The organism is Halomicronema sp. CCY15110 (assembly GCF_016888165.1).
Taxonomy (GTDB): Bacteria; Cyanobacteriota; Cyanobacteriia; order Phormidesmidales; family Phormidesmidaceae; genus Halomicronema.
The window spans coordinates 1-47,155 of record NZ_JACSWC010000410.1; the positions used below are offsets into that span (position 1 = coordinate 1).

Sequence of the window (47,155 nt, forward strand, 5' to 3'; positions counted from 1 at the left end):
AACAAGGAGCCACCGAACACTGCTGCCACACCCATCATGTGGAAGGGGTGCATCAAGATGTTGTGCTCAGCCTGGAACACCAACATGAAGTTGAAGGTACCGGAGATCCCCAGGGGCATGCCGTCAGAGAAGGAACCTTGACCCAAGGGGTAGATCAAGAACACTGCGGTTGCGGCTGCTACGGGAGCAGAATAAGCAACACAGATCCAAGGACGCATACCGAGGCGGTAGGACAGTTCCCATTCCCGACCCATGTAGCAGAAGACGCCAATGAGGAAGTGGAAGATAACGAACTGGTAAGGACCCCCGTTGTACAACCACTCATCGAGGGAAGCGGCTTCCCAGATGGGGTAGAAGTGCAGGCCGATGGCGTTAGAGGAAGGCACCACCGCACCGGAGATGATGTTGTTGCCGTACATCAAGGAGCCAGCGACGGGCTCACGGATGCCGTCGATATCAACGGGAGGAGCGGCGATGAAGGCGATGACGAAGCAAGCGGTGGCAGCTAGGAGAGTGGGGATCATCAACACGCCGAACCAACCCACATAGAGGCGGTTCTCGGTGCTGGTTACCCACTGACAGAACTGTTCCCAGAGGGAAGCAGACTGTTGTTGTTGGAGAGTCGTAGTCATTAATTAAATGAGTGCAGGTTTACAACCACACCGCTGGATGAAAGCGATGCAGCCTACCCATGAAGGGCAGAGGAGTTATGTATGCCTCTAACATTACAGCGTCTGTAACAAAATGTAAACCACTCCAATAAAGTTTTCGACCCAGCTGATTACGCCCTGATTACGCCACCGACCCCGCTTGGAATACTCGGCCAATTACTTCCTCAATGGGGGGATCGGTCACAGTCAAGTCTTGCACGGGCAGGTCAGCCAATATCCGCGACACCGCAGTGGTCAAATCAGCCCGCTGCACAATCAGACTGGCGCTACAGCCCGCCAAGGTTTCGACCTCGCCATATTGAGCGAGCTTAGCCGCATCCATAGCTTGAGCCAGCTCGACTTTGACCTCGCGGTAGGGAGCAAAGCGATTGAGCAATCCGTCGAGACCGCCATCGTAAATCAGCTCCCCTTGGTAAATCAGCAACACGCGATCGCACAACGCCGTGATGTCCGCCATGTAGTGGCTGGTGAGCAAAATCGTGGCCTCGTAGCGGCGGTTGTATTCCTTCAAAAACTCCCGTACGGCCACCTGAGCGTTAACATCTAGCCCCAGGGTCGGCTCATCCAAAAATAGAACTTTGGGCTGGTGGAGCAGTGCCGCCAGCATTTCTGCCTTCATCCGTTCTCCCAGGGAGAGTTTGCGGACGGGCTGCTTGAGTTTGTCGGCAATGTCGAGCATGGTCGCCAGTTCAGACACGCGATCGCGAAACGTGCGATCGCTCAAGCCATAAATCGCCCCATTAATCCGTAGCGAATCCATTGCGGGCAAATCCCACAACAACTGCTGCTTCTGCCCCATTACCAACGTAATCTGCTGCAAAAAATCGGGAGCCCGCCGAAACGGCACCTGCCCCGCGACCTTCACCCCCCCGCTCGTTGGATGAATCAGCCCGGTGAGCATCTTCAGGGTGGTCGTTTTGCCCGCACCGTTGGGGCCGAGAAACCCGACAACTTCTCCGGGTTCAATTTGAAACGAGACGTGCCGCACAGCTTCAACGTTGCGATATTGGCGACGAAAGAAGTGGTTGAGGGTGCCCTTGAATCCCGGCTCTTTGATCGCGATCGGGTAGACTTTTTTGAGTGCGTCGACGTCGATAATGGGCATGTTTGGAGAAAGCAAACCTTAATGCTAAAGCATAGATCCGCTGCGGCTGATATCTACGCGACAGTCTGGATCTTACAACCTACATATCATGCTCGATGGTGCGGTCAGGGAGCTGAACCTTTGATGTCTAAAGAAATCACCAACACTGATAAAGAAGCCATTCGCCGAATTATTATTGCTCAGATCGAAGCCTTCAAAGCTGACGACGGCATTCAAGCCTTTTTATACGCTGCCCCGTCCATCCGGCAACAGTTCAAGAGCGTCGGTAACTTTATGCGCATGGTACGGGGCTCTTATCAGGCCGTCTATCGTCCCCGCAGTGTCTTGTTTGGGGAACTGGACGAAATGCAGGGAATGCCCGCGCAAACCGTTTACCTGATGGCGCAAACAGGTGAAGTCGTGAAGGCGACTTATCTAATGCAGCAGCAACCGTCCAAGGACTGGCGCATTGCAGGGTGCTTTTTAATGCCTCTGGAAGAAATGTAGATGACATGACCACTGCGGCTGGCGGCATCCTCGCCGACCGACTGGTGAGAGTGTCAGACCGCTCGGTCATCTTTCTCTCGTAACTTGCATCCGCGCTAGGGCGACTCAACGCGGATGCCAAAGTAAGTTAGCGTCAACAGCTCGGAGCCGGTATTGCTGACTTCATGAATTTCGCCGGGAGCCACGGTGACGCAAACCCCAGGTGTAAGACGATAGGGCTGACCGTCGATGACGATTTCCCCAGTGCCCGATTCAACCAGAAAGACTTCGTGCAGATCTGGGTGTTGGTGAGCACCCGCCACTGTCCCCGGTGGAAACTGGGCCTGGGCAAATTGTGTGAGATGGGGCAAGTCTCCCGGTTGCAACATGACTTTTTTGCGAATGGCGGCATTGTGAGAAACGCCTTGAGCGGTCAGATCGGTGAGACGGGTGTGTTTCATCGCGGCCTCTGGCTGTGAGTGGCATTGTGCTGTGAGTGGCATTGTGTGAATGTTGACGATAGGGGCAAGGGCGAGCTGCACCGGGCCTCAAAAACGGCGATCGCGCCCATACGTTAGGATCGCTTTAGCTACATTCAGCTTGAAGATTACCTCAGAGCGCCATGAATATTTGTCAGCGAGGCCTTGCGATCGCGGCGCTTGGGCTTAGCGTGATCGCGTTGGGATGTAACCAGCGGACCCAAGATATCTATCGCATTGAAGTCGAGCGATCGTGCCAGCAATGCGACCTGCGGGGTATTAACTTACAAAACCAGAGCCTGGGCAAAAAATATCGTATTTCCATCTCCAATCAACCACTATCGACCAACCCAGAGGGGTTAGGCTATGCCGCGCCCGTAGATCTCACGGGAGCCGATCTACGGGAAGCTAATTTCGAGTCGGCTAATCTCACCGGAGTCCTGCTCAACGATACGCAATTGGGCGATGCTGACCTGAGCGATGCCAACCTCACCGACACCCAGTTCGTCGGCGCAGACTTACAAGATGCCAATTTGCGATCGGCAAACCTGGAAGGGGCCAATTTTCAAAACGCCAATCTGAGGGGAGCTGACTTGCGAGATTGTGATTTATCGGTGGCTAACTTACGGGGCGCAGATCTCACCGATGCGTTACTCGACTAATCCACCAATGACAAAATCAAAAACGTTCTTCGCCCGTTTCCCACAATGTGAGAGCGGGCTTTTATTGTCAGCAGAATTCTGCAACCCGCCTGACAGTGAACAGCCGAGGCGGCTGTTGCAACTGATTAAAGCCTGATTCCTAAGTACATGAAAGGCTTGAACCGCCTGCTGCGAGCACTTTTCCCATCCTGTGAGAAGAGCATGGCTCTACTGTCCCCCAATCCCTTCTTTCAACCATGGGCGAGGGGGAGACTGCCCACGGAGCTTGGGGGGTGAGGGCTGAGACGTGTGGACTTGGTCGGCAACGACACGCGAGAGCAAGTGCCGCTCACTCGGCACTGGGCGGTCGGTAAGAATCGGCGGGATTAAAGGCGGATGTTTCCGCGACGAGGCCCAGGTGTTTCATCGTGGAGCGATCGGGCGCATACACGCCATTCTCCCATTCACTAATGGTCTGACGGCGCACGCCCATGGCCTCGGCAAACTGCGACTGGGTCAGATTCAGATGTAAGCGCAGTGCTCGAATCGCTGCTTGTTCCCACTTAATCGCACCGTCTTCGCGCTGAATCTTGTACTCCGCCTGGAACTTTTTGAAGACGACTTGCTGCTGCTCCAAATCCACTTTGTCAACGTGATAGCCCGCTTTAATCCAGGCTTGAGACTGGTTGCCGCCTTTGCTGCGGTTGGCCCACCAGGAGCTTTTTTGACGAGCGGTGGCGGGTAGTTTGCCCTCAATGCAAATTTCCAACTCCGCCAGGGTGAAGGTGCAACTACTGTCTTCAACTTGGGAGAGTCGTTGATAAAGGGGATAGTATTTGCTGCCAGGTTTCATCGCGATCGCTCACAGGTCACTTTAGTCGGGCCGCATGTCTATGTTTGGCGATGGTTAAAACACCGATGATCGTTTCTCGGCCCGCGCCAGTGGCTTAATACTACTCAGGCCCACCCTGGATGACACCGAGGCCCCAAAAACTCACCAGTACCCGTGATGACCGCCGGGGGGACGGCGTGCCAGCGATCGCCATGAGCAAAATCCTGGGGAACTGCATATCTAGGGCCTGTCATCATTTAGTCATCAAAGCCTTGCGGCAAAAGGACGACAGGCCCTAGTTTATTGCCGGAGTGCGGGCGCGGTAATGCTGATCCCATCAGGTTTCTGGAATTAATTGATGACGCGCCCTGGAATTGCGTCTTAGAGCACCTAGATTGAGACGGTTTCGCGAGTTGCTGTCTACGTAGTCTCCTCTCCGGTCAACTGCGCCCCGCTGGTCGTGCTCCGGCGGGGCTTTTTAGGCGTATAGCGTCATGACCTCAGCCAAATCCATGCGCGATCGCGTCCCCAGTTGAAAGCCTGATTGATGCCCCCGCTCCAGATGATCGGCAGCAGCGCAACCAATCATCGCCGCGTTGTCCGTACAGTATTTCAGCGGTGGAAAGAGCACCGTGAGTCCGGTTGCCGCCGCCGCTGCGGCGAGATGCTGACGCAGACCACTGTTAGCAGCCACCCCACCCCCGATCGCGATCGTGGTCAAGCCATAATCTTGCGCACAGCGCATCGTCCGCTTTGTGAGGCCCTTCGCCACCGTCTCTTGAAAACTCGCGCACAAATCGTTGATCGGTAAGGGATCAACGCCGTCGTCTTTGAGCGACTGCACCAACCGCAATACCGCAGTCTTCAATCCGCTAAAACTAGAGTCGTAGGGATGAATGCCCCCACCCGGCAGGGAAATGTTGCCCTCAGGCAGTTTGAAGGCGGTGCGATCGCCCAGGGCGGCCAACTTGTCGATCACAGGACCACCGGGATACCCCAACTCCAGCAGGCGGGCCACCTTATCAAAAGCTTCGCCCGCTGCATCATCACGGGTTTTACCCAGCATTTCGTATCGCCCGCAGTCTTGGACGTGAATCAGGCTGGTGTGACCGCCAGAGACCAGCAAACAGAGGTACGGCGGCTGCAACTCGGGCTGACTGAGGTAAGAGGCGTAGATGTGCCCCTCTAAATGATGGATGCCTAAAAAGGGCTTGTCATGCAGCATGGCGAGGGTCTTGCCAGCGGTAACACCCACCATCAACGCGCCCACCAGTCCCGGAGCACAGGTCGAGGCCACACCGTCAATGTCGCCCCAGGTCACCTCAGCCTCTTGCAGAGCGGCTTCAACCACAGCGCCAAGGTTTTCGACATGGGCACGGGAGGCCACTTCGGGCACCACCCCACCATAGCGGCGGTGAATGTCGATTTGTGAAGCGACGATATTGCTGAGCACGGTGCGATCGCGCACCACCGCCGCCGCCGTTTCATCACAACTTGTTTCTAAGGCTAAGACTGTTTTCATTTACAAAACGCAGCGTGAAACTTTGAGAGATGTAAACCCCGCCCCAGCTTTGCTTTACCGGGCATCGAGGGCAAGGTATTATGACCTCCAATTGTTAGGCGAAATGCCTACAAATAACTTAACGTTTTGACTTCAAAACTTTGACCTTTGCGTAATAAAGGGAAACCACTGTATGCGACGGTTGTTTGCACTGGCTCTAGTAATTTCACTCTGGTTTGGCTTTGCCCTACCGGCATCTGCGAGCATCGCAGGTGACAATGTGTCTGGCCTCACCCCCTGTGGCGAAAATGCTGCTTTCCAGCAGCGTGCCGCTAATGCCACCACCGATTCTGCCAAGGCTCGTTTCGAGTTCTATGGCAACTCTAGTTTGCTCTGCGGCGAAGATGGCCTGCCCCACTTGATTGTGGATGGCGACTTGGCTCATCTGGGCGAATTCATCATTCCGAGTCTGCTGTTCTTGTACATCGCCGGCTGGATTGGCTGGGTTGGTCGCGCTTATCTGATTGCAGTGCGCGATGAAAAAAGCCCCGAGGAAAAAGAGATCATTATCGACGTGCCTTTGGCCGTCAAATGCTCTCTCTCTGGGTTTGCTTGGCCCCTCACTGCGGCTAAAGACATGCTCAGCGGTGAGATGTTTGCCAAGGATGATGAGATTACCGTGTCTCCTCGTTAGGCACTTCGTTCATTCACACTTGTTGGAGAGCATTCATGAGTAAAAACTTGCTGACCTATCTATCAACGGCTCCCGTGCTGGCGACAGTTTGGATGGTCATCACAGCGGGTATTTTGATTGAATTCAATCGCTTCTTTCCCGACTTACTCCTTCATCCTTAGGAAAGGGCTGTTTTGAGTAAGCGTAACGCCGATTATTCGGTGATCTGCGCTTACTCAAATTCATCCCTGCTTCCTTTAGGCTTGAAGCAATTTGTCGTTGGCAAGATTGCTTGGATTTTGACTTACTTGCTGTGTTGCGTTCATCTTCGAGAGTAGGAGAACTCAAATTATGTCCGATATGATTCAGCCAATGGGAGATCCCCAAATTGGCAACTTAGAAACCCCATTAAATTCCTCTGGGTTTACCAAGGCATTTATTGGTAATTTGCCCGCCTACCGTAAGGGGCTGTCGCCTCAGCGGCGCGGGCTTGAGGTAGGCATGGCCCATGGCTATTTGCTGTATGGGCCGTTTGCGCTGTTAGGCCCCCTGCGGGATTCTGAGATTCCGGGTTTGGCAGGGCTCTTGGGCGCTGCTGCCCTGGTGGTAATTTTGACGGCTTGCCTCTCGATTTATTCGGGGGCTGGCGTTAATCCCGCTGTGGCTAAAACGACCGCACCGTTCACACCGCCCGAAGCGCTCAGTACCGATGAGGGCTGGAGCGAATTTGCCGGGGGCTTTTTAATTGGTGGCATTGGCGGCGCAACGTTTGCGTATTTGTTGGCTGCCAACATGTCTACCTTGTTAGCAGTTGTTTCCGGTGGACACAGTTAACTCGTTTCCATACCCTCAAACCTCTGCTTGAATGGACGTCTACGGACGTCCTTTTTTTTGGAAAATTAAGGGTGTATCTCAGATGTGGCAATTGATAGTGATTCGCGTCATTACAGGCCGCAGTTGCCGATAGGCCAAGGATTTTAGCTCCTGGTTTCCAGCCTGAAGAGGCACGAAACCATCTGCGATTAGCCATATTTCAGCTCGGCGGCGGTCAAGGTAAACAGACTTTTCCCCGTCGCGATCGCTGATGAACGCTAAACACCGTCTGGTGAAAGAAGCGCCCCGAAACCATGGTTTGCGTCATTCATTCAGTCCAGCGACCCTCGAAGCCCGGCATGACTGAACCTGCCCTTAACAGGCAAAGTAGAGGCTGAAACCTTGACTGGAAAAGCATTTGACCGCTAAATCATGGCAGCCCCTTAGAATAGACACAGCCTCAACAAGTAACCAAACTCATGCCAACGCCCCGCCTTCTCATCATCGGACTGGACTGCATGGAACCCTCGTTGGTATTCGATCGCTGGCGCGATGATTTGCCGAACCTGAGACAGTTGATGACCCAGGGCAGCTACGGCCGCTTTGAAAGTAGCATTCCCGCCATTACCGTGCCGGCATGGAGCTGCATGATGACCGGGCGCGATCCTGGTGAACTCGGCATTTACGGATTTCGCAATCGGCGCGATCGCGATTATCACAGCATGGGTATTTCTGACGGTCGGGCGGTGAAATTTCCCCGCTTGTGGGACTGGCTCGGTGAAGCCGGATGGCGCGTTGCTGCGTTAGGCGTCCCTGGTACCTCTCCCCCGTATCCGGTAAATGGCAGTCTCGTCTCCTGCTTTTTAACGCCCAGCACTGACGTGCCCTTTACCCATCCTCCCGAACTCGGCGACCAGATTCGCGCCTGGATGCCCGACTTCATGATGGATGTACCCAACTTTCGCTCCGATGATAAGCAACGGATTCTCGACAATCTGTTTCAACTCTGCGACCAGCGCTTTACCCTGGCCGAAAAGCTGATCGTCCAAGACCAGCCTGACTTTCTCATGCTGGTAGATATGGGAGTCGATCGCATCCATCATGCCTTTTGGAAACCGATGGATCCGCGCCATCCCCAGTACGAACCAGACTCGCCCTTTGCCAATGCCATCCACGACTATTACGTCCACGTTGATCAGCGCATTGGCGAATTGCTGCAAATCTGTGATGACGATACGGCGGTGCTGGTTGTCTCAGACCATGGCGCACAACCCCTGATGGGCGGTATCTGCATCAATGAATGGTTAATAAAAAACGGCTATCTCACCCTCCACGAGCCCCCACCCGAGCCAGTCCCTCTCAATGAGGTGGCGGTGGATTGGAGCCAAACCCGGGTCTGGGGTGCAGGCGGATATTATGCTCGCATCTTTCTCAACGTCAAAGGTCGGGAACCTGAGGGGACGGTCACGATGACGGACTATGAGGCCTTGCGGGATGAGCTAGCCGCCAAGCTATCCCAACTCACCACCCCCACCGGCGACCCTTTAAACGTCAAGGTGTTTCGCCCGCAGCAGATTTATCAAAAGGTGAGGGGACGAGCGCCCGACCTAATCGTGTATTTTGATGATTTAGCGTGGCGATCGGTCGGTAGTGTCGGCACGGGCGAACTCTACGCCGTGGAAAACGACACTGGCCCCGATGATGCCAACCACGCCCCCTTTGGCCTCATGATTTTTCACGATCCGCGATCGCCCCAAAACGGCCAAGTCCTAGAAGGCGCACAACTGTACGATATTCTGCCGACCCTGCTGCATCGCTACGGCATCGAAGCGCCGAAAGATCTGCGAGGCAAGGTTCTGGCGCTTTAGAAGCTAATTCTTTGACCCTCGCCCTGGCCGACCGATTGCACTCAGTAGCGCGATCGCCGTACCGCTTGGGGGTGAAAACCGGATTGCTCGGCGGCCCGCATCTGTTTACAGTTCTTAACATATGTAAATGGTTAAGAACAATGGCAAAGAAGCTGAAAGCGAGCGCTCAGGCGAGATGGCGCAAGACCCTGTTAAAAGGGACGCTGTGGCTGTCGTCAGAATTGGTGTTGGGCCTGATTGGCATGGATACAGTGGCTGACTACGGCGAATTTTTGACACAATCTCAAGTGGCGGAACACGTCAACCAGGCGATCTCGACTATCACGACGGTGATGTAATTCACCCAATTCAACCGCAGCGATGACACCGTCACAGACGGTCAGCCTTAAAATATTGCCAATTGCTCAAAATTGCATCGGTTGGTAGGGAATCTAACCCGCGACCGCTCTGACAAATCGGTAGAATCATAGAAAGCAGTAGATGGAATTGACGTCGATGATCCCAACCGTTATTGAACAGTCAGGCCGTGGTGAACGCGCCTTTGACATTTATTCTCGTCTGTTGCGAGAGCGCATCGTCTTTTTGGGCCAAGAGGTCACCGCTGATTCGGCCAACTTGATCGTGGCGCAAATGCTGTTCCTAGAGGCCGAAGACCCCGAGAAAGATATCTATCTCTACATCAACTCTCCCGGTGGTTCGGTGTCAGCGGGCCTGGGGATTTTTGACACGATGAATCACATTCGCCCCGATGTCTGCACCATCTGCGTGGGTCTAGCGGCCAGTATGGGGGCATTTTTGCTGACTGCGGGCAAAAAAGGCAAGCGCATGAGCCTGCCCAATTCCCGCATCATGATTCACCAACCGCTGGGGGGAGCTCAAGGTCAGGCGACCGACATCGAGATTCAGGCCAAGGAGATTCTTTATCTTAAGGATCTGTTGAACAAGGCCCTGGCGGAAAATACGGGGCAACCCCTTGATAAAATTGCCTCTGATACTGAGCGTGATTTCTTCATGTCTCCCCACGAGGCGATGGAATATGGTCTGATTGATCAGGTCATCGATCGCCATGCCGTCGGCATCCGCCCCACACCAGTTGCTTAAGTCGGAAGATTGAAGTACTTGAATCAAGAATAAGGTGCTCACGACATCAACGCTGGAATGCTGCAAAGTCTCCAGCGTTTTTGTTGTTTAAATCATGGTTCCTCGGTTAGATTGGCGCTGTATGAACCACATCTAAGTGCTTCGAAATCAGCCTGAGAGTCTAAATCTTATGATTCTGAGCCAGAAATCGCCCTACCCTTCGAGCGGGATCCCCTGCGCCTCAGTTTCCCTATCCCCAAAATAGGTTGCAAATTTACGGTGTGCGGGACTTCGGTTACATCGCTTTGACCTGCACCGACAGAATGCTGCCAAAATGCCCATTCTATTAGGGCGTAGAAATGCGGGGAAGCCCTAGGATTTGCTCCGTAATTTAACGGTCTACACTTATTTGAAGGTGGCAAAACCATTAGAAATAGTCCATATTTCCTCTGAAACCACGCACAAAAAATCTTTGCGTCGTCTAAGGAGCATGAATAATCGGCAGTATTTCTAGCTATAAACTAACCGATTTAGACAAAAATCTTGCTTCTATTGAAAGTTCCTTCACTGATCAGAAGGGAGTTGTGAGCTTCGGGTCAATAATCAGCTGACCTCTTACTCAAAGGTGAGGTGAACAGGCAAAGATAGGAATGTAACTGATTCAGCGTTTAAAGATATGAAATTATCCCTTACCGGCGTAACTCTAGGCGTCGCGATCGCAAGTGGTTTAGTGATCGCAAGTTCCCAATCAGCAGAAGCTGCTAGCGTGAAAGCGACTGTCACAGCAGATAACTTTTATGGATTATTTTATGGCAACGAAGATGGCAGCATCCTGAACTTTGTGGGGCGTAACGAAACAGGCGGTTCTGGCTCTCCAGGTCGATATAACTGGTCTCTGCCCGAAACCTGGGACTTTGAGGTAAACAACAACGATTACTTATACTTAGTAACTTGGGACGATGCTTCTGTCGCTGAAGCCTGGATTGGCGAGTTTGAGGTCGGTGGTGAGAAACTCCTGTCGACCGCAGAAGACTGGGAATATATCTTCAACGAAGATAACCCGTTTACTCGTGCTGGCAACCCAGTGCCTGAGGCCGATGAACTCGGAACAGCGATTAGCACCGGCGGTTGGCAAGACGGTACCACAGTTGGGAAGAATGGTATTCGGCCCTGGAATACAATTGCCGGAATTGATAGTGATGCCGACTGGCTTCAGACTGCTGAGCGGGGGGCTGACATGTACACCATTTTCCGAACTAAGGTCTCTTTGGCTGAAACTGCAGGGGTCGCTGATGTCCCTGAACCCGCATCGATGTTGGGCTTGCTCGCTGTCGGTGCGATCGCTGCGGGGGGCGCGCTGAAGCAGAAAGCAGCAGCTTAAATTTTTGAGCTCCATAACGATGCGAAAGCCCCAGGTTTTGGTCTGGGGCTTTCTAATTGCGCAGTCGGCAGAGGTGAAACCGCTAACTGGGGTATTCCTAAACCGTCGGACTGCTCTGACCAAGCCCTTGGCGGACGAGCCTCAAAAGGGGCTCAAGCTCATCCCCTACTCCCACTCGATCGTGCCAGGGGGCTTGGAGGTGATGTCGTACACGACCCGATTGACGCCTTTGACTTCGTTGACGATGCGGTTGGAGATCGCCTCTAGCAGTTCGTAAGGGGCACGAGACCAGTCGGCAGTCATGCCATCTTCGCTAGAGACGCAGCGCAACACGATGGGATACGCGTAGGTGCGCTGGTCGCCCATAACGCCGACACTGCGCACGGGCAGTAGCACCGCAAACGCCTGCCAAAAATCGTGGTACATGCCCCGCACTCGAATTTCTTCGCGCACGATGTAGTCAGCATCCCGCAAAATATTGAGTTTTTCAGCCGTCACCTCACCCAAGATCCGAATCGCCAAACCAGGCCCAGGGAACGGATGACGCCGCACGATTTCTTCTGGCAAACCCAGCGATCGCCCTAGCTTGCGCACTTCATCTTTGAACAGTTTGCGCAATGGCTCGACGAGCTTGAACTGCAAATCTTTGGGCAAGCCGCCGACGTTGTGGTGACTTTTAATTTTCACCGCAACCCGTTCCCCTGATTTGGGATCAACGTTGGTGTCGGCTGACTCAATCACGTCCGGGTAGAGGGTGCCCTGGGCCAAATAATCGAAGGGGCCAAGGCGGCGCGATTCTTCTTCAAACACCCGGATAAATTCGTGGCCGATGCGCTTGCGTTTGACCTCCGGATCAGTGACGCCTTCGACCTTCGCCAAGAAGCGCTCGCGGGCGTTCACGTAGCTCACGTGAATGTGGAATTCGTCTTCAAACAGCTTGACCAGGCGTTCGGGTTCGCCTTTGCGCATAAAGCCCTGATCGATGAACATGCAGGTGAGCTTGTCGCCGATGGCTTTATTCAGCAAAAACGCCAGCGTCGAAGAATCTACGCCTCCGGAGAGGGCCAACAGCACCCGGCGATCGCCCACTCTGGCGCGCACTTCGCGCACGGCTTCTTCGATAAAGGCTTCCGTTGTCCACGTGGGCTGGCAGTCGCAAATGTGATACACAAAATTGCGAATCAGCGCTTGCCCGCCGATGGAATGCACGACTTCTGGGTGAAATTGCACGCCGTAAAACTTGCGCTCGTGATCGGCGATCGCGGCGCTGGGCGTATTTTCAGTGTGGGCTAGCACTTCAAAGCCACTCGGCATTTGGGTGACAGAGTCCCCGTGACTCATCCACATGGTCGAGCCATCTTCCACGTTCGTGAGCAAGTCCGTCGGATCATCAATAGCCAGCGAAGCCTTACCATACTCGGCCCGCGTCGCCCGCTCGACCTGACCGCCTAACTGCTGCACCATAAGCTGCATGCCATAACAGACCCCCAGCACCGGGATGCCCAAGTTCCAAATTTCGGGATCGCAGTGAGGTGCTCTTTCGTCATAAACAGAGTTAGGGCCACCGGACAAAATAATGCCCTGGGGATTGAGCTGTCTAAGCTGCTCCACGGTGGTGCGATAGGACAACACTTCGGAATAAACTTCCGTTTCGCGAATGCGGCGGGCAATCAGTTCGGAATATTGGGAGCCGAAATCGAGAATCACCAGCATTTGCCGATTCAGGGCGGTAGTGCTGGGCTCAGTCGGGGTGGTGGGAGTGTGGGTTTGGGAGGTCACGGCAGCAATCCTGTGGTTAAAAACGACAATGGTGGCAACTTAGGGGAAAGAACCTCACAAGCGCCGATAATCACTATCACAACTGGGCTAAAGGAAAAAAATATCGCTAATTCTGAAATCTGAAACTTGAACCGAATGATCACGAGTCTCGTCCGGGCTCAATGATTTAACCGTAAAGTGTGTAACTGGCTTCAAAAAAGTTATTCCTAACAGCTTACCAAAAGAGTTTGCAGGAGTGTGGCGGCGCGATCGCTCATGGCCACAATTTCTCGCTGGCGGTCAAAGACGGCAGCGCCGACGACGATTTGGCGATCAGCGTTGGCCTGAATATACGCGATCGCTCGCTGATCAATGCGTTCCACTAAGGTGTGATAAATACGTGACACCCAATCCTGCTGGTGGCGGTGATCCAGCTGCCGCAGGTGAGTCAAGCCCGCTTCCACAGTGGCGGCGGCGAGCAATTGCCGCACTTCGGCGGTGGGGAGTCCTTCGGCGGCGGCGATCGCGCTCAAAATTTCTTGGCGACCATCGGCCACATAGTGATGGGTGTGAAAAATGCCCCCCGCCAGCTTGATCAGCTTGCCGTGATAGCCCAACAGCAAAATTCCCTGAATGCCACATAGCGCCGCCTCTACCAGCAGCGGCCCGAGCCAGTTGCCCGTTTTCACCCGCCGCTCGGCAGGAATGCCCAACGTGAGCGCCCGCTGCAAGCCATTTTCCCCCACACAAAACACCAGGGTGTCGAACTGTTGGGCCTGTTCGCGCACCGCTTGGCGAAAGGCCTCCAACTGGCCGGGCGCACTCAGCGGCTCCGAAATGCCCGATGTGCCCAACAGCGACAACCCATCCACCACGCCAAACGCCGCGTTGGAGGTGCGCAAGGCCAGCGATCGCCCCTCGGGCAAAATAATGGTGACCATTAAGGATTTATCGGGCGGCAGCAACGGTTCTAAATTGGCCTTCAATACAGCGGTCGCGTAGGCATAAATGGCGGGGCGATCATTTTCCTGAGTCAAGCGTCCCAGCCCTTCACCTCCCTCGACTTGGATGCGGTCAGACTGGCCCGGCTGCCCCCAACTCACGACGGCCCAAATGGGGGTGTGGCGCGTCAGGTCAAGGTTGTCACCAGGGTCACTGCGGGTAATTGCCAAGGCCGAACCATCCGGCAAAATCGCCATTTGCTCCACGGCAATGGTCGCGGTGCGATCGGGATTCACCAAATTCACTTCGACCGCATCCAGCTCAGTCTCAGGGACTAACAGTTTTTTCAGGGCCGCGATCGCGCTGGCACAGGCAAAGACCGGTAACGTGTACCCAGCACGCGGGGCTAACGAAGGATTCGTATCGGGCTGCATACTTTGACAATAAAAATGTTGCTAAAGTGTAGAGCGATCGCGCTCATTCAGTCAGCGCGCCTCTCGTGTATTGTCCAGCGGATTGCCTGTTTATGAACGCTATCGACTATCTCCGCATCAGTCTGATTGATCGCTGCAACTTTCAATGTCAGTACTGCATGCCCGAAGGGGCCGACCTGACCTATGCGCTGCAACAAGACTGGCTCACCCGTGCGGAGTTGCGTACATTGCTTCAGCACGTATTTATGCCCGTGGGCTTCACGCGCTTTCGCCTTACTGGGGGAGAACCCTTGCTGCGCCCCGATGTAGTGGAGATTGTGGACGATATTGCGCATCTGCCCCAGACCCAAGATTTGGCGATGACCACCAACGCCTTTTTGCTAGCCCAAAAGGCCGAAGCGCTCTGGCAGGCGGGCTTGCGACGCATCAATATCAGCCTCGATTCCCTGGATCCCGACACCTTTCAAAGCATTATTGGGGGGAGAGGGAAATCGCGCTGGCATGACGTTTGGGCTGGCATTCAGGCCGCTCATCGCGTGGGCTTTGCGCCGCTGAAGCTGAATGTGGTGGTGATCCCCGGCGTCAACGATGGCGAAGTTCTGGATTTGGCCGCCCTCACGCTGGAGCGAGAATGGCACGTTCGGTTCATCGAATTCATGCCGATTGGCAATAGTGATTTGTTTCAGCATCGCGGCTGGATTCCCTCGGAGGAGTTGCGCCAGCGGATTTGCGATCGCTGGGGACTGGCTGAAGGCACCGTTCGCGGCAATGGCCCGGCGGATGTCTTCCAGATTCCCGGTGCGCAGGGGACGCTGGGCTTTATTAGCCAAATGTCGGAGTGTTTTTGCGATCGCTGCAACCGGATGCGGCTCTCGGCGGATGGCTGGCTGCGGCCCTGCCTGCTGAACGAGACGGGGCAAATCAACCTGCGGGAACAGTTGCGCAACGGGGTGCCCCTGGCGGAGATTCGCGCCCAAGTGGCTGAACTGGTAGACGCCAAACCCGAGATCAATTTCAAAATGCGGGAGTCTGGCACTACCGGAGCTTATAGCCGCACTATGTCGCAAATTGGGGGATAGGGGAGCGGCGAGAGCATCACATCCTGGTTGAGGTGAGTGGGTGAGTGGGTGAGTGGGTGAGTGGGTGAGTGGGTGAGTGGGTGAGTGGGTCCCTACATCCCCGTCATTTGCCGATGCAAAAGCGGCTGAAAATTTCGTCTAGCATGGACTCGGTGATTTCTTCGCCTGTGACTTCTCCCAGGGCGTGAACGGCAGTGCGGAGATCGATCGTCCAAAAGTCGAGGGGCAGTTGATCAGAGATTGTCGTTTGGACTTGTTCTAAGGCGGTGCGGGCGCGGGTGAGGGCAGCCGCTTGCCGTTGGTTGATGGTGATGTCAATATTGCTGGCTTGCAGGCGATCGCCCTGCACTGATTGCAAAATGGTCTTTTCCAAATCGGTAATGCCCTGGTTGAGGGCGGCAGCTGTGTAGACGTGGGGCAGATTTCGATCTGGCAAGTCGAGGGCTGTGGTCGATTCGAGTAAGTCTTTTTTATTGATTACCAAAATGATCGGACGCTGACGGATGAGTTGGTAAAGCGCCTCATCGGCGGGCGTCCAGCCCTGCTGGGCGTCGATGGTAAAGATCACTAAATCGGCAGATTGGGCCGCCGATCGCGATCGCTCGATGCCCATCTGTTCTACCTGATCGGTCGAGTCTCGAATACCCGCCGTGTCGAGCACTTGAATGGGAATGCCGCCGACCACCAGTTGCGACTCCACCACATCGCGGGTGGTGCCGGGGAGATCGGTGACGATGGCGCGATCGCTGCGGCTCCAGGCGTTGAGCAGACTCGACTTGCCCACATTAGGCCGCCCGACGATCGCCACCTTCAGACCATCGCGCAACAGCTCGCCCTGATGAGCCGTGTCTAAAATTGCCGTCACCGACTGCAACACCTGGGCCAAACGGGCGACCACTGCCGCTTCGTCCAGCGGCGGCAGATCATCTTCAAAGTCGATGCGGGCTTCGACCTCGGCCAAAATATCCAGACAGGCCGATCGCAGCTCGCGAATGGGGAGCGTGAGTTTGCCTTGCACACCCGCCAGGGCAGTTTGCGCGGCCTGAGGCGACTGTGCTCCCACCAGTTCCGAGATACTTTCGGCCTGGGTCAAGTCCAGGCGACCATTCAAAAACGCGCGGAGCGTGAATTCCCCCGGTTGAGCCAGCCGTGCCCCCTGAGCCAAGCACAGCTGCAACACTTGCTGCACCGCCATGATGCCGCCATGACAGTGAAACTCCACCACATCTTCGCGGGTGTAAGACCGGGGCGACCACATCAGTAATAGCAACGCCTCATCCACCGTTTGCCGAGTCCGGGGATCGCGGACGTAGCCGTACAAAATGCGGTGACTTTCCCAAGTTTGCTGACCTGGCGCGTGAAACAGGGTTTGAGCGATCGCCCCCGCTGCCGCCCCCGACAGCCGCACAATGCCCACACTGCCCTGCTGCGGCACAATCGCCGTCGCGATCGCCGCGATCGTTTCTCCCTGCACAATCTCCTGTTCCATGCTCTATCCTCATCCATTGATGTCGCTGAAAAGCTGCATGCCAGCCCATTCACTCGACTTCAATCATTTCCTCAGTCTGGAGGTTACCCTGGGTCACTTCTAAATAAATGTGCTCCAGTTTGACAGGACTGCGGGAAATCGCGTCGAGGGGCACTCCCTCAAACCGGGCCAGCAAATCGCGCAGTTCCAACTCATCGGGCACCCAAAAGGCCAATTCTGAGCCATACCATCGGGGCGTAAAGCCTAATTCCTGGGCGCGAGCGATCGCCACTTCCGGTTCTTTCGTTTCCACCGTCATAATTTCGCAGGCGGGAATGCGCTGCCGCAAATCAGCCAGGGAGCCCTCAGTCAAGAGCTGCCCCTGCTTGATAATGCCGATGCGCCGACACAGCCGTTCCGCCTCATCCAGCAAATGGGTGGTAAGTAAAATCGTCATGCCCTGCTCGCGACTCAGCTGTCGAATCAGATTCCACACTTCATGGCGGGCTTCGATATCCAATCCGGTGGTGGGTTCGTCAAGAATCAGCAACTTGGGAGAATGGACGATCGCCACCGCCAAGCTCAACCGCCGCTGCATGCCGCCGCTGAGATTTTCCACCGGGGTCTTAGCGCGATCACTCAAACTCACTGCCGCCAAGCAGTCGGAAACCCTGAGCGATCGCCGCCGCCGGGGCAAGCCATACACCTTGGCAAAAAATTGTAGATTTTCCTCACAGGTCAGCGATCGATAGAGCAGATTTTCCTGGGGCATCACCCCAATCCAGGGTTTTGTCGCCATACCAGCGAGCTGATTGTTGACAAACACTTGTCCTTCATCCGCCTGCAACAATCCACAAATCAGGTTAATGGCGGTGGTTTTGCCTGCGCCGTTTGGCCCCAACAGGCCGTACACTTCCCCCGGCAAAATATCCAGGCTCAGATTTTGCAGGGCTTGCCGACCGCGATAGGTTTTGCTCAAATTTCGAATCGACAGCATGGCTTCTTCTTTACTAAGGCAAGGGCTGGAAGTCGCGACTAGAGGAAAAGGCTATCACGCTTAGCCAGTCCTGGCAGCCGCAGCGCTCGGTCAACCCATGGCCGTCTGTGAAATTACCAGCATTCCAGCCCCCACGCAGACATATCAGGACGATTCGGGCAATTTAAAACCATCATTGGGGGCAAAAAAAGTTAATGACTTTAGCACTTTTACTCGACGGCGCGGGTTACATCCCCCATGGGCACTGTTATCTGTGGCAGACACCGCTCGTCGCGCTGCATGTCGCCGCTGATGGCTTGATCGCGATCGCCTATTTTTCCATTCCCGTGCTGCTGATTTATTTCATCCGGCAGCGGCATGATCTCCCCTTTCCCGGCATTTTTTGGCTGTTCAGCGGCTTCATTGTGTCTTGCGGCATCACGCATTTGTTGGCCATCTGGACGCTCTGGCATCCCGACTATTGGCTGGCTGGCGCGGCCAAAGCGTTTACCGCCTGGATTTCGATCACGACGGCAATTTGGCTCTTGCCGTCGCTACGCCAGGCGTTGGCGCTACCCAGCCTGGCGGAAATGCGTGATCTGAACTACAGCCTGCAACAAGAAATCAACGATCGCAATCAAATTGCCGCCGCTTTGAAAGAAAGCGAACTCAAGTTTCGCGGCATTTTTGACCAGATGTATCAATTCATCGGACTGCTGACTCCCCAGGGCATCCTGCTGGAGGCCAACCGCACTGCCCTCGAATTTGGCGGCATTGAGCTCGATGACGTGCGCGGGCAGCCTTTTTGGGACATGATCTGGTGGCAAATCTCACCCGCAACCCGGGAAAAACTACAGGGGGCGATCGCCCAAGCCGCCCAGGGCGAATTTATGCGCTATGAGGTCGAAGTGCAGGGCGCACAAGGCCAAGTGATTACCCTCGACTTTTCCCTGCGCCCAGTGCTCGATGACGCGGGCAACGTCGTCCTCCTGATTCCTGAGGGGCGGGATATTAGCGATCGCATCCAGGCCGAAAAAGCCCTGCAGCTCCAAGCGGTGATTACCCGCAACATGGCCGAGGGCGTCTGTTTAGTCCGGGCCGACAACGGCGTGATTGTTTACGCCAACCCCAAATTTGAGCACATGTTTGGCTATGACTCTGGCGAACTCAACGGGCAATCTGCGGCCATTGTGAATCATCCCGATGCGGCGATGACCCCAGAGGCCGTAGTGCTATCGATTCGTGAAGCGGTGTTGGCGAAAAAGGAGGCCACCTATGAGATTTACAACATCAAAAAAGATGGCACCCCCTTTTGGTGTGAAGCAACCGCCGCAGTGTTTGATCACCCTGACTATGGGCCTGTACTGGTCGCTGTACAGCAGGATATTAGCGATCGTAAGGCCGCCGAAGCTCAGGCTCAAATTCAAGCCTCGCTGGAAGAAAAAGAGCTCTTACTGAAGGAAATTTACCATCGCGTCAAAAATAACCTGCAAGTTATATTTAGCCTACTTAACCTACAGGCAAATAATCTCAGCGATGCCCATGCTAAAGCGGCGATTCGCGAAAGTCAGAATCGGATTATTGCCATGTCACTCGTCCATGAAAAACTCTATCAATCGAGTGATTTAGCCCATATCGAGCTCTCTGAATACGTGACTAGCCTAGCCAAAAGCCTGTTAGCAACCTACCGGCCTGTAGTGGGCAAAATTTCCCTTGATATTAAAATCGCCGCCTGTCATCTAGACATTGAAACGGCAATTCCTTGCGGCTTAATCCTGAACGAGCTAATCGCTAATTCACTAAAATATGCATATCCCCAGAGTCAACCCGGTTGCTTGTCGATAGAGTCGAATGATTCAGATTCTCAGCAAATTATTCTGACGATTAAAGACGACGGCATTGGTTTGCCCCAGGACTTTGATCTTCAGCGGGTCACCTCTTTGGGCCTCAAACTGGTGAGTAATTTGGCCAAGCAGCTACGCGGTGAAATCAAGATTGTGCCCTCCTGTGCCGGCACCGAATTTAAGCTTTCCTTTCCACAACCACAGGGGTGACCTATGCCACGCTGTACCGTTCTTGTAGTCGAAGACGAAGTCGTGATTGCGATGGATTTGCAGGCGACCTTGATCGAGTTGGGATATGACGTGCAGGCGATCGCCACCTCAGGGGAAGAGGCTATTCAACAGGCGGCAGCGCTCCAGCCCGATATCGTCCTGATGGACATTCATCTGGGGCAGGGCATAGACGGCATTGAGGCGGCGCAGCAGATTGTCGAGGCGTTAGAGATTCCCATCGTTTATCTCACGGCCTATGCCGACGAAGCGACCCTGACCAGAGCCCGAGAAACCTTGCCGTTTGGCTACGTGTTAAAGCCCTTTGAACCCCGAGAACTCAAAGCCAATTTGGAAATCGCCTTTTACAAACATCAGTTTGATCAACTGCTGAAAAGCAATCGGCAATGGCTGTTAGGGGTGCTTAACAGTATCAGTGAAGGGGTGGCCGCAACGGATGCCGAAGGGTTGATTAAGTTTCTGAATCCGGTGGCCGAAGGGTTGACGGGGTGGTCGGAGGCGGAGGCGATCGGCAAGTCACTAGAAGAGGTGTTGCGCCTGGTGCATGAATTTTCGCAAGAATTAGTCGAAAACCCGGTGATGCAGGCGCTAAAGCAGGGCAAGATAATCAACGCCGACACCAACATGTTTCTCGCTAATCGCATCGGAGAAACGACCCCTGTAATTCCCAGTGCGGCCCCCATTCAGGAAGCCCAGGGCAAAACCGCAGGTGCTGTAGTGGTGTTTCGCGATATGAGCGAGCAGCATCAGTTGCAGGCGCAGTTAGAACATAATGCCATGCACGATTCCCTCACCCAATTGCCCAATCGAGCGTTGTTGTTCGATCGCTTGCAGCGAGCGATCGAACGCACCCAGCGATCGCCCGATTCTGGCTTTGCCGTCATGCTGCTAGACATTGATCGCTTCAAATTTATCAACGACACCTTTGGCCACACCGTGGGCGATGAACTGCTGGTCGCCGTGGCCCCGCGCCTACTGGAGCAACTGCGATCGGTAGATACGGTGGCACGACTCGGCGGCGACGAGTTTGCCATCCTGCTCGAAGATGTGACTGACCCCAAAGTGACCGTGAAGACGGCTCAACGCATCCTTCACGCCATCAGTCAGCCGTTGCCCCTCACGAACCACGAACTGCAAGTCACTGGCAGTCTCGGCATCGTGTTGAGCACATCGGTTAGCACCAATGCGTCTGACTTATTACGCGATGCCGATATTGCGATGTATCAGGCCAAAGCCTGTGGTGGCAACTGTTGTGAGCTGTTTGACCAGGCCATTCATCAGCAGGCCAAACACCGTATCCACCGGGAGGGAGAACTCAGACGGGCGATCGCCCAAGTCGCCTTTCAGGTCTACTATCAACCCATCGTGAATTTGGCCACGCGCCAGCTGGTTTCGACAGAAGCCCTGATTCGCTGGCAAAAACCTGACGGTAGCATGGTGCCCCCCGATGAGTTCATTCCCCTAGCCGAAGAATTGGGGCTAATCGCTCCGATCGATCAGTGGGTGCTGCAAACCGCCAGTCGCCAACTGCAAACGTGGCACCCGTTGCAGCCTGCCCAGGCGCAGCCGCTCAAAATCAGCATTAACCTGTCGAGTCAGCAAATCAACCAAAACGCCTCCCTGATCGAATTAGAAAATGCGCTAGAGGCGCTTGGGGCAGTGCGTCAGAATATCCGACTCGAAGTCACTGAGAGCGTGTTTATTAAAAACATCGATCGCGCCACAGAGTTGTTTCGGCGGTTCCAAGCCTCGGGCATGCAGATTTGGTTGGATGACTTTGGCACGGGGTACTCGTCCCTCAGCTATCTGCACCGTCTGCCCATTGATGGCGTCAAAATTGACCATTCCTTTGTCGCTGGTATGGACGGCGACCCCAACAAGCTGGAAATCGTGCGGGCGATCCTAAGTCTGTGTCATATCCTCAACAAAGATGTCATTGCCGAAGGCATCGAAAACAACGCTCAGCGCCTGCTGCTCATGGATCTAGGGTGTCAATACGGTCAGGGATATTTATTTGCTCCCCCCATCCCCGCTGATCAGATTCCTCTCTGGTTTGACACTGGCCAAGAAACCCCTGCCCATAGTCGCTCTAGTCGTTAGCGAGCTGGACTGTGAAGCTCACACTTGCGGCTCTGAGGGGCGGGCTTTGGTCGTCGTCACCTCAAAGGAAATGGAGGCAGACCGTTTGGCCGAGCTCGGGGGCAAGGGCGGAGCGGCGGCAGGGGCATCCGTCACGGTAGGTGGGGGGATACTCGCTGGGGGTGCATAGCGGTCGTCGATCGCCGAGGGTGGCGTCTCTTGGCCGGTGAGCGATTGCCAGACGGAATAGTTAGAAGCGAGCGCCAGCCCCAACCCCCCTAAAACCATCCACGGCAGCGAGAGCTCTGGGGTCGCCAACCAGCTTTGCTGACTCAGCCAGTCAACCCCCCGAGACGTGATGAAGAGCAAAATACAACACAGCAACCAAAGAGCCATAAACGCGATCGCGACTCAATCCAGCTCAACACCAGAAGGGTAGCGAATTCCGCCCGGTTGTCAAGATCCGCCACCCTGCCCAATTTGACCGGGCAACGTTACAGTAGAAGACAATGTCGTTGTCCAAACACCCAAAGTAATCACTGTGGAACAGCAAGAGGTCATTACGCTGCTATCGCGTCGGGAAATTGAAAAAATGCGTCAGGCCGGTCGGCTGGCGGCGCAGCTGCTGGACTACCTGGAGCCGATGGTAAAACCAGGGGTGAGCACCCAAGAACTGAACGACGCCGCCGAAGCCTGGACGCAAGAGCACGGTGCCAAAAGCGCCCCCCTCGGCTATCCCGGTGCAGTTGATCCGTTTCCCCGCTCCATCTGCACTAGCATTAACGAAGTGGTGTGTCACGGCATTCCCAGTGCTGACCAGGTGCTGCGCGATGGTGACATCATGAATATTGACGTCACCCCGATTGTGGATGGCTACCACGGCGACACCTCTCGCACCTTCTTGGTCGGCACCCCCTCCCCGCTTGCGAAAAAGCTAGTGGAAGTGACGGAAGAGTCGATGTGGCGCGGCATTCGGGCAGTGAAACCCGGGGCGCGCATCGGTGACATCGGCGCGGCCATTCAGGAATATGCCGAAGCAGAAGGGTTTTCCGTCGTCCGAGATTTTGTTGGCCACGGCGTTCACCGCATTTTCCACACGGCACCGCAAATTCCCCATTACGGCACGGCGGGTAAAGGCAAAAAACTGCGCAAAGGTATGGTCTTCACCATTGAACCAATGATCAACGTCGGCACCTATGAAGTCGAGGTGCTGGCCGATGGCTGGACTGCCGTCACCGCCGATCGCAAACTTTCCGCCCAGTTTGAGCACACCATCGCCGTCACCGAAACCGGGGTCGAGGTGTTGACCCAGGCCGAGAGCAAAGTACCTGCCTAAGTGGCCGCGATCGCCTTGAGTCTCATCACCCCGCGCGTTTCGCCTATGCTTCAACAGGACTTGGCATTGACTTGCCTGCGAGGTCAAAGCAGCTGTAACAGTCACCCCTTAGGTGTGTCGTTAACGTTGCCTGCATTGGCGATCGCCATCCGGAATTGAGACTGTGCTGCCTTTCGATTTCGTCATTATCGGGACACCGGTACCCCACCGCGCCAAGGATAAAAAAGCGCTGAAAGCTTGGCGGACCCAGGTGATGATTACGGCGCAGGACTGTTGGGGCGATCGCCCACCGCTGGCCGAGAAACTGTCCCTCCAGATCACTCATTTTTACGATCAGCCCGTGGGGCAACCAGACCCAGATCTCGATAATGAGCGGATTGTCAAACCCGTGTTAGACGCCCTTAATGGCGTGATTTATCAAGACGACTATCAAATCGCTGAGCTGGATACGCGCCGCCGTAATCTCAACGGCTCTTTTCGAGTCAAAGGCATGTCTATGGCGCTGGCTGAGGGCTTCTGTCAGGGGGACGAGTTTTTGCATATTAAGTGCGATCGCCTGCGGCATCCAGAAAGCATCCTCTGAGGTGAGGACGACCTTATTCGGCGACAACCAGCCTAAACCCCCTGGTTCATAAGAGATAGGCCATCATTCAAATTGCCAATTCTTTGGCGATGACGGAGGTGGCCGCAGGGGGCGAAACGGTGAGGCCGCGATCGTGGCTACAGCGGCTCGGGTGCGGTGGCATTCAAGGGTATGGAATCAGTCCACCGATGGATAGGGCGGCGGCTGAAGACTTTATGCGCACCTTCACCCCCATGACTGCAACCCGGTTGATGCTCCCAATGGCGTAGGTTGCACCGATGCCCGATCGCCCCACAAAGCTGCCGAATCATCAGTGGATGGTGGGAACTCCAGTGAACCAGTGACCAATCACGCGACGCATTGTTAGGGCATCGTCGAACCTATCGATTATCTTAGGAAAGGACGCAACCCGTTGTTGACTTAGCGCAGCCGTTTGGTCGTGACGCTGAGCCAACATCCGCCCTCGTTAGGAGATTCACCACCGTGGCCGCAGCAACCAAATATGTCACTCTGACCGATGCCAATTTTGAGACGGAAGTCTTGCAGAGTAATGTTCCCGTCGTGGTCGATTTTTGGGCGGCGTGGTGCGGACCTTGCAAGTTAATGAATCCTATTATCGACGGCTTGGCTGAAGAGTTTGACGGTCAGGCCAAGCTCGCCAAAATCAACATTGATGAGTGTGAAACACTCGCCAGCCAGTACCACATTATGGGGGTGCCCACGCTGCTCTTTTTCAAAGATGGCAATCTGATCGATCGCACCGAAGGCGTGCTGGCTCAGCCCGCGATCGCAGAAAAAATTAGCAGCCTGCTCTAACCCTGCTGTTGGGCTCAACCGCCCGTCTTGATGGGCTAGGCTGTATCGGCGGCAGTGGCAAATTTTCTAAACTGCTGGTTGTGCAGGACAGAACTAAGCTTAGACACGGATGACTAGATCAGTGCCAAAGCTTCATTCGCAACCGGTGGCCCTGACCATAAACTTGGCGGGGGACAGTGCCCGCGAACTGATGCCGACTGTATCGGTTGAGCCGACCGGGAACCTTGCCTCGCCAATTCGCCCCTTTACATGGTTGAGAGCGGCACATCAGCGTCATGGGCCGTTGCCCTGGCAATCTGTGGTGGACTGCGATTTTCCCGCAGGTACCTTGCTGGTCAGGATGATGACGATGTTGATTGATAGAGACCGATCGGGGTGAGCAGTCTAGGAGGTGACGCGATCGCAATGGGGGAACGTAGACGGTCACATCGGCAACCGTGGCGCGGGCTGGTGAAATCGCCAATCTGGCGGCGGCTCTGCACCTTGGTGCTGGCGCTGATGTTGGGTAGTAGCGTCATCGGCGGCGTCATGGCCCAACCCTTGGTGCTGAATAGTGCCCCGGTGGTGTTAGATGGTCGCCCGTTATTTGATGTGGCCGCCACCAATCAGATCAATGCCGATGAGCGGGCCGACACCATCAGCGGGGAACTGGAAGACCTGATTGAGAATGATGAGGGGCTCAATGTCAGTACCGAAACCCGTAATAAAGCGCCGGTGATTTTGGTAGATGAGCGCTACCTCATGACGGTGACGCAAAATGATGCGGACTTAAATGATGTCAATTCTCCTGATGAGCTCGCCACCACCTGGGCCTTACAACTGGATCAGGAACTCGAAACCGCCCAAGCAGAACGCAGTAATGCGGTCTTGCAGCGTCGTCTCTTCTATTCCTTGGGGCTAATTGTCCTGACCTTGTTGGCACATCGCCTGATTGGTTACCTATGGCGGCGATCGCTGCGCCCGCTGTTGGAAAATTGGGTCACGTCTCGGGATGATGGCGAACAATCCCCGCCCGCCGGGTTCAATCTACTGCTGTCGTTAATTCTCAGCTTGATCCGGTTTGGCCTCTGGCTGGGCGTGATTACTTACATCACCACCCTGTTTCCGCTCACCCGCCGCTGGAGCTATTTTTTTCAGCGGCAAGTCCTCGAAGGTCTGCTGGCTCCCAATCTCCGCCTGGGACAGACCGAGATCTCCATCTTCAGCCTGTTTGTGCTGATTGGCATCCTGCTCGGCTTGGTAGTGGTGTCGGGCATCTTTGCTAACTTCTTGCGATCGCGGGTATTGCGCCTAACGGGGATCGATCGGGGATTACAGGCCGCGATCGCGGTCTTAGCCAAATACAGCATGATTTTTGTCAGCACCGTGGTGCTGCTGCAAATCTGGGGGGTCGATCTCAGCTCCCTGGCGTTGATTGCCAGTGCCCTAGGGGTGGGGATTGGGATCGGCCTCCAAAATATCGTGAAAGACTTTGGCAGCGGCTTTATTTTGGTCTTTGAGCGCCCGATTCAGGTGGGCGATTTCGTCGCGTTTGGTGAATTTCAAGGCACGGTGGAACATATCGGAGCCCGCAGCACCGAAATCAAAACGTTAGATCAGGTGTCGATTATCGTGCCCAATTCCCGCTTTTTAGAGCAAGAAGTCATTAACTGGAGCCACCGCAATCCCGTCTCCCGCATTCGAGTCCCCGTGGGGGTGTCTTACAGCTCCGATCCCAAAGACGTCAAACAAGTGCTGATTGAAGCGAGTTATCAGCATCCCCAAGTGCTCTCCAAGCCGCCGCCGCTAGTATTTTTCAAAGGCTTTGGCGACAGTTCTCTCGACTTTGAATTACTCGTTTGGATTGCAGATCCCCCAAAGCAGCTAGTAATTAAGAGCGATCTTTATTTCTCGATCGAGGCGGCGCTGCGCCAACACCATATCGAAATTCCCTTTCCTCAACGCGACTTGCACATTCGCAGTGGGCAGTTACCCCTGGAGTTTCCCGAGCAGTTACGCCCCGGCGATCGCCTGTAGTCGCCCCCGGTGTCTAGGTGCCGGGCGGGGGACTGCGGTTAACCGGGCCTGATTTCAAACGGCGAGAGTCATGTCTAACGGCAGGGTGATTTTGAAGGCGGTGCCGGTGCGATCGCTCGTCACCTGAATATCACCGCCGATATGCATCAGGAGCTTTTGCACCAGTGCTAGCCCCAGCCCAGTGCCGCCCTGCTTCCAAGGGTCAGCACTGGGCACCCGGTAGAACTTGTCAAAGATGCGCGGTAGTTCCCCCGCCGGGATTTGAACCCCGCTATTGGCCACCGTGACGAGAAGCTGGTCAGCCCGATTCGCGATCGCTGTGACCGCAATCGTCTCGCCCGGCGGCGTGTATTTACAAGCATTGTTGAGCAGTTCCGCAAAGACGCGCTCGAGGCTGGCTTGGTCACTCACCACCGACGGCAAGGTGGCTGGCAAATCAATCTCAACCGCTTGTTGCCGGCTTTGCGCCCGTTCATAAAAGCTGTTGGTAATGCCCGTGAGCCAACTCGCCAAATTAATCTGCTGCGGCGTCATGGGATGATTGCCCCCGTCGAGGCGCTGCAAATCTAGCAGGTCGTTAATCAGGCTAATTTCGCGCTCGCACTCTTCTTTCAGCACAGTGTAGTAACGCGCGACGCGGTGCTGGCTGTCTTTCGGTTTCTGCAACTCTTGATTCAGGTTTAGCTCCTGGTTCAAGGTGGCCCCCAAGAGTTGCAGGGCCACGCGCATACTGGTGACGGGGGTGCGCAACTCGTGAGACACCGTGCTGAGAAAGTCATCTTTCAGTTGGTTCAGCCGCTCTAATTCTTTCACTTGGGCTTGGGACGCTTGATAGAGCCGAGCCTGCCGAATAGCGATCGCACACTGGTTGGCCACCTGCTGCACGAGTCGAATCTCTTGATCGGCAAACCCGTAGTCTTTTTCATTGATTAGCCAGAGGTCGCCCAGCACGCCGCGATCGTCCCGAATGGGACAGGCAAACATGGCGACATGTCCCCGCACGGGGTTTGGCTCTTTGGAGCAAAACTGGAAATATTGACCGTCGAGCAGTTGATGATACACCTCGGGAAAGGCTTCCATCTGCGCGACCCGGCCTTGGTACGGGGGCAGCGACTCGTTATATTCGTAATAAATCGTCGAGGTGCCTTGTTCGAGGTCGTACAAGGCGGTGTTGGAGCCCTTCGCGCCTAAAACGCCGGTCAACTCTTCGACCGCTGTTTGCAAAATTTGGGATTCATCCAAACTGTCCCGCACGCGATCGGCAATGCGCTTGAGCGTCGCTTCAAAGTCCAACGCTTGCTGAAATTGGCGGGTGCGCTGCTCCACCTGAGTTTCTAACTCGGTATTGAGTTTGCGCACTTCGGTATACAGGTCGGCTTGAGCGAGGGCTCGCCCCACCTGAGTGGCCACATCCTTCAGCGAGGCAATTTCCCAAGGGAGCCACGGTCGTGGGTGACAGCAATCATGGACGTAAATCAGCCCCAGCAGGCTCCCCGCTTGAATGACGGGAATCGCCACATAAGACTGCACATCAAAGGCCTGTAGGTGTTTCTTAAACGCCTCTGGCAACAGGGCGGCCTCCACATCCTCCACCACCTGCACCTCGCCCTGTTGGTATTGCGCCAACTCGGCGGGGTCAAAGCAAGTGAACTCCAGCAGAATTTCTTTGAGCGAGCATTGATCCGGCACGACGGCTTCGGCGATGACACCGACGTTATCCGGTCGCAAACTGTAAAACAGCACGCGATCGGCTTCTAAAAAGCGCCGCACCTCTTCCATACTGCGTTCCAGCAGGGTGGCAGGCCGCATGGATTGCAGCAGGTGTTTGGCGATCGCCCCCAACAGTCGCTCGCGGCGCGACTCTCGCTGGAGACGCTGTTCGGATTCGACCCGATGGGTGATGTCTCGCAGTGTATGAACCAGGAAGATAGCCGCATCGGTGGCCATCACACTGATTTTGACCGCCAGAATGCGCGTTTCACTCTCGCTGTCCCGGAGGGCGATTTCCCGTTCTTGCATGGCGCGGGTGGCGGCGGCCTTGCCCTGTGACCCCTGCAAGATATCGAGCCCCACATGGGTGAGCCAATCTGGGTCAGGTGGCCCGAGCAAAGTCGATGACGGCAGCCCGAACAAATCGCAGCAAGCCTGGTTCACATACAGCCACTGGCCCTCGGCATCCGTCAAAAAGATGGGGTCAGCGATGGTGTCTAAGATCGTGGGGATCGCAGGAAGTGTATCGGTCACTTTTCGACTGGGAGAGACAGGATCAGGGGTGAATAACTCTTGAGTCATGGCCAACAGGGAACTGAGACAATAATTAGCTGAGGACAGCCTGCCACCGAGCCAACTAAGGCCCTGAAAGGAAGCGTCGTGAGTTGTGAGGGCGACCTCAGCGGCAACTGCATCAACTTATTTAGATTCCAAAGACTGCCATTGATGCGGGTACACCACGTAATGAGTCTGACTGATTGGCTGATAGCGGGCTCTCAATCTGGGGCATCGCGATCGCATCAGCGTGAGGCTGGAGTAACTCAGCAAAAGTACGGAGAAATACAGCCCCGCCTAAATGCTGCTCATAGTTTCTAGATAATCTTTACCAAATCCACATATTCACTATTCCCGGATTTTGGCAAAAAAGCTCAGCAGCGATCGCTTTTGTAAAAGAAAGTCCGTATTCCCTGGGAGGATGAGCAACCATAAAAATAGGTGCCTCAGTTGAAGCACCTAGACTGTTGTTGAGAGGAGAACAGGAACGCTTAACGGTTAAGCCTCCAAGTTGATTTCATTCTAGCTTATTGAAACTAGATGTCAATAGATCAGTGGCTGCAAACATACTATTCTCGCCAGCTCTTGTGTGTTTTAGCTCCTTTGTGATCGTAATAATCTAGCTATATAAACGTTTCAGGCGTTTTGGTCGAGTGATGTGACGAGGCGGCGGTCCACCAAGGGAGCTGTCCTTTTGCGATCAGTTTTCAAACTAATTGCATGGACACCTCCCGGCTGGGCGATCGCTTATCCCGCCCGCCTTCTCGTCCGCAGAAGGCGGGTTTCATACTAGGAAAGAGAATGCTGCCAAGGTGTTTGAACATTATCGGTAGCGGCGAACGATCGTTCGCCCGCAACACCAGATTGGCGATTCAGGATTTCCTTCAGCCACGATGAAGCAACCCTGCCATCGAGCCGTTCGCCGGGGGCGATACGTTAGCGGTGCCGGTCGATCAAGGGGCGGCAGTCGAGGCCAGGGCGATCGCGAGTTGGGGGGCGAGGTTGCCCGTCCAGCGGCTGGCGATCGGCATGCGCCACTCGGAGCCAAAGGCGCGATCGGTCACTTTCAGCACAGGGGGAGCCTGACGACGTTTGAACTCGGCGCGACTCATCAGGCGCACGACCTTTTGAACAATGTCGATGTCATGCCCTGCCGCCGCAATGTCGTCAATGGCTTGGTGGCGCTGCACCAGCCGTTCCAAGATGTCGTCCAGCACTTCATAGCTGGGCAGGGAATCCTGATCCACCTGGCCCGGCTTGAGTTCGGCGCTGGGGGCTTTGGTCAAGATATTGCCCGGAATGATGGGATCTACTTGGCTGGCATTAGCGGCCTTGACTAAGGCTGCCGGGTGCTGATTGAGCCATTCACAGATGTGGTAAACGCGAGTTTTGGGCACGTCGGCAATCACCGCCAGGCCACCGTTCATGTCGCCGTAAAGGGTGCAGTAACCGACCGCCATTTCGGACTTGTTGCCCGTGGAGAGCAGCAGGTGCCCGAATTTGTTGGCGATCGCCATCAGCAAGTTGCCGCGAATGCGAGACTGAATATTTTCTTCGGCAACGCCAAACTCCTTGTCGGCAAACAGGTTTGCTAGGGTCTCGTCGTAGCCAGACATCAGCGGGCCAATCGCCAGGGTTTCGCTGTGGATGCCGAGGTTTTGCACCAGTTGCTCGGCATCGCTGATGGAATGGCCAGAGCTATAGGGGGAGGGCATGAGCACGCCGAGCACGTTATCGGGGCCAAGGGCAGCAGCGGCGATCGCGGCCACTAGCGCCGAATCGACCCCGCCACTGAGACCAATGACCGCCTTGCTAAAGCCACACTTGCGGGCGTAGTCCCTGACGCCCAGCACGAGGGCTGACCAAATTTCTTCGTTGATGTCCGCGATCGCGCCCGCGATCGTCCCCCCCTGCAAATCCGCGGCTTGGGGATCGTAGGTGAGCCATTGCAAATCCGCCTGGAAGGCGCAGGCCCGAGTCACTAACTCACCCTGACGATTGACCGCCACACTGCTGCCGTCAAAAATCAGGTCGTCATTCGCGCCAATCTGGTTGGCATACACAATCGGCACATCAAACCGCTGGGCGCTATGGGCCAACATGGCTTCCCGAATTTGCTGCTTTTGCGCCGTGAAGGGAGAGGCCGACAGGTTGACCACTAGATCCACGCCGATGTCTTTTAATTGCGCGATGGGATTGTGCGGATACTTGCGTTGCCCCCAGAACTGCTCGTCGTTCCACAAGTCTTCGCAGATGGTGACGCCAATGTGAACGCTGCGTCCAGCGGCGAGGGCGAGGTGAAAGTGGTTGGCCGCTTGTCCGGGCTCAAAGTAGCGGTCTTCATCAAATACGTCGTAGGTGGGCAGCAGTTGTTTGTGGAAAACTTGCTGGACCTGACCCTGCTCTAAATGGGCGATGCTGTTGTAAAGCGGCTTTTCCCCGCGATCGCTGGCCCCGGCATTGGGCTCCGCACAGCCCACCAGCACCGCCACTTCGGGAGGTAGCTGGGCGGCTAGACTTTCGAGCTGCTGACGCATGGCTGCAATAAAGCCGGGACGCAACAATAAGTCACGGGGCGGATAGCCACACAGCGACAATTCTGGCGTCAACACCAGGCGGGCACCGCCAGCCGCAGCGTGTTTCACAGCGGCGACAATCTGTTCGGCATTGTGGGTGAGGTCGCCAATGGTGGGGTTGAGTTGAGCGATCGCAATTTTCATAGAAGTTACCGATACATAGTGAATGGCTTAACAGCTGGGATCACGAACTGAGTAATGCACGGGGGGTACGAGGGGGAGAGCGCCGCACCGATTTGGGGGACACGAGTATCTGTCATCCTTCTTGATGAGCCCACATTTAGATAAAGACCATGGGCTTATCTTTCAACAGGTCAAAAGCGTCGGCATCAAACTGATAGAGGCTGGCGGGGCGACCGGCACCACGGGAAGTTTTGTTGCCCGTGTCTTCTAAAAAGCCCAGCTTCAGCAGCCGCGCCCGAAAGTTGGAATAGTCCGAAAAGCCCTCGCCCAAGACTGTGACATAGAGCTGATACAGGTCGCCCAGGGTGAAGATGTCGGGCAATACGTCGAAGGCGATCGGGCTATATTCCAGCTTGTTTTTGAGGCGCTGGTAGCCATAGGCGAGCACCTCAGCATGGTCGAAGGCGAGGGTGGGCACTTGCGCCAGGGGATACCAGGCAATGCCGCTGACGCCATCGGCAATGAGTTCGGCTTCGGCGAACCGCACCAGGGCAAAGTGGCTCACTGAGAGGTAACGCACGCCATAGGCTTCCTCTGCTTCACGGGGATCGCGCTCTGGCCCGCCAAAGGTATAGAGCTGTTCCAGATACAGATTTTCGACCCGAATCTTTTCGGACAGCACGCGGTAGGCGGCGTCCTCCAGCGATTCGCCCTGGCGCACCAGGGTGCCGGGCAGGCTCCAACAGCCGTCATAGGGGGCGTCGTGGCGCATGACCAACAGCACGAGCAGCCGATTTTGCTCCGTATCCACGGAGAAAATCACGTTGTCCACGCCGACCTTAAAGTCGGCTAGGGGTTCGGCGTTCAAGAGATGGCCTGTTTTTCTTGGGAGCTTTCCGTGCATGGATACAAATTTCGTTGGTTAATATAAGCGCGAACGGCGGCGGGTAAGGCTTGGGCGTCTTCGGTTTGGCGGTAGTAAGACGACGACACCTCAAAGGTTTTGAGGGTTTCCGCGATCGCCACCTGTCCCCCCTGTTGACGAATCGCAGCTAAAGCGTGGTCGGAGGGTTGGTAGCCGGGGCGCGGCATGACCAAAATGTTGACGAGTTGAAACAACTCAGCAGCTTGGTACCAGCGGGGCAGCTGCTCGACCAAGTCGGCTCCCACAATCAGGGTGAGTTCGGCGTGGGGCCACATCTCGCGGGCTTGCTGGGCACTGACCACACTGCGCCGATGGCTGAGCGCTGCATAGAGGGCGATGCGACCGGGGGGCACCGGCAAGTCGTGAATCATCAGATCGAGCATGGCTTGGCGATCGCGCAGCGGGCACTGGTGCTGCTTAAACGGATTGTCAGCGGCCCACACGGCCACATGATCAAAATGCTGAGCGAGCCATCGCAACACTCTGCCGTGGCCCCGATGGGGCGGGTCGGCACTCATTCCAAATAGGGCAATTCGCATGGGCTTTTCCATCATGGGCAGGCAGGTAAAACAGCGACAGGCAGAGGATGAAACACAAAAATTGTTATTCGGGTGGGGCATGAGGTGCCCCATTGGTCGGTCATGACTGGCCCCCGCTGCCCACCGTTGATTGGGTTCGGTGGCGGGTGGCCTGAGTCAATTGCTCCAGCGCGGGCGTAATTTCCACAGTGTAAGGGTTCGGGTCTTGAACTTGCCGTACCGCTGGCGACAGGGCAGCGACCGACTGGGCCGTGCGCTGGGCGATCGCTGGGAGGTCAGCCAAGGGGGCAATCAGCCGGCCATTTTGCATCACGGGTTGCAGCAGGGGCTGGGCTCCGGAGTCGGGAGATTCAGTCGCAAGGGCAAGGTAGTCTTGCACAGCGCGATCGCCCTCAGATTGTCGGAAAATTTGTTTGCGGCCCGGATAGGTAACCTTGCTCGACGACTCTTTCATCACCGGCATGCCATCAATCTCGACCAGTTTGTAAACGCCGTTAACTGGACTGCCCGTGACCAGTCGCGTACCCAAGCCATAGCCATCAATCACGGCTCCGGCCTGTTTCAGCCGGACAATTTCGTATTCGTCAATGTCGCCACTGGCAAAAATGGGCACATCGGGCAGCAGCTCGCGCACCTGCTGAGACAGCAGGGCGAGATCGCCAGAATCTAGTCGAATGCCCGCCAGAGCCGCTTGTCCCTGCTGCCGATGTTCGGCCAGATGCCGGGCGGCGGCCACCGTGTCAAAGGTATCGATCAGCAACGGCGCACCGGGAAAGTAGCGATGGAAGGCGTCAAACGCATCGGTCTCACTGCCTTCGAGGGCGGCGATCGCCATCACCAGCGCGTGGGCCATGGTTCCTGCCGGCTTTTGCCCCAGTTGCAGCGCGGCCAAGACATTGGATGTACTATCTAGGCCGCCCGCGATCGCGGCCCGCGCCGCCCACAGCGCCCCTTGGGGACTAAAGGCCCGCCGCGTGCCAAATTCCAGCAGTTTGGCTTCGGGGCCAGCGACATCGCGTAAGCGAGCCGCCCGTGTCGCAATGAGCGTTTGATAATTGAGCGTATTCAGGAGATAAGTTTCCACTACCTGGGCCTGCCACAGCGGGGCTTCGATGCGCAGCAGGGGTTCGTTGGCAAACACCGCCGTGCCCTCGGGTACCGCCCACACGTCCCCGGTGAATCGAGCGTGGCGGAGGGTTTCCCAAAAGGCCGTCGGGGCATGGGCAAAAATCCCCGTCGCTTGCAGCTGGGCGAGATGGCGATCGCTGAAAGTGAACGCTTCGAGATACTCGATCGCCTGAGTCAGCCCCATCGCGATGAGATAGCCAAAGTTAGGCGGCAACCGGCGGGTAAATAGCTCAAAGCTGGCGCGGCGCTGGTCTAGGCCCTCGCCCACGTAGCAGGCACTCATGGTGAGCTGATAGAGATCCGTCAGCAAGCTGTAGTCTTCGGGCAGGGCCTGCAAAGGTGAGAGTGGCATAGCGAACTCTGAACAACTTATGGTCATTTTAACCATAAATATTCGAGATGTCTCGTGAAATGACTACAGCGTTTATGAAGATTTCATGGCCTTAAGGTTGCTCAAGATCTGTCAGAGTTGCTTTCCAGGATGGCTTGTCAGGTTTGCGGATGGGGTGGGGATGGGGCTCGATACCAATTGTATGAGAGGGGGGATCGCTGCCAGCGTCGTACTATTAGTCAGCCTAATTTTGGTGAAAACCAATATTTTCCCTTGGAATGAGATTCCCTAACAGGGCTATGCTGAAGAGTGGAAACCTGTTGCTATGACTATGGAAACGCGCGATCTGCCCCGCCCTGAACCGACCTGGAAAGCTGTCCTGCGGCTGATGCGTTGGGATAAGCCTACCGGGCGACTGATCTTAATGGTGCCAGCCTTGTGGTCGTTGTTTCTGGCGGCTCGCGGCCTGCCGCCGGTGGGGCTACTGGGGGTGATCATCGTCGGGAGTTTGGTGACCAGTGCCGCTGGCTGTGTAGTCAACGACCTGTGGGATCGCGACATTGATCCTCAGGTGCAGCGCACCAAAGCCCGACCGCTGGCCGCCAAGGCGTTGTCGGTTTGGGTCGCCCTCGCCCTCGCGGTCATCATGTTTCTCTGTGCCTATGGCCTCACGGTTTACCTCAATCCGTTGAGCTTTGCGCTTTGTGTGGCGGCAGTGCCCGTGATTGTGCTGTATCCTCTGGCGAAGCGGGTGTTTCCGGTGCCGCAGTTGGTGCTGGCGATCGCGTGGGGCTTTGCGGTGCTGATTCCCTGGGCGGCGGTGACGGGCACGTTGGAACTGGCGACCTGGCTACTGTGGGCGGCGGTGATTTTTTGGACGCTGGGGTTCGATACGGTGTACGCGATTCCCGATCGGCAGTTTGATCAGCAACTGGGCATCAACTCCAGCGCCATCTTTTTTGGCCAGCGGACACCCCTCGTCGTCACGCTCTTTTTCGTCGCCACGGCGGTACTCCTCGCGGCCGTCGGCCTGGTGATGTCGTTGGGCTGGCCCTTTTGGCTGACGTGGGTGGGGGCGATCGCGGTCTGGTCGCGTGAGGGCTACTTGCTGGGTTTTTACAACCCACCGCCGTCTTTGTACGGCAAGATCTTTCGCCAAAATGTATGGCTCGGTTTCATCTTGCTGGCCGGCATGATTGGGGGCTGCTTCACTTAGTTGATCGCTGGCATGCGGGACGATTTAGTCTGGACCTTGCTTAATCTTCGACCACAAATTCCATCAGCCGCCCTTGGGGACTGCCGAAGCGCAAGCGATCGCCCGATTGCAGACAGACTTCAGTGCGGTGGAGCTGTTGCCAGGTGCCCTGTTGTTCACAAAACGTGCCGTAGCGCGAGTCGTCACGCAAATAGTAAGCCACCGACTGCATGGCACTGGAGTTGTTCGTCTGGCGACAAAAGATTTCGGCATGGTGACCCGATACCCACGGCTCGGGGATGACGAGGTCGTTTTCGGGACGGCGACCAATACGGAGCATCCCGCCGTAGAGATACCAGGCTAAATGGGGATCATCAACGGCGCGAATGACCGCCATGGGATTGTTGGGGCAGGCATCGCCAGGGAGGCGGGTAATGTCCATCTCTTGGTCGGCGAGTACCTGACTATCAAAATCGGGGTGCCGATACAATACCGGCAACGTCCAGGCGGGCTGATTGAATTTGTACAGGGTGAGCAGTTGCTGGCGGGCGATCGCCACGGCCCGATCAACCGGATTGCGCTCCGTCAGCGCCTGGGCAAAGACCTGGATAAAGCTCAGGGCTTCTTCATCGGCAATGGCGTCACGCATGGCAATGACCGCCGGCACCCCGTGGTGCAACAACACTTCCGCCAAACTGCTGCGGGGAATCGGTCGCTGGTCTTGCTGATCGGGCCGCGCCCCCCAGCAGGTGTTAAACACGGCCAACTTCACTTGATTGAGCAGCAGCAGTTGGGCCAGTTCGGTACCATTCAGGGTCGATTCAGCTTGTAGGTAGATCAGGCCGCCATCGGGAGCGGGCACACCGTGACCGGCGTAGAAAAAGACATTGTATTCGCCGCGATCGATCGCCTTGATCAGTTCGCTGGCTCGCGGTCGCACCAGCACGTCAACCTGGCAAGGCGCACCGGTGCGGACACTCAGACCAGACGTACTCTCCCCGGTTAAAACCCGCTTGAGTAGTTGGGCTTCGGCTTCGAGCTGGAGAGTGTCGGCGGCTTCGCGATCGCCGGGCACATCCGGTTCTCCCAGCACCAGCAACACTTTGAGGTGCTGATCCAGCCGAATCGCCGCCAGGGGATCGACATCGCTTGTAGTGCGGCTAAAGCGGACATATTCGTTTAACGACATGGCTTGGCGGCCGGGCTGGGGCTGCATGATTTCCCACGGTAGGCCGATCAGGTCAGGGTCACGAATGTCGAGACACAGCGATAGGGGATTGCCCTGCCCCATGGCAATGCCCAAACTTTGGTCAAGGCTGCCTTTAATCGCACCGTCAAACAGCCACTGCCACAGTTTGACGCCGAGGGTTTGCATCAAGCGACCCGAGTAGCCTTGCGCCTTGCCATCGGGGGACTTGAGCAGCTCGGGCGTGACCATTTGCGGCACATAGGATGCGGGGACATGGGGCACCGGCGGCAAGCCCCGCAGCGAGAAGAGTTCGAGCCAGCTTTGCCACAGTTGGTTGAGCTCGTCAGACCAGGGGCGATCGTGGTGGACGTAGCCACCAGGGTAAGGGGCTTCGACCACCCAAATTGCGTAGTGGGGGGTGGTGGCATTCGCCAGACGCTCGATGGCAATACGCAGACGGATAGGCTCTGACATCGAAAATCATGAGGGAGAAAACAGACGCGAAAAGCGGTAGATCGGCATGCCCTGATCAAGCATCACTGGCGAGGGCCGACCAGCGTAGCCCGGATCGTTAGTCAGTACACAATCCCTGCTGAGGGCTAGATGTGTCAAGTAAGGGGGCCGCAAAGGTGGCGACATCGCCTTGCAGAACCCAGCCCTCATCTCCTGGCATCGCGATCGGCCAGAGGAGAGCGGGGCGACCCCCCTCTAGGGCCGGTGGTAACGGCGCTTCGGAGCCTACGGTCGGGTTTGCCGTCGGGGTAGAACAGACTTGCAGACGCACCCATAACTCGCCAGCAGGCGTTTGTTGACGACTCCGCACCCGCACCACCGTCTGGGCAATCAGCAGCCGTTTGGGCGGATCGACTGCACTGGGGGCATCGGCGGCGGGAGGGGCCGGGGTCGTCATCAAGGTGGCCGCAGCGGTGGGGTCCGACAAAGTTTTGATTTGCAGATAATCGCCCACAGCCAGGTCAGCGATCGCGGTCGACCCGGTGGGTGGCTCAGCGGATGGCGAAAGGGTAGAGCCGCTAGGGGGCGCTGAGTCCTCCAAGGGGGCCGGGGCTCGGCGTTGCCACCATTGCCACCCGAGGGCAGCGATAATGCCGACCCCAGCGGCCACAAGCACACTGACAATGATTAGCGGCCATCGGTTTTTCGGCTGGGCTGGAGGGGGGGGGACGGGGCGCAGGGTCGTGGGAGCCGCTGCCGGGGGGCGAGCCGTGACCAGGGGCGCAGTGACATCGGGGGCGGCTTGCCGGAGCCCCTCCACCAGTTGCACCGGCACGGGGGCCACCGCCCCTCCGACTTGAGGACTCACCCGCAACAGCCCCACGGTGACGTTGTCATGGCCATTGTGGGTATTGGCTAAGGTGACCAGCCGTTGGGTCGCCTGCCCCACGTCGCGATCGCCCACCAACACGGGGTGTAGTTCCGCCGCCCAGAGCTGATCGACCAAGTCGTAATCACTGAGGCCATCGGAACAGAGCACAATCAAACTGTCGGCAGCGATCGCAAACAGCTGCACGGTGGGGTGCAGATGCGGGGTCGGGGCCATGCCCAGGGCTTGCACCAAGGCCCCCGCACCGGGATGCTGTAACGCTTCGGCATAGAGCCGCAGGCCCAGGCGCGTATCGCGCACGGCAATGTCATCATCCAGGGTGAGCTGGCGGCAATTGTGCGATCGCACCCGGTAAGCCCGACTATCGCCCAAATGTGCGACATACAGACAACCGTCGTACACCAGCGCCAGGACGATGGTGGTGCCCATGCGGCCCCGCTCGCGCTTGTGATCGGCATCGTTGCGCTGAGCGATCGCTTCATTCGCCCTCAACAGAGCCTGTTTCAGCGTCAGCACGAGGTCGGCGTGGGGCACGCCATTACGCACTAGCAACGGCTGGAGGGCTTGGGTGACTTCCGCGATCGCCGTTTGGGACGCAATGTTGCCGCCTTCATGGCCGCCGATCCCATCGCAAACCACTAATAATGGCGCTGGGGTGAGTTGATGGCTGGTCTCCGTCATCAGCTGCACAGTTTGCGCGGTGCCGCTGGCCGGAAAACAGGCGTCTTCATTGCGGTTGCGGGTTGGCCCCTGATCCGACTGCACCGCCCATTGCACCTGGCAGGGCTGCTGGGCCGATTGCTGTTGCAGCGCCTGCGCAAGGGAATTCACCAGGCCCCCGACTTGGCCCTGCCCCGCGACCAACTGCTGAGTTAACCGAGTCAAATAGTCGCGGATAGTTGGCGCGGCCTGGTTGACTAAGCCCTGCCAGTGTTGGCCTAAATCCTTTAAATCGAGCGGTGACGGATCAACAGTCACCATCAACAGCCGCACATCCTCACCATCGACCCGCACGAGGTCGGCAGCAAGCAGGCAATGGGCGACTCGCTGATCCAGACACGGTTGCCAAAGTTGGGCCAACTGCCAGAGCCACGACAACTGCTCGATGGCAGAAGCTTGGGGCCATGATTCAGTCAGCGCGGGTAATAAGTCAGGAGGGGCGTCGGCGTGGAGCTGTCCCCGCAGTGGCACCTCGTCAAGCAGCAACAACGGCTGGCCTTCAGCCTGTGACACCTGGGTGACAGGCCGAGGCATCGCCGTCAAATAAGGCGACAACACTAAATACGGCATGGCCGCCGCAGGAACGTCAGCTAAAGCAGGCGGCGGCAACTGGGGTTGCGTATCGCGCACGAGGGGAAAGCGAATGACCTGATAGCGCTGCGCCAAATAGCTGCCCGCTGGCAAGGGTGCGGCCACGGTGCCCTGTGCCCAGAGATAGCGCTGTATCGGTGGCAACTGCGAATTCGGCATAGGGGGCGATCGCCTCGCTCATCGGTCAGGCCGAGCAGAGCCCCATGCCCCACTCAAGCTACGAAATTATGCCACACCCTCTCCAGCTGGCTGAGGAAAACTCCCGGTTTACCCTTCGGTTTCGCTCACCACGCGGGGCAGCCCCATGCTGTAGTTCAGCGCGCGGGTTTTCAGGTTATAGCTAATTTCACCCGCCTGTAGCTGCTCTTTAACGAAGTGTTCGAGGTCAGAGCCAATGCGACGCAGGTTGTAGTCCGTGAGTTCGCAGTTACCGGCAGCGGCGACCAAGCGATCGAACTCCGCGTTGACTTTTTTCAGGGCTTCATCGCTCCAGAGGAACTCATTGTCGGGGTCAATATCCAAAGTCAGCACCGAGTCGCTGGGTACTAACTCTTCGTCAACGACTTCAGCGGCATAAATCAAAACATGACGAGTGGTTGATTTCAACATGAGCTCTTACAGTTCAAAAATAGTCGGCTAACCTGTTGTCATTGTAAAGGCAGGGCGATCGCTCGTCGGATCGAGATCTCATAGAGATTCATGAGGGCAGCCATAATCTTGTCCCCCACCCGGCGGCGATGCCCGATCCAACGCCGAATCACCCGTCCGGATCGGGCCAGTCCAGCCCTCGCATTGAGCACCGGGATGGTTAACCGACGGGGTTCTCCTTCACAATGGGAGAGTTGCCCCCTGCTGCTGAGTTTTGAGAACTGCCATGTCCCATCCCCTAGCCCCCATTCTTAACCGAGCCTTAGACGGCGGCGATGTGACTCCCGATGAGGGCCTGGCTTTGTTATGCACGGCTGACCCGGTGGCGATCGCGGCCATTCAGGCGACGGCCGATACCTTGCGACAACGGCAAGCGGGCGACACCGTGACCTATGTGGTGAATCGCAACCTCAACTTCACCAACATTTGCGAACAGCACTGTAGTTTTTGCGCCTTTCGTCGCGACGATGGCGAAGACGGAGCCTTTTGGGTGGACTGGGGAGCCATGGCCGAAAAAGCCGCCGATGCGGTAACCCAGGGCGCGACGGAGATTTGTATGCAGGGGGGCTTAAATCCCGCCGCCAAAGTCAACGGCAGTAGCCTGCAATATTACATTCAACTCATTCGCAACATTAAAGATCCGTGGCCGCAGTTGCACCTCCATGCCTTTTCGCCCCAAGAGATCCAGTTCATCGCCCGCGAAGATGGCCGGAGCTATGCCGAGGTGATTACAGCGCTGCAAGCGGCTGGTGTGGGATCGCTGCCGGGTACAGCGGCGGAGGTGCTGGATGATGCGGTGCGGCGGGTATTGTGCCCGGAAAAAATTGACAGCGAGACCTGGCTTGAAATTGTCGGGTTGGCTCATCAATTGGGCCTATCGACCACCAGCACGATGTTGTGTGGGCACATCGAAACACCCGCCCAGCAAATCACCCATTTTGAGCAACTGCGGCAGCTCCAGCAGCAGGCGATCGCCCAAGCCAAGCCCGCCCGCATCACCGAATTCATCTTGCTGCCCTTTGTCGGCGAGGCGGCCCCCAAACCCCTGCGACGACGGGTGGGACGCGACCAGCCCGTGCTGCGCGACGTGTTGCATCTGACGGCGGTGTCGCGCATTTATCTGGGCAACTGGATTCCCAATCATCAGCCGAGCTGGGTCAAGCTGGGGCTGTCTGGCGCAATTGACGCTCTGCAGTGGGGCTGCAACGACATTGGCGGCACCCTGATGGAAGAGCACATTACCACCATGGCGGGGGCCAAAGGCGGCACCTGTATGACGGTGAACGACTTGCAAGGGGCGATCGCGTCGATCAATCGGCCCCATCAACAGCGCGACACCCTTTATCGCCCCGTCGATGCTGGCCTGTCCGCTGCCCCAGGGATTGGCGTGTCGGCCTCAATGGGGAATAGCGTGCCCGCGCGACAGTCCCGCAGCCATAAGCGCACAGCTTGACCCATAATGCCGTCGCTGCTCTCTTGCGGCGGCGTAGGCGGTCGGCTGGGCTGATCCGCTGCCGCCAAGCGGGAAAACATCAGCGTTAGCCGCCAGCCCTCTGCCGTGGGCACTAAAAACAACCAGTGATACTGTTCCTGCCGGATCGTCTCGTCGTCGAGATAGCGGCGCTCCAAGGTGGTGAAAAAGACTTGTTGCGTAGCGTCGTCAGCGACGGGTTCAAACGCCAAGGTTTCCAACGGTAAGGGCTCAAATTCGGCGCGGCCCGCCAGCAGCATCGTGCCAAACTGGGTGTCGTCGGGGGTGGTGCCCAGGGTGCGCCGAGCGACGCGATTGGCATAACTGGGCAAGTCGCGCAGCAGCCCAGTGGTCAAGGTTTCCACGTTTTGGGGGCACACCATGGGCGGACGTAAAAAGGGCTCGATCGCGGCGGCGTTGGCCCAACTTGGGGCAGCGGCGATCGCCCCCATCGCCAGACTCAGCCCGCCGCTCAGGATTAACCGGAGCGCTACCATGCGATTGTGGGGTTTGGTTATCAACATCGACCTCATGGGCGCGGCAGGGCTTGAGCAACCGTTCTCTGGGCTTAACCTATCTTAGGGCGATCGCAAATACCAGCCCTGCACTACGACAGATTGCAACGTTGGGCACTCGAAATCTCATATCCTTAGTATCCTTATCAAAAATCCAGTGTGGAATGTCAGGCTAAGGCAGTCCCAGGTTGAATCGGCGGCTCATCGGTGAGGAGTTTGGGAATGGTGCAAAATCGTTCATTATTCGTAGTTTTGTTAGTGGCGGCAGGCTTCATCACGCCGACCCTAACGGGAGCGCAGGCGGCAAAACTGGCGCAAGGGGTGGATAATCCTGATGCCATGGACAATTCCGATGCCGAGGCGGCCCCAACGCCAGCGGCCAGCGAGACGGCTGTCGGTGCTGACGCCAAGTTTCAAGTGCCTGCCGATGGCTTACCCGCTGACGCGAGCCTGACCATCGAGGGCACCGCCAGCATGGCCACCATCACAAAATCGCTGGTGCAAGCCTTTGAAGCAAAATATCCCAACGCCACTGTCACCGTGGTCGAACAACCCGCCGAGGGGGCACTAAAAAACCTGCAAGCGGGCGAGGTGGAACTCATTGCGATCGGTCGCCCGTTGACAGCCGAACAACAAGCCCAGGGGTTAGTGCCGGTTTCCGTCAGTCGGGAAAAAATTGCGATTATTGTCGGCGCGGACAATCCCTTTTCGGGAGAGTTAGAGGCTACAGACTTTGTCAACATTTTTTGGGGCACGGTCACCAATTGGCAGCAATTAGGCGGGCCAGACCTGCCCATTCGCTTTATTGATCGACCCGAAACTAGCGATACTCGGGCGTCCCTGGGCGAATACGAGGTGTTTGGCGGTGACATGACCGCTGGGGAAAAAGCGATCCAGGTCGAGAATGACAGCACCGCCGCAGTCGTCGCGGAATTGGGCGATAACGGCATCAGTTATGCGATCGCCAGCCAGGTGCTCGACCAGGAAAATGTCCGGGTATTACCGATGTACGGCACCACCCCCGACAGTGGGGACTATCCTTATTCGCAACCGCGCAACTATGTTTATCTGAGCAGCCAGTCCCTCTCGCCCTCGGCATCCGCCTTTTTGGCCCTGGCCACCGATGCCGAAGGCCAAGCGGCGGTCGCTGAGGCCAAAGCGGCAGAAGCGGCAGATGTCGCCGTTGCAGACTTGCCCGACTACGTTTCAGCGATGCGCCCCGATGGTCAAGGCTTTGTGGTGGGCGATCGCGACGGCAACCTCATCCTGCGGCAAACCAACGGGACCGCTGTGGGCGAGCCCATCCCCGCCCATGCTGGCCCCGTGACGGCGCTGGCCTTTAGTGCCGATGGGCAACGGTTGATCAGCGGCGGAGCCGACGCCACCCTGCGCTGGTGGAATGCCGATGGCACCCCCATTGGCGACCCTAGCAATGCTGGCAATGAGGTCATCACGAGCCTCACGGCACAGCCTGACGGTGGCGTGATTAGTGCGACCCAAACGGGCACCTGGCAGCGGTGGGATGCTACGGGCAATCCCGTGGGTGCACCCGTTACGGGTCACGCCGGAGCGGTGCGCGATACGGCCCTGAGTACGGACGGTAGCACCCTGATTACGGCCAGCGACGACGGCACCATTCGCCTGTGGAATGTGGCCGATGGCACCCAGCGGGGCGAACCGATTACCGGACATCAAGGCCCCGTGCGCTCGCTCGCCGTGTTGCCCGATGGCCGCTTCTTCTCCGGGGGAGCGGATGGCACCGTGCGGCAATGGGCGGCCGATGGCACCAACATTGGCGAGCCACTTACCGTCTCTGGCCCCGTCACCGCGATCGCGGTCAACGCGGAAGGCAACAGTATTGTCGTCGGTGATGAAACTGGGGCGCTGCAATATCTCTCTGGCGATGGCGTGCCCGTGGGCGAGCCGTTGACGGACGTAGGTGCTCCGGTCGAGGCCCTGGCCCTCACCCCGGATGGTCAGCAACTTGTCGTGAGTGCGGGCGAGACGCCTCAGCTACGCGATAGTACCGGGGTGATTATCTCCGGCTCTGATCCCGACGGGGCTGATGGGGATGAGAGTGCGATCGCGGGGAATCTGCCCCCGTCGCTGCAAAATTTATGGGAACAACTGCAAGGCTTACCGCCCCAGGTGCTGTGGATTATTCCCCTAGCGCTCTTGGCGATTTTGCTGCTCGGGCTGCTGCGCAGCTTTCAGCAAGAGACCGACGACATTAGCGATGACGACGAGGAAACGCCCGAGTTGCTCCCCAGTGCCGACACTGCTGATGCGGTAGAAAGCTTGGCGGCGGACGATTTTTCAGCAGACGATTTTTCAGCAGACAACTTTGCGACGCCCGCTGCACCCAGACCCGCTGCAGCGGTTTCCCCGGCCCCAGCCGCTCCCCTGGCCGGATTTGCCTCCGACCTAACGGCAGAACCCATTGACGGCTCCCTCGCCCAAGCCAAACAAACGCTGCAAGAGGGCGTCAGTTTTGGCAAGGCGGGACGGTATCAACTGGCGCTTGACCGCTTCAATAAAGCGATCGAGCTAGCCGATATGGAACGTCTCAAGGCCGCTGCTGCCGGGACGACTTTAGTAGGAGCCAGCGCCGTCATTGCCCGGGGCTTAGCCCGACGCGGGGCCACCTTAGCCAACCTGGGTCGCGCGGATGACGCCCTCAAAAGCCTTAATCGCTCCTTAGAGATGGATCCCGACGATGCCGCCGCCTGGATTGGCAAGGGCAATGTCTTCATCCCGATGGGCCAACTGGACGAGTCACTGTTTTGCTTTGATAAAGCGATCGAGTTAAATCCCCACCTCGCCGCCGCTTGGCAAGGCAAAGGCCAAGCCCTTCAGCAAATGGGGCGCGATGCCGAAGCTCGCCAATGTTTCCAGCAAGCCGCATCCCTTGGCGGCCAGAACGACGATATCCCCCTCGACCTGGGCACCCCAGCGGTGAGTAACGCGGCCACATCGGTCTTGGAGAGCATCCCAGCCCCCTCGATCAATGCGGCGAATGCCAAAGAGTCACCGAGTTTTACCGCTGGTATTAGCACCCCACCATCGCCGCCGCCCGCGCCACGTCCCACGCCTCAACCGGCTGAGGCAAATCTGCCCGCTGATATGCCCATCGGCCCCATCGGGCTCAGCGCCGCCGATTCGGTGCAGTCCCCTAGTTTTGATGATGAGTTACCGTCCGACTTATTAGCCGCGATCGACGATCTCCCCACGGCCGACCAACCCACGACCGAGACGGTCATCCAGGCCCCATCGGCCCCCTCATCACCGACGACCGCCGCCATCAGTCCGACCGAGCCCCTACCCGACACTCTGGAAACCGCCGTCCCCGCAGACATTTTGCAAGCCGTTGGCGACTTACCCACCGAGGCCGAGGACGCCGACCCCAACGCGCCACTGACCAACCCAGTGAGCGTGCCCCCCGAGGTCGAAGCCATCCTGTCCGGGCAGTCAGATATCCCCGATCGCGAGGAAGTCGCCAGCAGTCCCGCTGCTGCCCGGCCCTCAGCCGCCGCCGCAGACGAGGATGAGGACGAGACGCTAGTCATGCCTCGGCCTGCCGTCACTGCCTCAGCACCGGACTCTGGTGTTGAGACAGCGTTGGATGGGTTACCGCCGGAAGTCTTAGCCGCCCTGGAAGGCATTCCGGCGGACTCTCCCGATAGCTTTGGCCTCTCGACGGCAGCCTCCGCTGAGCCCCCTGCCTCCCCCTCTGGAACCGAACCCTCTGAGGAAGATGAAAATACGGCTCCTTAAGCCGGCTCCATTCAAGCCAGCTCACTTCTTATGCTGACATGACAATCGTTGCAGCTCAGAGTATTGAGCGTGCAACGGTTGCAGCCCCTCACCCGATGCATCCAGTCACTGTAATGCGGTGGGGGCGCAATCAAACCGGGGCTGACGGCGATCTCGGCCTCAGCGGCCACAGTGATTGCTGGCGGTAATGATAATTGGGAGCGGTTACCGTGCGGTCTGCGCATTATCGGCTACTCCCGAAAACCATGCTGAGAATTGCTGATGTTTTGACTCCCCAATTGCACCGATCTTCATAACTGTGATATTTTATGAGTCTGCTAGGACGTATAGCTCAGTTGGTTAGAGCACCACGTTGACATCGTGGGGGTCACTGGTTCGAGTCCAGTTACGTCCATTAAGGATTACATCCCTTCTGCCAAGGCTTCAAGGGCAATTCTGAATAGTCTGCTTATACTTGGTAGAACTCTCTGAAGCTTCTTGAGACAGTTTTTTGTGTGCAGATTGTGTGCAAACAGAAAACAGCCCTGAATTTGCACGAATAAATCAATTGATGTCAGACGCAACACCGGCCTATCGCGGATACCGTCTCCAAACTCTGTATGCCCTCTCTCGGATCCTTGGATCCACTGAAGGATCAGATCTGGTTTTCCAACCAGAGGGCTTAGAGGATCTGGATATTCTAGTACCGCATAGCGGAAATGCATATACCCTTAAGGAGTGAGTTTTAGAGGCTGACGTCGAATGCCTGGTCCCGC

The 47,155-nt window shown here is 56.6% G+C and carries 38 protein-coding genes, 1 tRNA gene and 1 pseudogene; 21 read left to right on the forward strand and 19 right to left on the reverse strand.

Translation table 11 applies throughout. The features are described 5' to 3' along the window. Positions 1–632 (reverse strand): annotated as a pseudogene (locus JUK32_RS21125) (photosystem II q(b) protein); the annotation flags it as partial. A gap of 160 nt (positions 633–792) precedes the next feature. Then, positions 793–1,776 (reverse strand): ATP-binding cassette domain-containing protein, encoded by a 984-nt coding sequence (locus JUK32_RS21130; RefSeq protein WP_204140851.1) that lies wholly within the window; start codon positions 1,774–1,776, stop codon positions 793–795. 123 nt (positions 1,777–1,899) lie between these two features. Between JUK32_RS21130 and JUK32_RS21135 the strand changes: the two genes are divergently transcribed. Beyond that, on the forward strand, positions 1,900–2,262 hold the full coding sequence (locus JUK32_RS21135; protein ID WP_204140852.1) for a DUF4864 domain-containing protein: 363 nt from the start codon (positions 1,900–1,902) through the stop codon (positions 2,260–2,262). A 95-nt stretch (positions 2,263–2,357) separates the two neighbouring features. On the opposite strand, the gene JUK32_RS21140 is transcribed toward JUK32_RS21135, so the two are convergent. Beyond that, positions 2,358–2,702, reverse strand: coding sequence for a cupin domain-containing protein (locus JUK32_RS21140; protein WP_204140853.1), 345 nt, complete (start codon positions 2,700–2,702; stop codon positions 2,358–2,360). 161 nt (positions 2,703–2,863) lie between these two features. On the opposite strand from JUK32_RS21140, the gene JUK32_RS21145 reads away from it, so the two are divergent. Beyond that, positions 2,864–3,382 carry a pentapeptide repeat-containing protein gene (locus JUK32_RS21145; protein ID WP_204140854.1) on the forward strand — a complete coding sequence of 173 codons (519 nt, stop codon included), beginning with the start codon at positions 2,864–2,866 and terminating at the stop codon, positions 3,380–3,382. Positions 3,383–3,710: 328 nt separating this feature from the next. On the opposite strand, the gene JUK32_RS21150 is transcribed toward JUK32_RS21145, so the two are convergent. Together JUK32_RS21150 and tsaD are read right to left on the reverse strand one after the other, a co-directional pair. Beyond that, positions 3,711–4,214, reverse strand: a complete 504-nt coding sequence (locus tag JUK32_RS21150; RefSeq protein WP_204140855.1) for a helix-turn-helix transcriptional regulator — start codon at positions 4,212–4,214, stop codon at positions 3,711–3,713. A 457-nt stretch (positions 4,215–4,671) separates the two neighbouring features. After that, positions 4,672–5,715: a tRNA (adenosine(37)-N6)-threonylcarbamoyltransferase complex transferase subunit TsaD gene (tsaD, locus tag JUK32_RS21155; RefSeq protein ID WP_204140856.1), complete on the reverse strand. Its 1,044-nt coding sequence runs from the start codon at positions 5,713–5,715 to the stop codon at positions 4,672–4,674. Between the two features lie 172 nt (positions 5,716–5,887). Here tsaD and JUK32_RS21160 point away from each other — a divergent pair, with 172 nt between their 5' ends. From JUK32_RS21160 to JUK32_RS21190, 7 genes are all read left to right on the forward strand, one after another. After that, entirely contained in the window at positions 5,888–6,388 is a 501-nt protein-coding gene (locus JUK32_RS21160) for a Photosystem I reaction center subunit III (protein WP_204140857.1), read from the forward strand. Between the two features lie 35 nt (positions 6,389–6,423). Beyond that, complete coding sequence (gene psaJ, locus JUK32_RS21165) at positions 6,424–6,549, forward strand: photosystem I reaction center subunit IX (protein WP_204140858.1); 126 nt, start codon at positions 6,424–6,426, stop codon at positions 6,547–6,549. Positions 6,550–6,718: 169 nt separating this feature from the next. Next, complete coding sequence (locus JUK32_RS21170; protein WP_204140859.1) at positions 6,719–7,201, forward strand: photosystem I reaction center subunit XI; 483 nt, start codon at positions 6,719–6,721, stop codon at positions 7,199–7,201. A gap of 458 nt (positions 7,202–7,659) precedes the next feature. Continuing rightward, complete coding sequence (locus JUK32_RS21175) at positions 7,660–9,048, forward strand: alkaline phosphatase family protein (protein WP_204140860.1); 1,389 nt, start codon at positions 7,660–7,662, stop codon at positions 9,046–9,048. Positions 9,049–9,188: 140 nt separating this feature from the next. Next, on the forward strand, positions 9,189–9,386 hold the full coding sequence (locus JUK32_RS21180; RefSeq protein ID WP_204140861.1) for a hypothetical protein: 198 nt from the start codon (positions 9,189–9,191) through the stop codon (positions 9,384–9,386). Positions 9,387–9,543: 157 nt separating this feature from the next. Beyond that, complete coding sequence (gene clpP / locus JUK32_RS21185) at positions 9,544–10,149, forward strand: ATP-dependent Clp endopeptidase proteolytic subunit ClpP (protein WP_204140862.1); 606 nt, start codon at positions 9,544–9,546, stop codon at positions 10,147–10,149. A 655-nt stretch (positions 10,150–10,804) separates the two neighbouring features. Next, on the forward strand, positions 10,805–11,509 hold the full coding sequence (locus tag JUK32_RS21190; protein WP_204140863.1) for a PEP-CTERM sorting domain-containing protein: 705 nt from the start codon (positions 10,805–10,807) through the stop codon (positions 11,507–11,509). Between the two features lie 165 nt (positions 11,510–11,674). Here JUK32_RS21190 and guaA read toward each other — a convergent pair whose 3' ends face one another. Continuing rightward, positions 11,675–13,288: a glutamine-hydrolyzing GMP synthase gene (gene guaA / locus JUK32_RS21195; RefSeq protein WP_375541595.1), complete on the reverse strand. Its 1,614-nt coding sequence runs from the start codon at positions 13,286–13,288 to the stop codon at positions 11,675–11,677. A 206-nt stretch (positions 13,289–13,494) separates the two neighbouring features. After that, positions 13,495–14,643, reverse strand: coding sequence for a cobalt-precorrin-5B (C(1))-methyltransferase CbiD (gene cbiD, locus JUK32_RS21200; RefSeq protein WP_204140864.1), 1,149 nt, complete (start codon positions 14,641–14,643; stop codon positions 13,495–13,497). A 92-nt stretch (positions 14,644–14,735) separates the two neighbouring features. Here cbiD and moaA point away from each other — a divergent pair, with 92 nt between their 5' ends. Beyond that, positions 14,736–15,722 carry a GTP 3',8-cyclase MoaA gene (gene moaA, locus JUK32_RS21205; protein ID WP_204140865.1) on the forward strand — a complete coding sequence of 329 codons (987 nt, stop codon included), beginning with the start codon at positions 14,736–14,738 and terminating at the stop codon, positions 15,720–15,722. Between the two features lie 103 nt (positions 15,723–15,825). On the opposite strand, the gene mnmE is transcribed toward moaA, so the two are convergent. Both mnmE and JUK32_RS21215 read right to left on the reverse strand, forming a co-directional pair. Then, positions 15,826–17,211 (reverse strand): tRNA uridine-5-carboxymethylaminomethyl(34) synthesis GTPase MnmE, encoded by a 1,386-nt coding sequence (gene mnmE / locus JUK32_RS21210; protein WP_204140866.1) that lies wholly within the window; start codon positions 17,209–17,211, stop codon positions 15,826–15,828. A gap of 49 nt (positions 17,212–17,260) precedes the next feature. Beyond that, positions 17,261–18,187, reverse strand: a complete 927-nt coding sequence (locus JUK32_RS21215) for an ABC transporter ATP-binding protein (RefSeq protein WP_204140867.1) — start codon at positions 18,185–18,187, stop codon at positions 17,261–17,263. 194 nt (positions 18,188–18,381) lie between these two features. Here JUK32_RS21215 and JUK32_RS21220 point away from each other — a divergent pair, with 194 nt between their 5' ends. Further along, a complete protein-coding gene (locus tag JUK32_RS21220) occupies positions 18,382–20,220 on the forward strand; it encodes a sensor histidine kinase (RefSeq protein ID WP_204140868.1) in 1,839 nt (612 codons plus the stop codon). Between the two features lie 3 nt (positions 20,221–20,223). Continuing rightward, positions 20,224–22,338: a bifunctional diguanylate cyclase/phosphodiesterase gene (locus JUK32_RS21225; protein ID WP_204140869.1), complete on the forward strand. Its 2,115-nt coding sequence runs from the start codon at positions 20,224–20,226 to the stop codon at positions 22,336–22,338. 18 nt (positions 22,339–22,356) lie between these two features. Here JUK32_RS21225 and JUK32_RS21230 read toward each other — a convergent pair whose 3' ends face one another. Next, the gene (locus tag JUK32_RS21230; protein ID WP_204140870.1) at positions 22,357–22,713 is read right to left on the reverse strand and encodes a hypothetical protein; all 357 of its coding nucleotides are present in this window, start codon (positions 22,711–22,713) and stop codon (positions 22,357–22,359) included. A gap of 145 nt (positions 22,714–22,858) precedes the next feature. Here JUK32_RS21230 and map point away from each other — a divergent pair, with 145 nt between their 5' ends. From map to JUK32_RS21255, 5 genes are all read left to right on the forward strand, one after another. After that, entirely contained in the window at positions 22,859–23,653 is a 795-nt protein-coding gene (map, locus tag JUK32_RS21235; RefSeq protein WP_204140871.1) for a type I methionyl aminopeptidase, read from the forward strand. Between the two features lie 163 nt (positions 23,654–23,816). Then, positions 23,817–24,236 (forward strand): RusA family crossover junction endodeoxyribonuclease, encoded by a 420-nt coding sequence (locus JUK32_RS21240; protein ID WP_204140872.1) that lies wholly within the window; start codon positions 23,817–23,819, stop codon positions 24,234–24,236. 83 nt (positions 24,237–24,319) lie between these two features. Then, positions 24,320–24,505, forward strand: coding sequence for a hypothetical protein (locus JUK32_RS21245; RefSeq protein WP_204140873.1), 186 nt, complete (start codon positions 24,320–24,322; stop codon positions 24,503–24,505). Between the two features lie 214 nt (positions 24,506–24,719). Beyond that, a complete protein-coding gene (gene trxA / locus JUK32_RS21250) occupies positions 24,720–25,052 on the forward strand; it encodes a thioredoxin (RefSeq protein WP_204140874.1) in 333 nt (110 codons plus the stop codon). A 375-nt stretch (positions 25,053–25,427) separates the two neighbouring features. Beyond that, positions 25,428–27,068, forward strand: a complete 1,641-nt coding sequence (locus JUK32_RS21255; RefSeq protein WP_309224599.1) for a mechanosensitive ion channel domain-containing protein — start codon at positions 25,428–25,430, stop codon at positions 27,066–27,068. Between the two features lie 54 nt (positions 27,069–27,122). On the opposite strand, the gene JUK32_RS21260 is transcribed toward JUK32_RS21255, so the two are convergent. The 5 genes from JUK32_RS21260 to JUK32_RS21280 all read right to left on the reverse strand — a co-directional run bounded on the left by JUK32_RS21260 (position 27,123) and on the right by JUK32_RS21280 (position 34,976). Continuing rightward, positions 27,123–29,360, reverse strand: a complete 2,238-nt coding sequence (locus JUK32_RS21260) for a GAF domain-containing protein (RefSeq protein ID WP_204140875.1) — start codon at positions 29,358–29,360, stop codon at positions 27,123–27,125. 926 nt (positions 29,361–30,286) lie between these two features. Then, positions 30,287–32,053, reverse strand: a complete 1,767-nt coding sequence (locus tag JUK32_RS21265) for an NAD+ synthase (RefSeq protein WP_204140876.1) — start codon at positions 32,051–32,053, stop codon at positions 30,287–30,289. 136 nt (positions 32,054–32,189) lie between these two features. Further along, entirely contained in the window at positions 32,190–32,936 is a 747-nt protein-coding gene (locus JUK32_RS21270) for an NUDIX domain-containing protein (RefSeq protein WP_204140877.1), read from the reverse strand. Beyond that, positions 32,897–33,496, reverse strand: a complete 600-nt coding sequence (locus tag JUK32_RS21275) for a nicotinate-nucleotide adenylyltransferase (RefSeq protein WP_204140878.1) — start codon at positions 33,494–33,496, stop codon at positions 32,897–32,899. The genes JUK32_RS21270 and JUK32_RS21275 overlap by 40 nt, the downstream gene beginning before the upstream one ends. A 100-nt stretch (positions 33,497–33,596) precedes the next feature. Further along, complete coding sequence (locus JUK32_RS21280; RefSeq protein WP_204140879.1) at positions 33,597–34,976, reverse strand: nicotinate phosphoribosyltransferase; 1,380 nt, start codon at positions 34,974–34,976, stop codon at positions 33,597–33,599. Positions 34,977–35,286: 310 nt separating this feature from the next. On the opposite strand from JUK32_RS21280, the gene JUK32_RS21285 reads away from it, so the two are divergent. Continuing rightward, positions 35,287–36,171: a 4-hydroxybenzoate solanesyltransferase gene (locus tag JUK32_RS21285; RefSeq protein WP_239112927.1), complete on the forward strand. Its 885-nt coding sequence runs from the start codon at positions 35,287–35,289 to the stop codon at positions 36,169–36,171. Between the two features lie 40 nt (positions 36,172–36,211). On the opposite strand, the gene JUK32_RS21290 is transcribed toward JUK32_RS21285, so the two are convergent. The 3 genes from JUK32_RS21290 to JUK32_RS21300 form a co-directional block, all read right to left on the reverse strand. Beyond that, positions 36,212–37,813 carry a CHAT domain-containing protein gene (locus JUK32_RS21290; protein ID WP_204140881.1) on the reverse strand — a complete coding sequence of 534 codons (1,602 nt, stop codon included), beginning with the start codon at positions 37,811–37,813 and terminating at the stop codon, positions 36,212–36,214. A gap of 97 nt (positions 37,814–37,910) precedes the next feature. Next, a complete protein-coding gene (locus JUK32_RS21295; protein WP_204140882.1) occupies positions 37,911–40,151 on the reverse strand; it encodes a PP2C family serine/threonine-protein phosphatase in 2,241 nt (746 codons plus the stop codon). Positions 40,152–40,259: 108 nt separating this feature from the next. Then, positions 40,260–40,601, reverse strand: a complete 342-nt coding sequence (locus JUK32_RS21300) for an NAD(P)H-quinone oxidoreductase subunit M (RefSeq protein WP_204140883.1) — start codon at positions 40,599–40,601, stop codon at positions 40,260–40,262. 265 nt (positions 40,602–40,866) lie between these two features. Here JUK32_RS21300 and cofH point away from each other — a divergent pair, with 265 nt between their 5' ends. After that, entirely contained in the window at positions 40,867–42,093 is a 1,227-nt protein-coding gene (gene cofH / locus JUK32_RS21305) for a 7,8-didemethyl-8-hydroxy-5-deazariboflavin synthase subunit CofH (RefSeq protein ID WP_204140884.1), read from the forward strand. On the opposite strand, the gene JUK32_RS21310 is transcribed toward cofH, so the two are convergent. Continuing rightward, positions 41,982–42,635, reverse strand: a complete 654-nt coding sequence (locus JUK32_RS21310) for a hypothetical protein (protein ID WP_204140885.1) — start codon at positions 42,633–42,635, stop codon at positions 41,982–41,984. The genes cofH and JUK32_RS21310 overlap by 112 nt on opposite strands. A 213-nt stretch (positions 42,636–42,848) precedes the next feature. Here JUK32_RS21310 and JUK32_RS21315 point away from each other — a divergent pair, with 213 nt between their 5' ends. After that, a complete protein-coding gene (locus JUK32_RS21315; RefSeq protein ID WP_204140886.1) occupies positions 42,849–46,400 on the forward strand; it encodes a substrate-binding domain-containing protein in 3,552 nt (1,183 codons plus the stop codon). A gap of 320 nt (positions 46,401–46,720) precedes the next feature. Continuing rightward, positions 46,721–46,794, forward strand: a tRNA-Val gene (locus tag JUK32_RS21320). The last annotated feature ends 361 nt before the right edge of the window (positions 46,795–47,155 follow it).

Bases quoted from the DNA above. Each gene is read 5' to 3' on its own strand.
- JUK32_RS21130 (WP_204140851.1), bottom strand. From the start codon at position 1,776: ATGCCCATTATCGACGTCGACGCACTCAAAAAAGTCTACCCGATCGCG.
- JUK32_RS21135 (WP_204140852.1), top strand. From the start codon at position 1,900: ATGTCTAAAGAAATCACCAACACTGATAAAGAAGCCATTCGCCGAATT.
- JUK32_RS21140 (WP_204140853.1), bottom strand. From the start codon at position 2,702: ATGAAACACACCCGTCTCACCGATCTGACCGCTCAAGGCGTTTCTCAC.
- JUK32_RS21145 (WP_204140854.1), top strand. From the start codon at position 2,864: ATGAATATTTGTCAGCGAGGCCTTGCGATCGCGGCGCTTGGGCTTAGC.
- JUK32_RS21150 (WP_204140855.1), bottom strand. From the start codon at position 4,214: ATGAAACCTGGCAGCAAATACTATCCCCTTTATCAACGACTCTCCCAA.
- tsaD (WP_204140856.1), bottom strand. From the start codon at position 5,715: ATGAAAACAGTCTTAGCCTTAGAAACAAGTTGTGATGAAACGGCGGCG.
- JUK32_RS21160 (WP_204140857.1), top strand. From the start codon at position 5,888: ATGCGACGGTTGTTTGCACTGGCTCTAGTAATTTCACTCTGGTTTGGC.
- psaJ (WP_204140858.1), top strand. From the start codon at position 6,424: ATGAGTAAAAACTTGCTGACCTATCTATCAACGGCTCCCGTGCTGGCG.
- JUK32_RS21170 (WP_204140859.1), top strand. From the start codon at position 6,719: ATGTCCGATATGATTCAGCCAATGGGAGATCCCCAAATTGGCAACTTA.
- JUK32_RS21175 (WP_204140860.1), top strand. From the start codon at position 7,660: ATGCCAACGCCCCGCCTTCTCATCATCGGACTGGACTGCATGGAACCC.
- JUK32_RS21180 (WP_204140861.1), top strand. From the start codon at position 9,189: ATGGCAAAGAAGCTGAAAGCGAGCGCTCAGGCGAGATGGCGCAAGACC.
- clpP (WP_204140862.1), top strand. From the start codon at position 9,544: ATGATCCCAACCGTTATTGAACAGTCAGGCCGTGGTGAACGCGCCTTT.
- JUK32_RS21190 (WP_204140863.1), top strand. From the start codon at position 10,805: ATGAAATTATCCCTTACCGGCGTAACTCTAGGCGTCGCGATCGCAAGT.
- cbiD (WP_204140864.1), bottom strand. From the start codon at position 14,643: ATGCAGCCCGATACGAATCCTTCGTTAGCCCCGCGTGCTGGGTACACG.
- moaA (WP_204140865.1), top strand. From the start codon at position 14,736: ATGAACGCTATCGACTATCTCCGCATCAGTCTGATTGATCGCTGCAAC.
- mnmE (WP_204140866.1), bottom strand. From the start codon at position 17,211: ATGGAACAGGAGATTGTGCAGGGAGAAACGATCGCGGCGATCGCGACG.
- JUK32_RS21215 (WP_204140867.1), bottom strand. From the start codon at position 18,187: ATGCTGTCGATTCGAAATTTGAGCAAAACCTATCGCGGTCGGCAAGCC.
- JUK32_RS21220 (WP_204140868.1), top strand. From the start codon at position 18,382: ATGACTTTAGCACTTTTACTCGACGGCGCGGGTTACATCCCCCATGGG.
- JUK32_RS21225 (WP_204140869.1), top strand. From the start codon at position 20,224: ATGCCACGCTGTACCGTTCTTGTAGTCGAAGACGAAGTCGTGATTGCG.
- JUK32_RS21230 (WP_204140870.1), bottom strand. From the start codon at position 22,713: ATGGCTCTTTGGTTGCTGTGTTGTATTTTGCTCTTCATCACGTCTCGG.
- JUK32_RS21260 (WP_204140875.1), bottom strand. From the start codon at position 29,360: ATGACTCAAGAGTTATTCACCCCTGATCCTGTCTCTCCCAGTCGAAAA.
- JUK32_RS21265 (WP_204140876.1), bottom strand. From the start codon at position 32,053: ATGAAAATTGCGATCGCTCAACTCAACCCCACCATTGGCGACCTCACC.
- JUK32_RS21270 (WP_204140877.1), bottom strand. From the start codon at position 32,936: ATGCACGGAAAGCTCCCAAGAAAAACAGGCCATCTCTTGAACGCCGAA.
- JUK32_RS21275 (WP_204140878.1), bottom strand. From the start codon at position 33,496: ATGCGAATTGCCCTATTTGGAATGAGTGCCGACCCGCCCCATCGGGGC.
- JUK32_RS21280 (WP_204140879.1), bottom strand. From the start codon at position 34,976: ATGCCACTCTCACCTTTGCAGGCCCTGCCCGAAGACTACAGCTTGCTG.
- JUK32_RS21285 (WP_239112927.1), top strand. From the start codon at position 35,287: ATGGAAACGCGCGATCTGCCCCGCCCTGAACCGACCTGGAAAGCTGTC.
- JUK32_RS21290 (WP_204140881.1), bottom strand. From the start codon at position 37,813: ATGTCAGAGCCTATCCGTCTGCGTATTGCCATCGAGCGTCTGGCGAAT.
- JUK32_RS21295 (WP_204140882.1), bottom strand. From the start codon at position 40,151: ATGCCGAATTCGCAGTTGCCACCGATACAGCGCTATCTCTGGGCACAG.
- JUK32_RS21300 (WP_204140883.1), bottom strand. From the start codon at position 40,601: ATGTTGAAATCAACCACTCGTCATGTTTTGATTTATGCCGCTGAAGTC.
- cofH (WP_204140884.1), top strand. From the start codon at position 40,867: ATGTCCCATCCCCTAGCCCCCATTCTTAACCGAGCCTTAGACGGCGGC.
- JUK32_RS21310 (WP_204140885.1), bottom strand. From the start codon at position 42,635: ATGTTGATAACCAAACCCCACAATCGCATGGTAGCGCTCCGGTTAATC.
- JUK32_RS21315 (WP_204140886.1), top strand. From the start codon at position 42,849: ATGGTGCAAAATCGTTCATTATTCGTAGTTTTGTTAGTGGCGGCAGGC.